The sequence below is a fragment of the Mesorhizobium sp. LCM 4576 genome, from assembly GCF_001854815.1.
GTDB lineage: Bacteria > Pseudomonadota > Alphaproteobacteria > Rhizobiales > Rhizobiaceae > Mesorhizobium > Mesorhizobium plurifarium.
Genome location: NZ_MDDT01000089.1, coordinates 519041 through 576711, shown reverse-complemented (window position 1 = coordinate 576711; position 57671 = coordinate 519041). Strand labels below are relative to the sequence as shown.

General features: G+C 64.3%; 59 protein-coding genes and 1 tRNA gene (2 of these 60 running past the window's edge). 31 read left to right on the top strand and 29 right to left on the bottom strand.

Annotated features, from left to right (window positions below):
• The 8 genes from LCM4576_RS34360 to LCM4576_RS34325 all read right to left on the bottom strand — a co-directional run.
• Positions 1-813 carry the 5' portion of an alpha-D-ribose 1-methylphosphonate 5-triphosphate diphosphatase gene (locus LCM4576_RS34360; protein WP_071036732.1) on the bottom strand. Its footprint begins 327 nt before the window's first position, so the window shows 813 of its 1140 coding nt (coding positions 1-813); its start codon is at positions 811-813; its stop codon lies off the left edge, out of view.
• Between the two features lie 128 nt (positions 814-941).
• Positions 942-1649: a DUF1045 domain-containing protein gene (locus LCM4576_RS34355; RefSeq protein ID WP_071036731.1), complete on the bottom strand. Its 708-nt coding sequence runs from the start codon at positions 1647-1649 to the stop codon at positions 942-944.
• 230 nt (positions 1650-1879) lie between these two features.
• On the bottom strand, positions 1880-2692 hold the full coding sequence (gene iolB, locus LCM4576_RS34350) for a 5-deoxy-glucuronate isomerase (RefSeq protein ID WP_071036730.1): 813 nt from the start codon (positions 2690-2692) through the stop codon (positions 1880-1882).
• Positions 2693-3074: 382 nt separating this feature from the next.
• Positions 3075-3287, bottom strand: coding sequence for a hypothetical protein (locus LCM4576_RS34345; RefSeq protein WP_071036729.1), 213 nt, complete (start codon positions 3285-3287; stop codon positions 3075-3077).
• A gap of 81 nt (positions 3288-3368) precedes the next feature.
• Positions 3369-4283: a myo-inosose-2 dehydratase gene (iolE, locus tag LCM4576_RS34340; protein WP_071036728.1), complete on the bottom strand. Its 915-nt coding sequence runs from the start codon at positions 4281-4283 to the stop codon at positions 3369-3371.
• A 150-nt stretch (positions 4284-4433) separates the two neighbouring features.
• Entirely contained in the window at positions 4434-6284 is a 1851-nt protein-coding gene (iolD, locus tag LCM4576_RS34335) for a 3D-(3,5/4)-trihydroxycyclohexane-1,2-dione acylhydrolase (decyclizing) (RefSeq protein ID WP_071036838.1), read from the bottom strand.
• A gap of 32 nt (positions 6285-6316) precedes the next feature.
• Positions 6317-8251, bottom strand: a complete 1935-nt coding sequence (iolC, locus tag LCM4576_RS34330) for a 5-dehydro-2-deoxygluconokinase (RefSeq protein WP_071036726.1) — start codon at positions 8249-8251, stop codon at positions 6317-6319.
• A gap of 154 nt (positions 8252-8405) precedes the next feature.
• A complete protein-coding gene (locus LCM4576_RS34325; protein ID WP_071036836.1) occupies positions 8406-9251 on the bottom strand; it encodes a MurR/RpiR family transcriptional regulator in 846 nt (281 codons plus the stop codon).
• 158 nt (positions 9252-9409) lie between these two features.
• Between LCM4576_RS34325 and LCM4576_RS34320 the strand changes: the two genes are divergently transcribed.
• The gene (locus LCM4576_RS34320; protein ID WP_071036835.1) at positions 9410-10519 is read left to right on the top strand and encodes a Gfo/Idh/MocA family protein; all 1110 of its coding nucleotides are present in this window, start codon (positions 9410-9412) and stop codon (positions 10517-10519) included.
• Positions 10520-10532: 13 nt separating this feature from the next.
• Here the strand turns inward: LCM4576_RS34320 and iolG are convergent, their stop codons facing one another.
• The 6 genes from iolG to iolE (LCM4576_RS34290) all read right to left on the bottom strand — a co-directional run bounded on the left by iolG (position 10533) and on the right by iolE (LCM4576_RS34290) (position 16430).
• Positions 10533-11525, bottom strand: a complete 993-nt coding sequence (iolG, locus tag LCM4576_RS34315; RefSeq protein WP_071036724.1) for an inositol 2-dehydrogenase — start codon at positions 11523-11525, stop codon at positions 10533-10535.
• Between the two features lie 21 nt (positions 11526-11546).
• Complete coding sequence (locus tag LCM4576_RS34310; protein WP_071036722.1) at positions 11547-12365, bottom strand: ATP-binding cassette domain-containing protein; 819 nt, start codon at positions 12363-12365, stop codon at positions 11547-11549.
• The gene (locus LCM4576_RS34305; protein ID WP_071036720.1) at positions 12365-13483 is read right to left on the bottom strand and encodes an ABC transporter permease; all 1119 of its coding nucleotides are present in this window, start codon (positions 13481-13483) and stop codon (positions 12365-12367) included. The genes LCM4576_RS34310 and LCM4576_RS34305 overlap by 1 nt, the downstream gene beginning before the upstream one ends.
• 66 nt (positions 13484-13549) lie before the next feature.
• Positions 13550-14539: a sugar ABC transporter substrate-binding protein gene (locus LCM4576_RS34300; protein ID WP_244510986.1), complete on the bottom strand. Its 990-nt coding sequence runs from the start codon at positions 14537-14539 to the stop codon at positions 13550-13552.
• A gap of 129 nt (positions 14540-14668) precedes the next feature.
• The gene (locus tag LCM4576_RS34295; protein WP_244510985.1) at positions 14669-15511 is read right to left on the bottom strand and encodes a polysaccharide deacetylase family protein; all 843 of its coding nucleotides are present in this window, start codon (positions 15509-15511) and stop codon (positions 14669-14671) included.
• A complete protein-coding gene (gene iolE / locus LCM4576_RS34290) occupies positions 15501-16430 on the bottom strand; it encodes a myo-inosose-2 dehydratase (protein WP_071036714.1) in 930 nt (309 codons plus the stop codon). The genes LCM4576_RS34295 and iolE (LCM4576_RS34290) overlap by 11 nt, the downstream gene beginning before the upstream one ends.
• A gap of 522 nt (positions 16431-16952) precedes the next feature.
• On the opposite strand from iolE (LCM4576_RS34290), the gene LCM4576_RS34285 reads away from it, so the two are divergent.
• Positions 16953-18509 (top strand): PLP-dependent aminotransferase family protein, encoded by a 1557-nt coding sequence (locus tag LCM4576_RS34285; RefSeq protein ID WP_071036712.1) that lies wholly within the window; start codon positions 16953-16955, stop codon positions 18507-18509.
• A gap of 34 nt (positions 18510-18543) precedes the next feature.
• Here LCM4576_RS34285 and LCM4576_RS34280 read toward each other — a convergent pair whose 3' ends face one another.
• Both LCM4576_RS34280 and LCM4576_RS34275 read right to left on the bottom strand, forming a co-directional pair.
• Positions 18544-19716 carry a hypothetical protein gene (locus LCM4576_RS34280; RefSeq protein ID WP_131803341.1) on the bottom strand — a complete coding sequence of 391 codons (1173 nt, stop codon included), beginning with the start codon at positions 19714-19716 and terminating at the stop codon, positions 18544-18546.
• A gap of 6 nt (positions 19717-19722) precedes the next feature.
• Positions 19723-22005 carry a hypothetical protein gene (locus LCM4576_RS34275; protein ID WP_071036708.1) on the bottom strand — a complete coding sequence of 761 codons (2283 nt, stop codon included), beginning with the start codon at positions 22003-22005 and terminating at the stop codon, positions 19723-19725.
• Positions 22006-22138: 133 nt separating this feature from the next.
• On the opposite strand from LCM4576_RS34275, the gene LCM4576_RS34270 reads away from it, so the two are divergent.
• Positions 22139-22723, top strand: a complete 585-nt coding sequence (locus tag LCM4576_RS34270; protein ID WP_071036697.1) for a hypothetical protein — start codon at positions 22139-22141, stop codon at positions 22721-22723.
• 76 nt (positions 22724-22799) lie between these two features.
• Here the strand turns inward: LCM4576_RS34270 and LCM4576_RS34265 are convergent.
• Positions 22800-22876: transfer RNA gene (locus LCM4576_RS34265), tRNA-Arg, on the bottom strand.
• Between the two features lie 211 nt (positions 22877-23087).
• Positions 23088-24029, bottom strand: a complete 942-nt coding sequence (locus LCM4576_RS34260) for a DUF1003 domain-containing protein (RefSeq protein WP_071036695.1) — start codon at positions 24027-24029, stop codon at positions 23088-23090.
• A 477-nt stretch (positions 24030-24506) separates the two neighbouring features.
• Between LCM4576_RS34260 and LCM4576_RS34255 the strand changes: the two genes are divergently transcribed.
• Positions 24507-24956 (top strand): universal stress protein, encoded by a 450-nt coding sequence (locus tag LCM4576_RS34255; protein ID WP_071036693.1) that lies wholly within the window; start codon positions 24507-24509, stop codon positions 24954-24956.
• Between the two features lie 278 nt (positions 24957-25234).
• Here LCM4576_RS34255 and LCM4576_RS34250 read toward each other — a convergent pair whose 3' ends face one another.
• Entirely contained in the window at positions 25235-26293 is a 1059-nt protein-coding gene (locus LCM4576_RS34250; RefSeq protein ID WP_071036691.1) for a D-alanyl-D-alanine carboxypeptidase family protein, read from the bottom strand.
• Positions 26294-26720: 427 nt separating this feature from the next.
• Here LCM4576_RS34250 and LCM4576_RS34245 point away from each other — a divergent pair, with 427 nt between their 5' ends.
• The 3 genes from LCM4576_RS34245 to LCM4576_RS34235 all read left to right on the top strand — a co-directional run bounded on the left by LCM4576_RS34245 (position 26721) and on the right by LCM4576_RS34235 (position 29368).
• Positions 26721-27824 (top strand): hypothetical protein, encoded by a 1104-nt coding sequence (locus LCM4576_RS34245; protein ID WP_071036832.1) that lies wholly within the window; start codon positions 26721-26723, stop codon positions 27822-27824.
• A gap of 405 nt (positions 27825-28229) precedes the next feature.
• Complete coding sequence (locus LCM4576_RS34240) at positions 28230-28841, top strand: nucleoside triphosphate hydrolase (protein WP_041009032.1); 612 nt, start codon at positions 28230-28232, stop codon at positions 28839-28841.
• Positions 28842-29029: 188 nt separating this feature from the next.
• The gene (locus LCM4576_RS34235) at positions 29030-29368 is read left to right on the top strand and encodes a hypothetical protein (protein WP_071036689.1); all 339 of its coding nucleotides are present in this window, start codon (positions 29030-29032) and stop codon (positions 29366-29368) included.
• A 4-nt stretch (positions 29369-29372) separates the two neighbouring features.
• Here the strand turns inward: LCM4576_RS34235 and LCM4576_RS34230 are convergent, their stop codons facing one another.
• From LCM4576_RS34230 to LCM4576_RS34220, 3 genes are all read right to left on the bottom strand, one after another.
• Positions 29373-30077 carry a glutathione S-transferase family protein gene (locus LCM4576_RS34230; RefSeq protein ID WP_071036686.1) on the bottom strand — a complete coding sequence of 235 codons (705 nt, stop codon included), beginning with the start codon at positions 30075-30077 and terminating at the stop codon, positions 29373-29375.
• 135 nt (positions 30078-30212) lie between these two features.
• The gene (locus tag LCM4576_RS34225) at positions 30213-31421 is read right to left on the bottom strand and encodes a beta-ketoacyl synthase (RefSeq protein ID WP_071036684.1); all 1209 of its coding nucleotides are present in this window, start codon (positions 31419-31421) and stop codon (positions 30213-30215) included.
• A 4-nt stretch (positions 31422-31425) separates the two neighbouring features.
• Positions 31426-31680, bottom strand: a complete 255-nt coding sequence (locus LCM4576_RS34220) for an acyl carrier protein (protein ID WP_041003067.1) — start codon at positions 31678-31680, stop codon at positions 31426-31428.
• 195 nt (positions 31681-31875) lie between these two features.
• On the opposite strand from LCM4576_RS34220, the gene LCM4576_RS34215 reads away from it, so the two are divergent.
• From LCM4576_RS34215 to LCM4576_RS34195, 5 genes are read left to right on the top strand one after another with little or no spacing between them, the layout of a single operon-like run.
• The gene (locus LCM4576_RS34215) at positions 31876-32763 is read left to right on the top strand and encodes an urease accessory protein UreD (RefSeq protein ID WP_371410022.1); all 888 of its coding nucleotides are present in this window, start codon (positions 31876-31878) and stop codon (positions 32761-32763) included.
• A gap of 21 nt (positions 32764-32784) precedes the next feature.
• A complete protein-coding gene (locus LCM4576_RS34210) occupies positions 32785-33087 on the top strand; it encodes an urease subunit gamma (RefSeq protein ID WP_071036682.1) in 303 nt (100 codons plus the stop codon).
• A 12-nt stretch (positions 33088-33099) separates the two neighbouring features.
• Complete coding sequence (locus LCM4576_RS34205) at positions 33100-33351, top strand: DUF1272 domain-containing protein (RefSeq protein WP_041003806.1); 252 nt, start codon at positions 33100-33102, stop codon at positions 33349-33351.
• A gap of 25 nt (positions 33352-33376) precedes the next feature.
• Positions 33377-33970, top strand: a complete 594-nt coding sequence (locus LCM4576_RS34200) for a HupE/UreJ family protein (RefSeq protein WP_071036676.1) — start codon at positions 33377-33379, stop codon at positions 33968-33970.
• A gap of 7 nt (positions 33971-33977) precedes the next feature.
• The gene (locus LCM4576_RS34195) at positions 33978-34283 is read left to right on the top strand and encodes an urease subunit beta (protein ID WP_071036668.1); all 306 of its coding nucleotides are present in this window, start codon (positions 33978-33980) and stop codon (positions 34281-34283) included.
• A 50-nt stretch (positions 34284-34333) separates the two neighbouring features.
• Here the strand turns inward: LCM4576_RS34195 and LCM4576_RS34190 are convergent, their stop codons facing one another.
• Positions 34334-34819, bottom strand: a complete 486-nt coding sequence (locus LCM4576_RS34190) for a hypothetical protein (RefSeq protein ID WP_244510984.1) — start codon at positions 34817-34819, stop codon at positions 34334-34336.
• 117 nt (positions 34820-34936) lie between these two features.
• Positions 34937-35314 (bottom strand): hypothetical protein, encoded by a 378-nt coding sequence (locus tag LCM4576_RS34185; RefSeq protein WP_116389956.1) that lies wholly within the window; start codon positions 35312-35314, stop codon positions 34937-34939.
• A 167-nt stretch (positions 35315-35481) separates the two neighbouring features.
• Here LCM4576_RS34185 and ureC point away from each other — a divergent pair, with 167 nt between their 5' ends.
• From ureC to LCM4576_RS34140, 9 genes are all read left to right on the top strand, one after another.
• A complete protein-coding gene (gene ureC / locus LCM4576_RS34180; protein ID WP_071036659.1) occupies positions 35482-37194 on the top strand; it encodes an urease subunit alpha in 1713 nt (570 codons plus the stop codon).
• Positions 37195-37254: 60 nt separating this feature from the next.
• Positions 37255-37743, top strand: coding sequence for a DUF29 domain-containing protein (locus LCM4576_RS34175; RefSeq protein ID WP_071036658.1), 489 nt, complete (start codon positions 37255-37257; stop codon positions 37741-37743).
• A gap of 38 nt (positions 37744-37781) precedes the next feature.
• The gene (locus LCM4576_RS34170; RefSeq protein ID WP_071036657.1) at positions 37782-38375 is read left to right on the top strand and encodes a hypothetical protein; all 594 of its coding nucleotides are present in this window, start codon (positions 37782-37784) and stop codon (positions 38373-38375) included.
• 46 nt (positions 38376-38421) lie between these two features.
• Positions 38422-39027 (top strand): glutathione S-transferase family protein, encoded by a 606-nt coding sequence (locus tag LCM4576_RS34165; RefSeq protein ID WP_071036655.1) that lies wholly within the window; start codon positions 38422-38424, stop codon positions 39025-39027.
• On the top strand, positions 39024-39590 hold the full coding sequence (gene ureE / locus LCM4576_RS34160) for an urease accessory protein UreE (RefSeq protein WP_071036653.1): 567 nt from the start codon (positions 39024-39026) through the stop codon (positions 39588-39590). The genes LCM4576_RS34165 and ureE overlap by 4 nt, the downstream gene beginning before the upstream one ends.
• Positions 39583-40293 carry an urease accessory protein UreF gene (locus LCM4576_RS34155; RefSeq protein ID WP_071036827.1) on the top strand — a complete coding sequence of 237 codons (711 nt, stop codon included), beginning with the start codon at positions 39583-39585 and terminating at the stop codon, positions 40291-40293. The genes ureE and LCM4576_RS34155 overlap by 8 nt, the downstream gene beginning before the upstream one ends.
• On the top strand, positions 40251-40691 hold the full coding sequence (locus tag LCM4576_RS34150; RefSeq protein WP_071036651.1) for a DUF3995 domain-containing protein: 441 nt from the start codon (positions 40251-40253) through the stop codon (positions 40689-40691). The genes LCM4576_RS34155 and LCM4576_RS34150 overlap by 43 nt, the downstream gene beginning before the upstream one ends.
• Positions 40688-41320: an urease accessory protein UreG gene (gene ureG, locus LCM4576_RS34145; RefSeq protein ID WP_071036649.1), complete on the top strand. Its 633-nt coding sequence runs from the start codon at positions 40688-40690 to the stop codon at positions 41318-41320. Before LCM4576_RS34150 ends, ureG begins: the two co-directional genes overlap by 4 nt.
• A 74-nt stretch (positions 41321-41394) precedes the next feature.
• Positions 41395-42162 carry a class II aldolase and adducin N-terminal domain-containing protein gene (locus LCM4576_RS34140; protein ID WP_071036647.1) on the top strand — a complete coding sequence of 256 codons (768 nt, stop codon included), beginning with the start codon at positions 41395-41397 and terminating at the stop codon, positions 42160-42162.
• 237 nt (positions 42163-42399) lie between these two features.
• Here LCM4576_RS34140 and LCM4576_RS34135 read toward each other — a convergent pair whose 3' ends face one another.
• A complete protein-coding gene (locus LCM4576_RS34135; protein WP_071036645.1) occupies positions 42400-43032 on the bottom strand; it encodes an HAD family phosphatase in 633 nt (210 codons plus the stop codon).
• A gap of 209 nt (positions 43033-43241) precedes the next feature.
• Here LCM4576_RS34135 and LCM4576_RS34130 point away from each other — a divergent pair, with 209 nt between their 5' ends.
• The gene (locus tag LCM4576_RS34130; RefSeq protein ID WP_071036642.1) at positions 43242-44198 is read left to right on the top strand and encodes a sugar-binding transcriptional regulator; all 957 of its coding nucleotides are present in this window, start codon (positions 43242-43244) and stop codon (positions 44196-44198) included.
• Positions 44199-44218: 20 nt separating this feature from the next.
• Here LCM4576_RS34130 and LCM4576_RS34125 read toward each other — a convergent pair whose 3' ends face one another.
• A complete protein-coding gene (locus LCM4576_RS34125) occupies positions 44219-44404 on the bottom strand; it encodes a hypothetical protein (RefSeq protein ID WP_040986994.1) in 186 nt (61 codons plus the stop codon).
• Positions 44405-44504: 100 nt separating this feature from the next.
• On the opposite strand from LCM4576_RS34125, the gene LCM4576_RS34120 reads away from it, so the two are divergent.
• From LCM4576_RS34120 to LCM4576_RS34080, 9 genes are all read left to right on the top strand, one after another.
• On the top strand, positions 44505-45413 hold the full coding sequence (locus LCM4576_RS34120) for a LysR substrate-binding domain-containing protein (protein WP_071036640.1): 909 nt from the start codon (positions 44505-44507) through the stop codon (positions 45411-45413).
• 172 nt (positions 45414-45585) lie between these two features.
• Positions 45586-46896 carry a sugar ABC transporter substrate-binding protein gene (locus LCM4576_RS34115; RefSeq protein ID WP_071036638.1) on the top strand — a complete coding sequence of 437 codons (1311 nt, stop codon included), beginning with the start codon at positions 45586-45588 and terminating at the stop codon, positions 46894-46896.
• Between the two features lie 144 nt (positions 46897-47040).
• Positions 47041-47913: a carbohydrate ABC transporter permease gene (locus tag LCM4576_RS34110; RefSeq protein ID WP_071036635.1), complete on the top strand. Its 873-nt coding sequence runs from the start codon at positions 47041-47043 to the stop codon at positions 47911-47913.
• Between the two features lie 11 nt (positions 47914-47924).
• On the top strand, positions 47925-48749 hold the full coding sequence (locus LCM4576_RS34105; protein ID WP_071036634.1) for a carbohydrate ABC transporter permease: 825 nt from the start codon (positions 47925-47927) through the stop codon (positions 48747-48749).
• Positions 48750-48795: 46 nt separating this feature from the next.
• Positions 48796-49800 (top strand): ABC transporter ATP-binding protein, encoded by a 1005-nt coding sequence (locus LCM4576_RS34100; protein ID WP_071036633.1) that lies wholly within the window; start codon positions 48796-48798, stop codon positions 49798-49800.
• 25 nt (positions 49801-49825) lie between these two features.
• A complete protein-coding gene (locus LCM4576_RS34095; protein WP_071036632.1) occupies positions 49826-50596 on the top strand; it encodes an L-iditol 2-dehydrogenase in 771 nt (256 codons plus the stop codon).
• Between the two features lie 163 nt (positions 50597-50759).
• Complete coding sequence (locus tag LCM4576_RS34090; RefSeq protein ID WP_071036630.1) at positions 50760-52238, top strand: mannitol dehydrogenase family protein; 1479 nt, start codon at positions 50760-50762, stop codon at positions 52236-52238.
• Between the two features lie 20 nt (positions 52239-52258).
• Positions 52259-52942, top strand: a complete 684-nt coding sequence (locus tag LCM4576_RS34085) for an HAD family phosphatase (RefSeq protein ID WP_071036629.1) — start codon at positions 52259-52261, stop codon at positions 52940-52942.
• Positions 52939-54525 carry an FGGY-family carbohydrate kinase gene (locus LCM4576_RS34080; RefSeq protein WP_071036628.1) on the top strand — a complete coding sequence of 529 codons (1587 nt, stop codon included), beginning with the start codon at positions 52939-52941 and terminating at the stop codon, positions 54523-54525. The genes LCM4576_RS34085 and LCM4576_RS34080 overlap by 4 nt, the downstream gene beginning before the upstream one ends.
• A 366-nt stretch (positions 54526-54891) precedes the next feature.
• Here the strand turns inward: LCM4576_RS34080 and LCM4576_RS34075 are convergent, their stop codons facing one another.
• The 3 genes in view from LCM4576_RS34075 to LCM4576_RS34065 are tightly spaced (at most 14 nt apart) and all read right to left on the bottom strand, a layout consistent with a single transcriptional unit that may run on beyond the window.
• Positions 54892-55977, bottom strand: a complete 1086-nt coding sequence (locus tag LCM4576_RS34075) for an ABC transporter ATP-binding protein (RefSeq protein ID WP_071036627.1) — start codon at positions 55975-55977, stop codon at positions 54892-54894.
• A gap of 3 nt (positions 55978-55980) precedes the next feature.
• Positions 55981-57027, bottom strand: coding sequence for an NAD(P)-dependent alcohol dehydrogenase (locus LCM4576_RS34070; protein ID WP_071036626.1), 1047 nt, complete (start codon positions 57025-57027; stop codon positions 55981-55983).
• A gap of 14 nt (positions 57028-57041) precedes the next feature.
• Positions 57042-57671, bottom strand: the 3' portion of a protein-coding gene (locus tag LCM4576_RS34065; RefSeq protein WP_071036825.1) for a carbohydrate ABC transporter permease. The gene runs 183 nt beyond the window's last position; the window shows 630 of its 813 coding nt (coding positions 184-813); its start codon lies off the right edge, out of view; its stop codon occupies positions 57042-57044.

Below are 57671 nucleotides of genomic sequence, written 5' to 3'. Positions count from 1 at the left end.
CATCAGCACGCCGAGGCCCGCCGCCTTGGAGGCCTTGGCAGCCTCTTCCGTCGTCGGGAACTCGGCGACGCGCACGCCCTGCTCGACCGCTTCGTCGACATGGCCGGCGGTCGCATCGTCATGGCTGGCCAGCACGATGCCGCGCTCGCGGCAAGYGGCCGAGATGAACACGCGGTTCGGACCGGAATTGCGGGCCGATTCGCCCATCCGCTTCTCGCAGAATTTCTGGAAATCGCGGTCCGTCAGCTTCAGCTTGCGCTGGTAGTAATAGGCATAGGTCTCGAGGTTGACGAACTGGCGCTGCCCGGGCGCGTGGTCCATCAGCGAGGCGAGTTTCACCCGCTCGTCGGTCTCGAAATTGGCGAAGGCCTCGAGGCAGTCCGGCGCCGAGACCTCGCAACGCAAATGGATGAAATGGTCGGCCCTGAGCCGATCCTGGCGGACRCTGTCCTCGATCGCGTCGGCCAGCTTGCGGACATCGTCGGACTTCAGGTCGGCGTCCTCGTCCATGCCGACGCGCAAGGCGTCGAGCACGGTGGTGATGCCGGCGGTCGCGACCTGGGCGTCATGGGCAAGCACGGCGGCGATGGGGTTCCAGCGCACTTTCGGGCGCGGCGCGTAATGGCCTTCGAGGTGGTCGGTGTGCAGCTCGACGAGGCCCGGGATGATGTAGTCGCYGCCCATATCCTCGCCGGCGCGGGCGGCACCCGGTTCGACGGCGGCAATCAGGCCGTCGCGCAACAGAAGCAAGCCCTCGACGATTTCGTCGGGCAGCACGATGCGGGCATTGGTGAGAACGGTTTCGGCGGTCATCTCAGGCGGTCCTATCTCGAACGGTCGGCAATCAAATCAGAGCAATTCCAGGAAAAGTGCTTTGCGGTTTTCCGTCCGGAATTGCGTAAAACAAAGATAGGGCGGTTCAGCGTTTCCGCTGATCCGCCCTAAGCTGTCTTGCGGGCCGGGCCACGGCCAAGCGCATGGTGGGAAAGCACCATGAATGGGGCGCCCGGCTCGGTCTCGACGAACAGCGTCAGTGCATCCACCGGCACCGGCTGCCGCAGCACGTCGGCGAACAGGCCGTCAATCGCTGCGCGAAGACGCGGGCTTTCCTGTGGCCCRACCCGCCCCGACAGCGTCATGTGGAAGCGGAACGTGTCGAAAACGTAAGGATAACCCCATTGGCAGAGGTTGCGGAACTCGTCCGGCTTCAGCGCATCGGGGCTGCGGCGCTCGATCTCGGCGTCGGTGAGCGGCGCGCGGAACGGATCGAAGGCGCGCACCACCTCGCCGGCGAAATCATTGAGCGGCGCGAACTGCTTTTCCGGCACCAGCGCGAAGAAGCCGTCGATCTGCCCGACGACCAGGCGCGGGATGACGACCGGCGGCGTCGCCTCGGCGAAACTGTCGAGCGCGGCGCGCAGCGAGGCTTCCGTCTCGTTCGGCGCCAGCCGGAACGGCGCCTTCAGCGTCGCGTGGAACCCGTAACGCCTGGCGGAGGCGGTGTGGAAGGCGACTTCCGCGGCCGACAGATCGCCCACGGCCTCGACCGGCCGCGTCGCTGCGCCGAACGGGTCGCGGCCCAGCCAGTTGGCGGCAATGCGCGCCAGTGGCTCATCCTGTCCCGGTGTGTAGTAGATGGCATAGCGCATCGGCGTTCCTCGTCAAGCGCGCTGCCCCTAGATCATGCGACGCGCTTCAAGTCATTGTCTTGGCAAGTCGTGGGTCCAAAAACGCCAGGGCGCTCGCGGCGACATGCATCAGACCCGCTGCCATAGGTGATTTCCATGACGGATTGACGAAGCTTTCATGGGTTTTCGAAGGCAAGTCCAGCCGCAAGCTCGTTAGCCGACGATTTTCCCGGACTGGACCAATCCGCCGATCAGGCCTTCATCAGCCACTCGTGCTCGGCCGCGTTGTGGAATTTCCATGTCCGCTTCGGCCCGGCCATGACGTTGAGGTAATAAAGGTCGTAGCCGTGGCAGGCCGCGCAGGGGTGATAGCCCTTCGGCACCAGCACGACATCGCCGTCCTCGATCGCCATCGCTTCGTCCAGCTCGCGCACGCCATTGCGGTCGGCATCGGTGTAGACGCGCTGGAAGGCAAAGCCCTGCGGCGGGTTGAGGCGGTGGTAATAGGTCTCCTCGAGATAGGATTCGGCCGGCAGATTGTCCTGGTCGTGCTTGTGTGGCGGATAGCTCGACGTGTGGCCGCCGGGCGTGATGACCTCGACCACCAGCAGCGAATCCGCCGGCTTGCCCTCGGGCAGGATGTTGGTCACGTATCGGGTGTTGGTGCCCTTGCCGCGCACTTCCTGGCCGAGATCGTCAGGCCCGATGACGCGCACCGGCAGKCCACCACCAAGGCCGGGTGCCGAGCAGACGGCGAGCTCCAGCTCGGTGTCGGCTGTCACCGTCCAGTCGGCGCCCTCCGGCACATAGACCGACCAGGGCTTGCCCTCGAAGGGCGACATGCGCTCGCCAAGCAGGCCGAGATCCTTGCCCCCGGCCGAGGCCTTGCCCTTGCCGGTGACGAAGACYAGGCAGACCTCGCGGTCGACCGTCTTGCCAGACGCCGTCTCGCCCGCCTTCAGCCGATGCAGATCGAAACCGACATAGGTCCAGCCGGCGCTTTGCGGCGTGACGTGAGCGACGTGGCCGTGGCCTTTGTCGGCCTTGACGAGCAGTTTCGACATTTTTTGTCTCTCCTATCCCTATTCGCTCTGGCGGGCTGGCGACCCAGAGATTCCATCAGCTGAGGAGTCCGGCGCGAACCTTCGCGATTGGCCGTGGCCTCCAAACTTCGTCATCCTAGGGCGAAGCAGGAGCGAAGCTCCGTCGCGGAGACCCTAGGATCCATGCCGTTACCTCCGACGTGGAATGCCAGCAGCGCAGAATTCTGCACCGTCGCAACGCTTCAAAGTCATGGCATGGATCCTAGGGTCTGCGCTGCGTCGCTGAGCTCCTTGCTCCGCCCTAGGATGACGAGGCGAGGGGCGTTCCGGCCAACCGCCGACGCTTGCGATCCTCTGCGCAGGCAACATCCGCAAGGTAAGGACCGTTGCACCATCGACCGATTCATTCCTTCGGCTCGGCCGGAGGCTTCCCCTCCTCGACCGGCTTGTAGAGATAGAAAAACTGCCACACGGCATATCCGGCGAAGCCGAGCGCGATGACGCCCCAGAACGGCGTGCCGGAGGCGAACTCGATCGCCGACCAGATCAGGCAGACCGCGACGACGGCGATGCGCCGCCACAGCGGCCGGAAGAAGGGGTGCTCATAGTCTTTCATCGCGCCAATCCAGGATTTGCCAAAGCGCAACGGATAAACCGCGCGCCCCGACTAATCCATCATTCATGACGAATCCACCGTTTACGCCGGAAACCCTTGTGTCTCCACCGTGTAGCCGGCGGCCGTCATCACCCGCATCAGCTCCTTGTGGCCGACTTGGGCCATCTTGAGCGGCGGGTTCTTCTTCGGATCCTGCTCGGCCTCGACCACGAACCAGCCCTCATAGCCATGATCGGCGAAGCGCTGGACGATGGCGGCGAAATCGAGCGAGCCGTCGCCCGGCACGGTGAAGGCGCCGAGCGCCACGGCATCGAGGAAGGACTGTTTCGAGCGATCGAGGCCGTCGATCACGCCCATGCGCACGTCCTTCACATGGACATGGTTGATGYGCTTGTGATGGTTGTCGATGGCGCGCAGCACATCGCCGCCGGCGAAGGCGAGGTGGCCGGCATCGAGCAAAAGCGGGATGYCTTCGCCGGAATGGCGCATGAAGGCGTCGAGCTCCGGCTCGGTCTCGACCACCGCCGCCATGTGATGGTGATAGGAAAGCGGCATGCCCTGCTCCGCGCACCATTCGCCGAATTCGGTGASGCGCCGGCCATAGGCCTTCATCTCGTCGCCGGTAAGCTTCGGCTTGGTGGCCAAAGGCTTGGAGCGGTCGCCCTGGATGGAACGGCCGACCTCGCCATAGACGATGCAGGGCGCGTCGACCGCCTTGAACAGCTCGATCATCGGCTGGATGCGATCCTTGTTCCGGGCCAGGTCCTCGTTGACCAGCGTGCCGGAGAACCAGCCGCCGCACAGCGTCACGTCGGCCTCTTTCAGGATCGGCAGCATCACCTTCGGGTCGTTGGGGAAGCGGCGGCCCATCTCCATGCCGGTGAAGCCGGCCGAGCGCGACTGGCGCAGACATTCCTCCAGCGACACGTCATCGCTGAGCTCCACGAGATCGTCGTTCCACCACGCGATGGGGGACATGCCCAGTTTGGCTTTCAAGTCGTCACTCCAATATCGGTTCGTTTCTACCCTCCCCCTTTGTGGGGAGGGTCGCTGCAAAGCAGCGGGGAGGGGGCAGCGCCGACCCCCACCCGGACCTTCGGTCCGACCTCCCCGCAAGGGGGAGGTAGGGGATCTGCGCTGTCAGCTTCAATCTCCGATCTTCTGCATTTGACGTTTTTCTTCGTAGACTTTGCGCGCGGCGTTGACCTGGGGCCGCGACGAGACTTCCGGCACGGCCACATCCCACCAGTGGCCGCCGGCTTCGGTCGAAACCAGCGGGTCGGTGTCGATGACCAGCACGGTCGTCCTGTCGTTCTTCTTCGCCTTGGCCAGCGCCGTTTCCAGCTCGGCGATCGAGGCCACCTTCTCGGCGACAGCGCCGAGGCTTGCAGCATGCGCGGCGAAGTCGACGTCGGGCAGCACCTCGTGGCGGGCATCCTTCAAGAGATTGTTGAAGTTGGCGCCGCCGGTCGCCATCTGCAGGCGGTTGATGCAGCCATAGCCGCGATTGTCGAGCAGCACGACGGTGAGCTTCAGGCCAAGCATCACCGATGTGGCGATCTCGGAATTGAGCATGAGGTAGGAGCCGTCGCCGACCATGACGACCACCTCCTGGTCGGGCTTCGCCATCTTCACGCCGAGCCCGCCGGCGATCTCGTAGCCCATCRTCGAGAAGCCGTATTCGGCATGGTAGGAACCCGGCGCGCCGGCCTGCCAGAGCTTATGCAATTCGCCGGGCAGACCGCCCGCGGCATGCAGCAAGGTGACCCCGGAACCCATGGCGCGCTGCACGGCGCCGATCACCTGCGCGTCGGACGGATGGGCCGCATTGGTCGAGGCTGTCACCTTGGCGGCCGCCGCCTGCCACTCCGTCTTGCCCTTCAGCGCATTGTCGGTCCAGGCGCTCGGCGCCTTCCAGCCTTTTAGCGCGGCCGACAGCTCGGCAAGTCCTTCGGCCGCGTCCGCGACCAGCGGCAGAGCCCAATGCTTGCCGGCGTCGAAGACCTGCGTGTTCAGCCCGATGATGGTGCGGCCGGCATTCTTGAACAGCGCCCAGGAGCCGGTGGTGAAATCCTGCAGCCTGGTTCCCACGGCAAGCACGACATCGGCTTCCTCGGCCAGCCGGTTGGCGGCCGACGTGCCGGTGACGCCGACCGCCGCCATGTTGAGCGGATGGTCGTCGGGCAGCGCGGACTTGCCACCCTGCGTTTCGCAGACCGGAATGCCCGTGCCCTGCACCAGTTTCRCCAACTCGCCGGAAGCCTGCGAATAAAGCACTCCGCCGCCGGCGATCACCAGCGGCTTCTTTGCGCCCTTCAGCGCCGCGACGGCGGCCGCCAACTCGTTGCGGTCCGGGCGCAACCGGCGCGGCGTCCAGACGCGCTCGACGAACAGGCTTTCGGGATAATCATAGGCCTCGGCCTGCACGTCCTGGYAGAGCGAGAGCGTGACCGGGCCGCATTCGGCCGGATCGGTCAGCACCTGCATGGCGCGGTTCAGCGCCGGGATGATCTGCTCCGGCCGCGTGATGCGGTCGAAATAGCGCGACACGGGGCGGAAGCAGTCGTTGACGCTCGCCGTGCCGTCGGAAAAGTCCTCGGCCTGCTGCAGCACCGGGTCGGGCAGGCGGTTGGCGAAGACATCGCCGGGCAGAAACAGGACGGGCAACCGGTTCACATGCGCGAGCGCGGCCGCCGTCACCATGTTGAGCGCGCCGGGGCCGATCGAAGAGGTCGCGGCCATGAAGCGGCGGCGGAAATTCGCCTTGCCATAGGCGATTGCCGCATGCGCCATCGCCTGCTCGTTATGGGCGCGGAAGGTCGGCAACTCGTCGCGCACCTGGTAGAGCGCCTCGCCGATGCCTGCGACATTGCCATGGCCGAAGATCGCCCAGACGCCGCCGAAGATCGGCACTCGTCTGCCATCGATCTCGGTCATTTGCCGGCTGAGGAAGCGGGTCACAGCCTGCGCCATCGTCAGGCGAATTGTCTTGCTCATGATGTTTCCTCCGCGATCCTTCAGCGGTCTTGTTATGCTGCCTTGCGGCCGCGTGCGGCAAGCCATGCCTCGGTCAGTTGCTCGAAGCGCGCGGCCATATCGGCGACCGCCTCGTCATCCGACATCCGGCCTCCCAGCCATTGTTCGGCGGCGTTGATGAAGATGGTGCGACCGACGGCGAAACCCTTGACGATCGGCGCATTGCTCGTTGCGGCAAACGCCGCGACCAGCTCGTCCTGCGGCGCTTCGAGCCCGAGCAGCACGACGCCCCGGCACCAGGGGTCGTTCTTGACGATCACCTGTTCGATCTTTGCCCAGGCGGCTGCAGAAGCCTGCGGCTCCAGCTTCCACCAGTCGGGCTTGATGCCCAGCGCGTAGAGTTCCTCCAGCGCGCGCGGAATGGTGGTGTCGTCGAGCTTGCCGTGCTTGCCGGCAATGATCTCGACCAGCAGTTCCCGGCCGACTTTCCGCGCCGCCTCGAACAGCGCGCGCAGCTTCTGCTGCTGCTCGACTTTGAGCGCTTCCGGGTCGTCCGGGTGGTAGAAGCACAGGCATTTGATGCAATGGTCGACCGGCCATTCGGTCAGCTGCGAGCCGATGTCCTGCGAGAATTCGAAGCGCAGCGGCCGCGATCCCGGCAATTCGACCGGGCGGCCGAGCCAGGCGAAGGGATGGCGGGCGAATTCGAACATCGCGTCGCGACCGTATTTCTCGTCGATCAGCATGYCGTAGCCGTCGCGGCCGGCGGCGACCTTTGCCGCCGCCTTCACGGTGAGCACCTTGAAATCAGGGATGCGCGCGGCGTCGGCGCCGACTCTTGCCGCGACGTCCTCGAGCTGCACGCGATGGTCGCAGGCCAAAGCCATCAGCGAGGGAATGTCGCGCCGGCGCGTCGTCGCCCAATGAATGTGGTTGATCGCTTCGTCCTTACGCAGCGCCAGATGCTTGCTGCCGTGCTTCAGGAAGAACTGCAGCTCCTCGAAAGTCGGATATTCCGGCGCGCAGAGCAGGCGCGACACAGCGAAGGCGCCGCAGGCATTGGCCCAGGTCGCGGCGGTGGCAAAGCTTTCGCCGCCCAGCCAGCCGCGCAGGAAGCCCGACATGAAGGCATCGCCGGCGCCCAGCACATTGTAGATCTCGATCGGGAAACCTTTGCCGACGATGCCGTCCTCGAGGTCGTCGCTGATCGGCCCGTCATAGACGATGCAGCCCTTGGCGCCGCGCTTCAGCACGATTGTGGCCGAGGACAGCGCGCGGATCGTCTTCAGCGCGCTCAGGCACTCGTCGGCGCCGGAAGCGATCATGATTTCCTCTTCGGTGCCGACGATGAGATCGCAATCCGGCAGCACCGTCTTCAGCTGCGCCGAGACGCGGTCGGACTTGACGTAGCGCTCGAAACCTTCGGCATGACCGGCAAGGCCCCAGAGGTTCGGGCGGTAGTCGATGTCGAAGACAACCTTGCCACCCCGGGCCTTCATCAGGCGGATCGCCTTGCGCTGCGCGGCATCGGAATTCGGCCGGGAAAAATGCGTGCCGGTGACGACGACCGAGCGGGCCGAAGCGATGAAAGCCTCGTCGATGTCCTCCTCGGCAAGCGCCATGTCGGCGCAGTCGGAGCGATAGAAAATCATCGGCGAGACGCCTTCGCTCTCGACCGACAGCAGCACCAGCGCCGTCAGCCGCTCCTTGTCGGTCTTCAAGCCGTCGACCGAGACGCCCTCGCGCCGAAGCTGCTCGCGGATGAAGCGGCCMATCTGCTCGTCGCCGACGCGGGTCAGCAGCGCCGAGCGCAGGCCGAGCCTTGCCGTGCCAACGGAAATATTGGCCGGGCAACCGCCGACCGACTTGGCGAAGGAGGCGATGTCCTCCAGCCGCGAGCCGATCTGCTGGCCATAGAGATCGACCGATGCACGGCCGATGGTGATGACGTCGAGCGGCGGGTATTTCCCTTCCACGGCTTCGCCCATTCGAACCTCCCATCGGCCTTGTTGTGCAGAGCAGCGTCGTTTGGACAGCGCGCGCCAGCGATGGCGTGGTGTCGTCAATATGAAATATTAATTCCAATCTACAGTCAATATGGAATGAGCATTCCCATGCTGAAAAGCGCTGGCCGCCGAGGCCTCAGCCCTTGCGCCGGCGGCCGGCTTCGCGGCGCTTCTCGCCGACGGCGACCGTCAGCGCCATGGCCAAAGCCATGGTTGCCGAAATCGAGCGGAAGCCGCCGAAATCGGCCTCGGCGACCTCGAACCAGACCTTGGCGAATTGCGCCAGCGGCGAGAAGGACGAGTCGGTGACGGCCACGATCGGCACGCCCTGTTCGGCGATCGAGCGCGTCTCGTCGATGGTCGCGGGCGCGTAAGGCGAGAAGCTGATGGCGATGACGGCGTCGCGCGGCGTGRCGAAGCCGATCATCTCGGCGTTGAGCCCGRCTGCCGATTCCACCAGCTGGTTGCGGATCTTGAGCTTGCCCAGCGCGTAGGCGATGTAGGAGGCGACCGGATAGGAGCGGCGCTTGGCCAGCACATAGATGGTCTCGGCCTTCGCCAGCAAATTGACTGCCTCTTCGAAATGCGCATCGTTGAGCGAACGCGAAATATCGCCCAGCGAGGTGCTGGCGGCGGCGACGAAGCCGTCGAAGATCGCCCGGTGGCCGCCACCGTCCTCGGCCTTGGCGCGCAACGCCGCCAGCCGCTCGTCATAGGAGGAATTGCGCTCGCGCAGCCGCTCGCGGAAAACCTGCTGCAGGCTGGTGAATCCGTCGAAGCCGAGTTGCTGGGCAAAGCGGATCAGCGTCGAAGGCTGGACGCCGGCCGAGGCCGCGATGCTCGCTGCCGTCCCAAAAGCGATGTCGTCGGGGTTGTCGAGCGCATAGGCGGCGATCTGCGCGATGCGCTTGGGCAGGCTCGCGCGCCTGTCCAGGATCGTCGCGCGCAGCGTTTCGAAATCGCGAGGCACCCGTTCGTCCATCGTCGCTCCGCCCACGCCCATATGGTTCGTCCCTCTCCTGCCCCATCATAGCGAGTTCGCGCAAGAACACCATAAAAAATGATTTGTATGTTCCATTCTTTACCAAAATGGACTAATCAATCCACACCGTTATTTCCTTCATCTTGGAGACAATCGACATGGTCGGAGTGGGCCTCATCGGCACGGGCTTCATGGGCAAGTGYCACGCCATCGCCTGGAACGCGGTGGGCACCGTCTTTCCCGATGTCGAGAAGCCGAAACTCGTGCATCTGGGCGAGGTGAATGACGAGTTGGCCCGGCGCAAGGCCGGCGAGTTCGGCTTCGCGAAAGGTTCCGGCGACTGGCGCGCCGTGGTCGACGACCCGGAGGTCGATGTCGTCTCGCTGACCACGCCCAATCAGTTCCATCCGGAAATGGCGATCGCCATCCTCCAAGCCGGCAAGCATCTGTGGTGCGAGAAGCCGATGGCGCCGAGCTTTGCCGAGGCCGAGACCATGGCGGCCGCGGCGAGGAAATCCGGCAAGGTCGCTGGGCTCGGCTACAACTACATCCAGAATCCCGCCATCCGTCACATCGGCGCGTTGCTCGAGGAAAAGATCATCGGTGACGTCAACCTCGTGCGCATCGAGATGGACGAGGACTTCATGGCCGACCCGGAAGCGCTGTTCTTCTGGAAGCACGAGGCTACGTCCGGCTATGGCGCGCTCGACGATTTCGCCGTGCATCCRCTGTCGCTGATCAAGGCGCTGTTCGGCCGCGTCAGCCGCGTCATGTGCGACATGGCCAAGCCCTATGCCGACCGCAAGACCGCGTCCGGCGCCCGCCGCGCGGTCGAGACCTATGACATCGCCAGCGTCTTGATGCATCTCGAGAACGGCGTTGYCGGCACGCTGCTGGTCAACCGCTCGGCCTGGGGCCRCAAGGGCCGCATCGCCATCCAGATCTTCGGCTCGAAGGGCTCGATCCTCTACGACCAGGAGCGGATGAACGAGTTCCAACTCTACCTCACCGCCGACCGGCCGACCGAACAGGGCTACCGCACCGTCCTGGTCGCGCCGCACCACAAGCCCTACGATTCCTTCCTGCCGGCGCCCGGCCATGGGCTGGGCTTCAACGATCTCAAGATGATCGAATGCCGCGAGCTCCTGATGCGCATCGCCGGCAGRCCGGCCCGCATCATCGACTTCGACGAGGGACTGGAGATCGAGCGCACCGTGCACGCCATGGCGCGTTCCTTCCAGGAGCAGCGCTGGGTGGATGTGAGATAGGCCAGGCAACGCCTCAGAACCGGACTGGCTCGAAGCGGCCGGACTTCGCGGAGGCAAGCGCGGCCTCGCACAGGATCATCGCCTTGCGGCCGTCCGCCGCGCCGACGGCCGGCGTCCGTCCCGCGCCGACCGACTGGATGAAATGGTCGAGCTCCGCCTCGTAGGAGTCTGCATAGCGCTCGACGAAGAAATAGAGCGGCCGGTCGGCCGCGATCCCGCTCTCGCCGCTGAGGCTGACCGAAGTCGGCGTGCGGTTGCCGGCCTGCAGCATGCCCTTCGCGCCATGCACCTCGATGCGCTGGTCGTAGCCATAGACGGCGCGCACGCTGTTGTTGATGTGGCACTGCTTCCCTGAGGCGGTGCGCAGGATGAACATCGCCGTGTCGTAGTCGCCGAGCTTGGCGTAATAGGGCTCGACCAGCGAGGAGCCGGTGGCAAAGAGCTCGACCGGCTCCTCGCCCAACAAGAAGCGCGCCATGTCGAAATCGTGGATGGTCATCTCGCGGAACACGCCGCCGCCGCCGGCCAGCGCTTCCTCGGTCTCCGGTTCCGGGTCGCGGCTGGTGATGATCACCTGCTCGACCGCGCCGATCTCGCCGGCGTCGATGCGCTTTCTCACAGCGGCGAAGGACGGATCGAAGCGCCGGTTGAAGCCGATCTGCAGCGRCACGCCGGCCTTCTCGACCGCAGCCAGGCATTGATCGGTGCGGGCGATGTCGAGGTCGATCGGCTTCTCGCAGAAGATCGCCTTGCCTTGTGCCGCGGCCCCGATGATCAGGTCGGCATGGGTGCGGGTGGCAGACGCGATCACCACGGCCTTGACCGACGGGTCGTTCATCACCGTCGCGGTGTCGGCKATCTCCGCGCCGGTTCCGGCGGCGATCCGCTCGGCGGCGTCCTGTCGCGGGTCGACGACATAGCGCAGGCGCACGCCCGGATGCCGGGCAAGATTTTTCGCATGCACCGAGCCGATCAGCCCGGCGCCGAACAATGCGGCGTCGATCATTTTTCTACCTTCTGTAGTGCCTCAGTTGGCTGCCGCTTCCGCGCCGGATCCCGGCTTGGTGAAGCGCTCCAGCTCCTGCTGCAATTCGCGGATCTCGCGGCCGCCGGCCATCATGTCCAGCACCTCCTTCTCGCTGATATCGCCCTTGCGGAACGTGCCGAGCGAGCGGCCGCGGTTGAGCATGGTGAAGACATCGCCGATCGGATAGGCGTGATGGATGTTGTGGGTGATGAAGATGACGGCGAGCCCGCGCTGGCGCGCCTGCGCCACATAGCGCAGCACGATCGAGGCCTGGTGCACGCCGAGCGCCGAGGTCGGCTCGTCGAGGATCAGCACCCGGGCGCCGTGATAGACGGCGCGCGCGATCGCCACGCATTGCCGCTCGCCGCCGGAAAGCGTGCCGACCGCCTGCTGCGGATCGCGCACATTGATGCCGATCTTGCCGAGCTGGTCATAGACGATCGCATCGGCCGTCTTCATGTCGATACGYCTGGCCGGCCCCCAGCCCTTCACCGGCTCGCGTCCAAGGAAGAAATTGCGGGTGATGCTCATCAGCGGGATCATCGACAGGTCCTGGAAAACCGTGGCGATGCCGGCGTCGAGCGCCTGCCTGGGCGATGAGAACGTCACCGGTTTGCCGTCGACATACATCTGGCCTTCGCTCGGCGTGTGCACGCCCGACAGCGTCTTGATCAGCGTCGACTTGCCGGCGCCATTGTCGCCGAGCAGGCAATGCACCTCGCCGGCATGCGCGGCAAACGACATGTCGCGCAGTGCCGTCACCGAGCCGAAGCGGCGGGTGACGTTGCGCAGTTCGATGAGCGGAACGGGCTCGGTCATCAGCGTGCCTCCGTCGCCTTGCGGCGCACGTAATTGTTGACCAGCACGGCGATCAGAAGCATCGAGCCGAGGAACACCTGGAACCAGTCGGTGTCGATGCCGGTGTAGAAGATGCCCATCTCCACCGTGCCGAAGATCAGCGCGCCGAACATGGCGCCGATCGCCGAGCCGTAGCCGCCGGTGAGCAGGCAGCCGCCGATCACCGCCGCGATGATCGCCTGGAATTCCTTCTGCGTGCCGCGCAGCGTGTCGGCGGAGCCCGCCTCCAGCACCTGGATGACGGCGAACAGCGTCGCCGAAAGCGCTGTGCCGATGAACAGCAGGATCTTCACCCGGTCGACCGGCACGCCGACATTGCGCGCCGCGCGGTCGTCGCCGCCGACGGCGAACACCCAGTTGCCGAAGCGCGTCTTGATCAGCAGCCAGGTGGCGAAGGCGGTCACCGCCACCCACCACAGGATCGACATCGAAAGACCCTGCACCATCGCCGAGCCGTCGGGGCGCGCGGCGATCACGCCATGCGCGGCGAGCCAGGCGAAGACCGGCGCGCCGAACTTGCCGCCGAACAGCCAGACCACGAAGCTGCCTTCCTGGCCGTCGGTGATATAGGGGATCTGCGTGCGCCCGGTGATGGTGCGCGTGATCGCGAGCGTCAGGCCGCGCAGGATGAACAGGCCGGCCAGCGTGACGATGAAGGAGGGCAGCCTGGTGCGCACCACGAGGATGCCGTTCAGTGCACCCACGATGATGGCGATGATGAAGGCGATCGCCACCGCCGCGGGGATCGAAAGCCCGAACTGGGTGACGCAAAGCCCGATGGTGACGCTGGCAAAGCCAATCATCGAGCCCAGCGACAGGTCGAACTCGCCGCCGATCATCAGCAGCGCCACCGCCGCGGCCAATATGCCGAGCTGCGCCGATACCTGCAGGAAATTGGCGATGCCGGCCATCGAGAACAGGCCGCTGTTGCCTGCGGTGATGCCGAAGGCGAGGAACACGATGACGGTGCCGGTGATGGCGCCGAGCTCCGGCCGCCGCATCAGGCGCACCAGGCGTCGCKAAACGGGTTTCGGCTCGGGCGGATGAGCCGGGTTCAGTGCATCGGTCACGATCGTCATCCCAATAAGCGTCCAGGGCACCCAACAAAGGCCCGCCGGCGCTTTCGCCGGCGGGCCATTATAGCATCAGCGGATGCCGGCCTTGCTGAGATCGCGCACGGCGGCCGCGTCGTCCTTCATGATGAAGGACGGACCGGTGCGCACGGCCGATGTCGGGAAGGTCTTGTACATCGCCTTGTTGGTGAGGAAGACGACGGGATAGTAGCCCATCATATATTGCTGGTTGTCGATGCCGAACATCATMGTGCCCTTGGCGACCGCATCGAGGATCTCGGGCGACAGGTCGAACGTGCCGATCTTGTAATTGCCGATCGTGCCGGCATCCGAAAACATCTTGAGCAGGGGTGCGGCGACGGTCGGGCCCAGCGTCAGCACGCCGGTGACGTCCGCATGCGCGGTGAGATAGCCTTCGACGCGGCGCGTCACGTCGGTCGGGTCCATCGTGGCCGCCACCACGTCGGAGGAACCGCCGCTCTTCTTCAGCCCGTCATTATAGCCTTCGCAGCGCTTGTCGAGGCTGACATTGCCGACCTCATGGTTGATGCAGATGCCCTTCTTGACGCCGGCCTTGGCCATGATCTCGCCGGCCTTGACGCCATTGTCGTATTCCGAGCCGCCGCCGACGAAGAGGTCGAGGCCCCAGGGCTCCACCGCTTCCTCGCCGCTGTCGATGACCACCACCGGGATGCCGGCGGCCTTGGCCGCTTCCACCGGCGCCTTCAGCGCGTCCATGTCGGGGATGGAGACGACCAGCCCGTCCGGTTTGGACGCGGTCRCCGCCTCGATCATGCGCGCCATGCGCACCACGTCGAAGGTTTCCGGCGCCTGGTATTCGACCTTGACGCCGAGCTGCTTGGCGGCGGCCTGCATGCCGTTCTTCACCACGCTCCAATAGACGTCGTTGGCCTGGCCGTGGGTGACGAAGACGATGCGCACATCGCTTTCCTTCTTCACCTGGGCCGGCGCGGGCAGGACGCCTGCGCCGGCAAAGGCGAGCGAAAGCGCCGCCGCGCTCAACGCATTTCGCAGTCCGGACATCGAGAATAAGGCACTCATAGTGGTTCTCCTCAAGTTATCGTTGTCGTCTCTCAAGTCTTGGCCTCGACCCTCCCGGTCAGGCCGCCTTCGTCATGATTCCTGTTCGGAGCATGATCTTTTCCGAAAACCGGTTTCCACTTTTCGGGATCATGCTCTGAAATCCCGGAGCGTGCCGCGGCGGATGGACAATCCCTCCACGAAGGCCATGAAATCCGGGTCTGGAAGCAGGTCGAATTCGTCGATGCGGATCTGCGCCGAGTTCGGCTCGATCACCTCGATCTCGCCGGGCGCATTGGCGTGCAGGCAAAGGAAATTCAGCCCTTCGCCGATCTGGCCGAACAGCGCCTCGTAGCGGGCGCGTGCCGGCTGGTTGCGGTGCCATGGCGTTTCCAGCACCGCGCTTGCCAGCGTCTCGCCGGCCTCAACCAGCCGCTTGCCCGGCGCCGAGAAGACGCTGTCGTCCAGCGGACCCAGATTGTGGATCGGTCCGTAGACGGAAATGCTTTTCGGGAACAAGGTCGGCAGGCCGTAGTCGATGCCGACCGCCGCGTAGCGGTCGACGAACTCCGGCGAGAACACCGCGCCCATGTGTCCATCGATATGCGTGAGCGACAGCCCCGCGGCCTTCGCCGCGCCGATCTGCGCCCGCATCTCCGCCTCCACCGCTTCCGGCTCGCCTCTGGCGCGCAATTCCGGCACCGAGCGGAACAGATAGCCGTCGCTGTCGACGATGCCCGACGCCTGGCTCGCCTTGGTCAGYGGCCGCCAGCGGTAGTACTTCTTCTCGGAGGTGAGCGTGATGTGGACGCCGAGATTGAGCGAGGGATCCTTGGCGCCTTCCTCGGCGATCTCCAGGAACCACGGGCAGGGCACCATCACCGAGCCGCTGTCCACCGCGCCGGCGCGCTTCAGCTTGAGATAGGCGACATTGGCGCCGTGGCACATGCCGACATCGTCGATGTTGATGACGACCTTGCGTTCAGCCGGCATGGCGGACCTCCTTTGCGCGCTCGTGCACATAGAAGCCCGCGCCCTGCGCCAGCTTCTTCAGATTGCGGTAGCCCATCGTGGCATAGGTCAAGGGATGCGCCTTGGCCGGGTCCTGCTCGGCCTCCACCACCAGCCAGCCGGAATAGYCCTGGCCGGCGAGGATCTTGAGCAGCGTCGGATAGTCGATCGCGCCGTCGCCCGGCACGGTGAAGATSCCTTCCATCACCGCGCCCATGAAGCTCATGTCGGCCTCGCGCGCCTTCTTCAGGATGGCCGGGCGCACATCCTTGCAATGCACATGCACGACGCGCTCCACATGCCGGCGCAGCAATTGCTCCGGGTCGCCGCCGGAAAAGGCGCAGTGCCCGGTGTCGTAGAGCAGGCCGACCGCCTCGCCGGTCGTGTGCATCAGCCGGTCGATCTCCTCATCGGTCTCGACGATGGTGCCCATGTGAYGGTGGAAGGCCATGYCGACGCCGAAGTCGGAGAACCGCTCGGCGAGCCGGGTGATCTTGGCGCCATAGGCCTTCCATTCGCCGTCCATCAGCTTCGGYCGCTGCGAGATCGGATCGTGGATCGCGCCATGCCGGCCGCGCGAGGTGTCGGCATAGACGACGCGTCGGGCRCCGAGGTCGCGCAATAAAGTCAGATGCGGCCGGATCGCCTCGAACTCCTCGTCCACCTCCTTCTCGCAGATGCGCCCGTCATACCAGCCGGAGACCAGCGCCAGCCCGTAATGGTCGAGGATGGGCCGGAGCGCGCGGCTGTCGCGCGGAAACTTGCCGCCAAGCTCGGTGCCGGCATAGCCGGCTTCCGCGGTTTCGGCGAGGCAGGTCTCGAGCGGCGTGTCGCCGCCCAGTTCCGGCACGTCGTCATTGGTCCAGGTGATCGGGTTGATGCCAAGTCGAACTGTCGTCATTGCTCGCTTTCCCCCCCGCAGCCGGATGGCTGCGGGGTTGATGGTCTCGGGAGGAGATGGCTGCGATTGCTGGCGGCAGGGGCGCGGAACCCTGCCGTTTCGTTTGGCAGAACGCCCTCCCAGCGGCCYGCCTCACATATTCTGTCGACGTCTTGCCCCAACGTCAGTGCGCGAAGTCTACCCCGCTCTGTCTCCCCCGCGAGGGCCAGTTTTGCGGAAAATGAAGGAACCAGTTTGTGTTGGGAGGTGGCTGTGGCAGGATGGGGGATGGAGATCACGAAGCGGCCGCGCGAGGCCCCCCTCTCTGCCCTGCCGGGCATCTCCCCCTCAAGGGGGGAGATTGGCAGTTCAGGCGCCCCGCTCGTCTTTGCAACGTTGGCGATTGGCGAAACCCAACGCGACATCCAATCTCCCCCCAAGAGGGGGAGATGTCCGGCAGGACAGAGAGGGGGGYGAAGGAACTCGACGTCTGAAGCCAAGCGTGCCGCGGCTCGCCAGCGCGCCTACGGGTGGGCGTAACCCATGCGCCCCCACCCCAAACCCCAGCCCTTCCCGCTCGACACGCTCGCCGTGAACCGCGCCAGCCCCGAGCATCTGTCGCGCCAGCTCTATCACGGCCTCGTCGCCATCATCCGCGGCCGCGCGCTTCCCCCCGGCTCGGAGCTGCCTTCCACCCGCGCTCTCGCCGCCGAGCTCGGCCTTGGCCGCAACACCATCGTCGCCGCCTACGACCAGCTCGTCACCGAAGGCTATCTCGCCAACCGCCAGGGCGCGCGGCCCGTGATCGTCGATCTGCCCGAAGGCCCACGCGAAACGCCGCGCGAAGAACCGCCGGTGCCTTTGCGGTCACCCTCCCTGYGCGGCCAGCTTCTGCTCAGCCAGCCCTACCATCACGGCAGGCCGGRGCATGTCGCCTTCCATCCCGGCATGCCGGATGCGCAGAGCTTTCCCTTCGGCGTCTGGGGCCGGCTGGTGGCGCGCCGCGYCAGCCATGGCGGCGAGACGCTGTTCGGCACCTATGACGTGACCGGCCATCCGGCGCTGAAGGAGGCGATCGCCGGCTATCTCTTCTCCGCGCGCGGCGTGCGCTGCCGTCCGGAGCAGATCGTCGTCACCACCGGCGCGCAGGCCGCCTTCGATCTTCTGGCGCGCCTGCTGCTCGACCCCGACGACACGGTTTGGATGGAGGAGCCCGGCTATTACGGCGCCAAGGCCGCCTTCACCGTGGCCGGCGCCAGGATCCTGCCGATCGCGGTCGACCAGGAGCGCGGCTGGCGTTTTGAGCATGATCCCGAACCGAAGGTCAGCGAACGCAAAAAGTGGGAACCGGTTTTCGGACAAAGATCATGCTCCAACAAAGGGTCAGCTGCTCCAGGCTTTTCGCCCCGCCTCATCTATGTGACGCCGGCCTGCCAGCATCCGCTCGGCATCACCATGCGCATGGAGGAGCGGCTGCGCCTGCTCGACATCGCCGAGACCGCCAATTCCTGGGTGATCGAGGACGATTTCGACGGCGAATACCGCTTTCAAGGCCGCCCCGTGCCGGCGATCCAGAGCATGGACCGTTCCGGCCGCGTCATCTATGTCGGCACCTTCGCCAAGCTTTTGTTCCCGGCGCTGCGCCTGGGCTTCATGGTGCTGCCGCCGGAGCTCGCCGGCCGCATCGTCAACGCGCTCTCCACCACCGGCCAGTTCGCGCCGCTGCTGCTCCAGGCCGCCTTGGCCGATTTCATCACCGAGGGCCATATGAGCCGGCATTTGAAGCGCATGCGCCGCATCTACGCCCAGCGCCGCCAGCTCTTCCGCGACATCGTCACCGAGCGCCTGCGCGACGAGATCACGCTTTCCCCCGCCGAGGCCGGCATCCAGGTGGTGGGCTATCTGAAGGCCGGCATCGACGACATCAAGGTCAGCCAGGCGGCGGCGAAAAGGGCGATCAACGTCTCGCCCCTGTCGAAATATTTCCAGAACACCGCGCCGACGCAAGGGCTGGTGCTGGGCTATGCGGCCTGTGATGCGGCGCAGACGAGGGACGGGGTGGAGAGGYTGGCACAGGCGATAGGGGAGGTGCTGGGGTGAGGGGGCGACGAACGAGAGGTGCGCGATCAACATGTTAGTCGAGTTCAGAGCCTCGCAGCATCTTGGATGGACGGGGCAGTACGATTGCGGCCGAGACACCTTTGATGGCCTCAAGTCCGGCTCTTAGTTCGTCGTGCTGCTCGGTCTGCGCACGGTCATCCCAGACGAACGCGATTATGTTATCGTACGCAGTTGACCTGCTGAGATAGAGGCTCGCATCGGCGGCAACCTCTTCGATAATCTTGGCGCAGGCCTGTTGGCCCGCGTTTCGCATGAATTTGACCTCAATGATCRTGCRCAATGACGGAACRCCAAGGTCTGCGCRAGGATTTTTATGTCCAATTGACGGTAAATTCTCTTCKTTCTCAAGGTCAGATAAGACCGGTGCCAGAATAGCCCAAAGCAAATTTTGAACGTGATATTCGTTCTCGATATCCCATCTTGCAATTTCAGACTTCCGAGTGCGCTTTGCCGACTCGTACGTCCAAAGTCGCATCGACCGCGAAATATTTCGTAGAAGATCGACGAGATCGTTCCTCGTCACTGCAGCAATCGAAATCTGTCCGCGCCGCGCCAGGATATACTCGAAGACGGCAAGTCTCACTGCATCGCGCGAAGGTCCGGAATTGTGCGATTCAAGTCGTGCTGCCATCCCCCAACTCGCTTCAAGATCATCGCCTCGAAGTTCTCCAATACCCTTAGCCACAACAGCTACAGAAAGATCAGGCGGGATGATCCGTATGTTGGTGTCGCCGATGACTAGGCGCGCCACTCTAACCAGACCGATTTGCCAAGGGTCGCTGGCAACTTCTTTGGTCGAGCGCGATAGAACTTCTCTCAACCATTGTTCATCGGCATTATTTCCCGCGATCCCCAGAGAGACCCCGAGAAGCGCAACACCGTCGACCTCAAACCGCCACGGTCGACCTGGAACAAAGAAAGCCCGCCCGCTTAATTGGATGAGTTCCTCAAGGAGCAAGCCTTTCTCATGCTCTACGAGCAGCGCTCTAGCTAAGCCGTAGCCGAGTGCAGCCACATGCTCGGGGCGCCGCATTTGCCCCTTAAAGCGGATCGCTTCCTCAACGTATGTCCGAAGGACTTGATCGTCCGACAGTATCCAAGCACCAAAAGCCCCGATGTGACAGGGCGGGTTGGAGATGCTCCGATATTGGGCCTGTAACGCAGTGCGTATGTCGAGCAAATTCATCATAGGCTACAGGAACCAAAGGGTGCGGCCGATTTGCCCAAACCGAACCGCTTCTGGATCCCAGCCAGGTACAGCATTCAATCCTGCAAGTCGTTCGGCGATCAGGTCCGAATAGCGAATGGTGATTGGGAACGGCTCGGGTGACAACATGCGCCACGAATGACCTGAGAACTCGAATGCTTGGCGTGCGAGATAGGTCATGTCGGTGAAAGTTGAGAGCCGATGAAGTTTCAACAGGCATGGTCTCGGCATTCCGTCGCTCGYCTGCTTCAACTCGGAGGCTCCAGAGAAGACAATCAGCGACTCGAAATCACCAAGCTTGAGATGAAGGCCACGCTCAGGCCCAAGAATACCCTTTTTCGGGTCGCGGTAACCGATGCCTTTCTGGGTGTTGTCAAAGATCAGGTATGGATGACTTGGCGCGATGTGCACGAATGCGAACGTAACATTGTCTAGTTTGAGATCGTCTACGGTCCGCTTGATCGCTCCCGCTTCTGTGTCCTTTGGCGGCTTGAACATATGGAAAACAAGCCGGACTTTGTCCGTGCTGCGCCAATTATCCTGCTTCCGTACCGTTGTGATCGAACGCTTTAGCGTCTCATAAAGTGCATTCGCATACTCTTCGTAAGGGACAACGGCCGTTCGGTCGCTGAGCAGATAACTGCCATCACTTGAGAATACGGTCGTGATTCCAACGAACCTTTGCTGCGAGCCAATGCGACTGTTGGCAAYCGAATGCGAACCTAGGCCAATCACCAACTCATGGGCAACGGTTTGTTGCGAAGCCAATAACCAAGGTGTACCTCCCAACTTAGCGTAGGTGGCGAGGCTCATGTGATTCATCGAGAAGATCAGTTGGCTATCAGCTTGTGCCATTGTTTCAAGGCGAACGCTTTGGACGGGCACGTCGCGCTTGAGGAATACCGATTTGGTTGCATAGTACGGATTTGCGTCGTCGTCGAAGCCCTTAAACTCCTCCTCGACTTGGATGAGAGCCAGATCCCACTTGAATCCTTCATCAGTAGCCTTGGTCAACGCGGCTCGGCTAGCTGCCAAATAGTCGCTCGTCTTTGCRCTTGATGCGGTAAAAAACGTAACGTTTGGCTTTTCTAATGAAAACCGCCGCAGGAATCCGTCACCGTAACGCGGAACACGGTTCCTGCMGGTAAGAACATCAGGCATGCCATCRAGAAATTTGGCGATAAAGCCGTCGACCTGCCCTTCGTACTTGGCTTGGCAAATTACCGCAACTTTCAACTGCTTTGGACTGAAAGTTCTCTGGTCATAAGGTCCGTTCTTCTTGATCCCTCGCTCGTTCCAGTCATCTTTGCGTGTTCCACTGGGATCGAAAACGAATATCGGTTTCGCGATCATCTCGGTTGACGGAAAGCCTTTGTCGCCCGAGGACAGCATGGAGCTGATTACAAATTTCGCCCCTGGTACAGCCTCAAGTGAAACTCTCTCTCGTAGGTACTTCAGCGCTTCCTCGATTTGCTCTTTGCGCCCTGGTCCGGCATGAAACGAAGCTGCCATGGCTTCGGCCTTGGCAAGAAGGGAGGCCGCGTCGCGGTTGACTATTCGCTTGACGCAGTCGTCAAATATTTCCCTCCTAGCTTCGAGAAAAGCCAGAATCGTGGGAACGGTCGGAAAGCCTTCGGCGTGGTCCTCCAGAATGAGGTCGTCACCCTTGATCGCCGATACTCTACCTACCAACCGTCGTTTCTTCATCAACCTGGGATCATAGTGCGGCTCCTCGATCTGGACGTATCTTCCGAGAAGCGGAATCCCGAGAGCAAGCAGCTCTGCACACGATCCCTGAATGAAGTTCTTTAACCGCGCCWCGCAAGCAAGACCAAATGTATGCTTGCCGCTCGTGTAGATCGTGCGCGTATCAAAGCGCATTAGAGTTCGCCTTTGCATCCAGTGCGGCAGGTCTGGGTGCTGAATTAGGCCACGTGACACTGAACCCACGACGCTAACCGGCCGCTCAGAGAGAATGTCCCGCACCCCGCTAAAGGCTCTAACGAGTGCTGCCGAGAGAAGGGAGGGCCAAAGCTTAGGATACCGTCCAAGGTCGATTTCTTCCTGAACATTTCCGATTGGCTTCTGACCCGCAGCAACGGGAACGTCGATGATAGCGTCGATGCCGTCACGTCGAAAAACATGTGTTTCTCGAAACGCTTCGCGAAGTTCGTCCAGACGGCCGTCTTCGAAAGGTTGGCGACCCACCAGAATTTTAGTCTGTCCTGCGACACTAACAGGAGAGAAATTGATCGTGTACTTAGCCATCCTACCAACGGCGCCTCATAGGGAGCAGAATCAGTTTCTATATTACGCAAGCGTTTCATCCAGGGGAGGTCCGAACTCCTACAATGCGCAGGGCGATGATTGAAGCGACGCCAACACCTGGGAGGTGTATTGAATGGCAAAGGCGCGATTTCGAATCCAGGAGCACAAAGACATCTATATCCACAACGATCTTGCAAATGCGGCTTTCTATTTCAAAGAGCGCATTTCGGGGCGGTTGAAGAACGACGACCGGGAAGGGATCGGAATTGAGATGATGGCCTGCTTGACCATGATCGCTTTTGCGGTCGAGGCCCGCATGAACTTCCTCGGCTATAAGCTTATCGAAAAATGGAAGGAACGCGCGCCATTCATGGTTAAGGTCGAGAAAGTGACCAGGCGCTTAGGCGTGGCGCCGGACTACGGCGAGCGCCCCTACAAAACCATCGAATCTCTTAAGAACTTTCGCGACACGCTCGCGCACGGCAAGCCACTCGAAATTCGAAGGGATCTTGAAGTCGAAGCAACAGAGGAGGAACTACGAGGACGGGGATATCTGAGCGCGCCTTGGGAAACCTCGGTCAGCGGTGAGTTTGTTGAGGTGGGCTTCGAAGACATGGAGGCGGTCTGGCGTGACCTTTTGGCGAGGTCAAGGCTTGGCGTGATGGAGACAATAACTCAAGGTGGCGCCACGATTAGCTTCATCGGGCCCGTGGGCTAAGCAGCCAGTTCCGCGACGTCCCTTGATTTCACTCGCGTCAAATGAACCCATAGGAATGTCCAAGCCAGCTTTGAAATGGCGCACCCGACAAGATTCGAACTTGTGACCTCTGCCTTCGGAGGGCAGCGCTCTATCCAGCTGAGCTACGGGTGCTTCCCGGAAACCGGAAAACGAACCGGCCGGTGAGCCGGCCAGCCACGGCTTCTTAGCGGAAGCCGCAGCGGGCTTCAACGGGCAATTGGCGATTGTGCGGCGGGCTGGTGGGGTGATTGTCTGACCGATGGGCTGACGGAGAGGGCGCTCCCCTCTCCGTCTCGGCTTCGCCGAGACACCTCTCCCCACTGCGTGGGGCGAGGAACTGGCCTCACCCCTCAGCCCCCACCTTCGCCGTCTTCCTTCTCACCGCCCGTGTCGCGCGCTTCACCTTCTTCGCCGCGGTCAGCTCGTGCATGGCATCCAGCTGCATCTGCTGCATTTCCGCCAGGCGCTGCCATTGGCGCGAGATCAGATAGTCGAGCTTTTCGTGCAGGTGCCGCACTTCCAGCTCGGCCTTCAGGTTCACCCGGTAGTCGTTGAAGGAGCGCAGCCGGTCTTTGGCTTCCTGGCGCTTCTGGCTCATCATGATCACCGGCGCCTGGATGGCGGCGATGCAGGACAGCATCAGGTTGAGCAGGATGAACGGGTAGGGGTCGAAAGCGCTGGTCGTGCCGGCGATCAGGTTGATGCCGATCCACAAAAGCAGCACCGCGGCGAAGGAGATCAGGAACCACCAGCTGCCGCCGAACTCGGCCATCGAGTCGGAAACGCGGTCGGGGAAGGAGCGGTGCTCCTCATATTCCTCTTCCGAGTTTTCCGAGATCGTGTCCTGCTTGGCGATCGATTCCACCACCTGGCGGTCGAGCTCGGAGAACTCGCCGTGCTCCTGCTGCAGCAATTCCTCCATGTAGCGCATGCGGTAGCGCCCGAGCTCCTCGCGGCTGATGCGGGCGCCGCGCGGCAGGTCGGGATGGTCGGAGCGGATGCGGTCGGCGAGGCTGGGCCTGAGATCGTCGACGCGCACTAGGTCGCGCTTGCGGAATTTGCGCCCCGATATCGCCGAGGGCTTCTTCTTCGGCTTGATCCGGGCCGTGCCTGGAACATGCGGTTCGCCGTGCGGCTCGGAATCCGGCACTTCCGGCGCTTCGAGGATCTCGTCGGCGGCTGCTTGCGCATCCTCCGGCACGGTTTCCGCCTCGAGATATTCGCCGGCGACGTCGTTCTCGTTGTCGGCCTGGATCTGCGCGGATGCCTTCGGGTCGCCTGCCATGGTCGGTGCTCCTGTTCGAGGCTTTGCGGCTACGATACGCCAAGCCGGCGCGGCATATCCATGGTCAGTGTGAAGCTGGTGTGACCGAACAAGTTCTTGTGATGGAGCAGGGCTGCTTAGGCCAATCGCATAGGTCGGCGCCGCCCCCTCTCCGTCTCGGCGCTGCGCGCCGATCCACCTCTCCCCCGCTTTGCGGGGGCGAGGAAACGCCTGTCGCCAAGGGCGCGACCTCGCAAGCCTGGGTTCCTCGCCCCGCGGAGCGGGGAGAGGTGGCTCGGCGAAGCCGAGACGGAGAGGGGAGCGCCGTTCGCGATTTCACGCCCACCCCTGGCGCAATCGTCTCCGCCGCCTGGCCTTGATCCACATCAAACTGGCCTCTGTGGCTGGGCTGATAGGCTGACTATATCGAAATCAGGCGTGACCGTTCAGGCTCCCGCCAACAGGCGCGCAGCGCCGCGCAAATGAGGGATCGTCACCATGTACAAGAAAATCCTGATCGCCACCGACGGCTCCGAACTCGCCCAGAAGGGCGTCGCCCACGGCCTCGAGCTGGCCAAGGGTCTCGGCGCCACCGTCGCCTTCGTCACCGTCTCGGAGCCGTTCCCGGCGCTGGCCTGGGGCGGCGCCATGGCCGGCTATGTCGCCGCCGACGAGCTGGTCAATTACGAGGAAAGCGCGCGCAAATACGCCAGCGAGCTGCTCGCCGAATGCAAGGCCGAGGCCGATGCCAAGGGCGTTGGCTCCAAGGGCCTGCATATCGAGAACCGGACGCCCGCCGAGGCGATCCTCGAGGTCGCCGGTGCGGAAGGCTCCGACCTCATCRTCATGGCCTCGCACGGCCGCCGCGGCATCGGCCGCCTGGTGCTCGGCAGCCAGACGGCGGAGGTGGTGTCGCTGACGACGATCCCGGTGCTGGTGGTGAGATAGGTCCGCCGACATTCAGGTGAGGCCGGCCCGACCTGAATCTCGACAATCCTTGCGCCAGCGAAAGGCGGGGCAGGCAGCGATCCTTCGCGCCCCCCTCTGTCCTGCCGGACATCTCCCCCACAAGGGGGGAGATTGGCGGTTTCGGCGCCCCGCCCATTTCTGCAGCGTTTGCGATTGGCGAAAGCCGGCGCGACATCTGATCTCCCCCCTTGTGGGGGAGATGGCCGGCAGGCCAGAGGGGGGCGCTGTCCCGCCGGCGTGTAAAACTTTCCCCGCCTCTACTGCGTCGGCAGCAGCGGCGCGCCGGGCGATGCCAAATCCGGCGACGGAAAATCGGATGCCGGCTGGCCAGGCACCGCCGACGCAGGCGTCGGCTGCTGCGACGGCGGCAGCCCCGGCAAACCAGAGTCCGGCGGCGTCATGCCCGGAAGCGGCGCGGCCGCGGTCTGCTCCCCGGAATACATCAGCCTCGGCTGGCCGGCGTCCGCGACCGCCGGACCCAGGCTGCGCTGGATCAGCGCCTCGACATGGTCGTTGCGCTGGCGCGCGGTATCGGCGCCCATCACCACCACGATCAGGTGYCGCCCATCGGCATTGTAGGAGGTGACGATGTTGTAGCCGGAAGCGCGGATGTAGCCGGTTTTGATGCCGTCGACGCCGCGCACACGCCCCAGCATGTCATTGTGGCCGCGCACCAGCCTGCCGYGGAACATGAAGTCGCTTTCGGAGAAATAGTGGAAATGCTGCGGGAAGCGTTTTTCCAGCGCCATGCCCAGCACCGCCATGTCGCGCGCGGTGGTCACCTGGCCGTCGTCGGGCAAGCCRCAGGCATTGCGGAAATTGGTGCCGGTCATGCCGAGCGAGCGCGCCTTGGCGGTCATCATGGCGGCGAACTGGTCCTCCGAGCCGCCGCCCAGATACTCGCCCACCGCCACCGCCACGTCGTTCGCCGACTTCACCACCATGGCGCGGATGGCGGAATCGACGTCGATCGTCTCGCCGCGCCGGAAGCGCAGCTTGGTCGGCGGCTGCGAGGCGGCGTGGTCGGAAACCKGGATCCGCGTTTCCTTGGAGACGCGGCCGCTCTCCATCGCCTCGAACAGCATGTAGAGCGTCATCATCTTGGTCAGCGACGCCGGATAGCGCTGCGATCTCGAATTGACCTCGAACAAGGTCTTGCCGGTCGAGGCGTCGACCACGATCGCGGCATATTTCTGCGGCTGCGCCGGCACGGCCAGCACGCTTTCCGGCGGCCCGGCCGTCGTGCAGCCGGCGACCAGCGCGAGCAATGCCAATATGGCGATGAGTTTCTGGAGGAAAGGGAAGATACGGGGCAAGACGTTTCTAAAACTGTTGCTGAGACGCGGCGAAGCTAACGTAACCCATGTGCGGCGTCCAACTGGTTAACGGCGATAGAAGCGCATTTGCCCAGGTTTTCGGTGTGTGTGAGTATGCTTTCTTTGCTTCCGGAGGTTCGGCGCTGCCCCTCACCTGCCTGCCGGCATCCTCTCCCCGTGTAGTGACGGGGAGAGGGGAGCCGCCATCGCCGGTTTCGCTAATCCCCAGCGTTGCAGAAAGGGCRCAGCCATAGCGGCCAGCCCCTTTCTCCCCGTCACTATACGGGGAGAAATGCCCGGCAGGGCAATGAGGGGCAGCGCCTGCGACCACAAGTTGGCCGCACCTTGATGCAAAATGCCGATTGCCCCGCTTGCGCGCCCTCCATTGGACAGGCTTTTCTTGCGCAAAGATTCGCGGGAGGCATGCATGGACACGGTCACGATCGGCGCAAAGGGCATCTCCGTCTCGCTCGATCTTGCGGTCGGCCATATCGCCGCGATGGATATCGAGGCAGACGGCCGCGTCCTGAAACCGCTGCATCGCGCCCCCTGGGTCGGCTCGCCGCGCGAGACGTTGCCCGCGAACCTCCCCGAGGGCACCGTGCGCCTGTCCGGCGATTTCCTCTGCGCGCCCTTCTCCGCCAGCGATGTCGAGGCGGCACCCTTGCATGRCTGGCCGGCCAACAGCCCGTGGGACGTCGTCGACAACGGCGCCATTGCCGGCGGCCGGCGGGCTGTCTTCCGGCTGCGTCGCAAGGTGATGGGCGCCACCATCGACAAGGTCTTCACGCTGCGCGACGGCCACCCCTTCCTCTACCAGGAGCACATCTTTTCCGGCGGCTCCGGCGCGATCTCCGTCGCCCATCATCCGATGACAGTGATGAAGGGCGGCGGCCGGCTGGCCTTCTCGCCCAAGCGCATGGCCGTCACACCTCCCACGCCGCCGGAGCCGGATCCGGCGCGCGGCCGGTCCATGCTGGCCTATCCGGCTCGCGTCACCGACCTCTCGCGGTTCCCGCTGGCCGCCGGCGGCACCACCGATCTCACCGACTATCGCATGGAAGACAGGCGCGAGGATTTCATCACCCTGGTCGAGGCGGATCACGGCGGCCCGGGCTGGGCGGCGATCGCCCGGCGCGCCGAGCAGGATCTGGTTATGGTGCTGAAGAACCCGGCCGAACTGCCGGTGACGATGCTGTGGTTCTCGAATGGCGGCCGCGACTACGCGCCCTGGAGCGGCCGCCATGTCGGCGTGCTCGGCGTCGAGGACGGCCGCTCGGCCGTCGGCCACGCCGCCTCGCTCGGCGACAACTGGCTGAAGCAGGAAGGCGTGGCGACGGCCTTCGCGCTGGCCGAGGGGCGCTCGGTCTCGTTCCGCCATGTCATCGGTGGGGTGCCGTTTGCGGAAGCCGAGCCGCCGAGCATCGAAGCCGCGCCCGATCGTTTGCGCGTCCTTGYCCCGAACGGCGCGGCGAAGGAGGTGCCTTTCGACGGCGACTTCCTGCGCGTCGGGCGTTCTGCTCCGGCGTAAGGTTTCGGGAGCGCCCCAGGGAATCCGTCATTCCAGGGCGGAGCAAGGAGTGAAGTTCCAGAGGTGATGGGGCGACAAGGACAGTCACTGTGACGCCGCGTTCCTTCACACCCCCCTCTGGCCTGCTGGCCATCTCCCCCGCAAGGGGGGAGATCGGATGTCCCCTTCGCTTTCGCCAATCGTCAACGCCGCAGGACGCGCGCGGGCGACGAAGCCGCCAATCTCCCCCCTTGCGGGGGAGATGTCCGGCAGGACAGAGGGGGGTGCTGTCCCGCCTGCATCTCGGATTTCCGCACAGCGCCGACAGTATATGACTGCCTGCTTGCGGCCAGGTGCTACCATCCGGTTTGAAATTTCCATCCACACCCGCCAAAATGCCGGCCGAACCTTACCGGAAAGCCGCCGATGTCCGAGATCGCCCATATCACAGCCGCCATCTTCAAGCGCGCCGGCAAGGCCAGGCGCTTCGTCGTCGCCATCGCCGGTCCGCCAGGCGCCGGCAAGTCGACGCTGTCGGCGAGCCTGCATGAGCTTTTGCCGGAAGGCACGTCCGAAATCGTGCCGATGGACGGCTTCCATTATGACGACATCATTCTCAACCGTCGCGGCTTGCGCCCGCGCAAGGGCGCGCCGGAAACCTTCGATTTCGCCGGCTTCGAGACGCTGCTGAAGCGCATCCGCTCCGGCGAGCCCGACATCGCCATTCCGGTGTTCGACCGCAGCATCGAGCTGTCGCGCGCGGCGGCCGAGATCGTCGGCGCCGACACCAAGTTCATCCTGGTCGAGGGCAATTACCTGCTGCTCGACGAGGAGCCGTGGTCGCGGCTGGCGCCTTTGTTCGATTTCACCATCTTCGTCGACGTGCCGCGCAATGAGCTCGAGCGCCGGCTGATGGAGCGCTGGCGCGAGCACGGCAAGTCCGACGAGGACGCCCGCGCCTGGATCGCCTCCAACGACATGCCCAACATCGAGCGGGTGCTGGCGCGGCGCCGGCCGGCCGACATGGTCATTGGTTGACRGCCGGTCATTGATCAATGACCCTGGTGATTGGTTAACCTGCTCAATTTTCACTATTTTTGGGCGGGAACCTTAAGGTTTTCGCGCCGTTATGACCCTATCCCGAATTGTCCGGCGCCGGAGCAATTCCAGGAAGGCGCGCACCGCTTTCCGTCTGGAGTTGCGAAGAAGATTGCAGGAGCTGTCAGATGGCAACCAACAGCAGAAAAACCGCGCCCAAGAAAGCCAGGGCCAATCAATCCAGGGGGGCGCAGGCCAAGGCCGGCGCCGCCCCCGCTATCGCGGAGCGGTCGAAGGACGCCAAGCCGGCTTTCGGCAAGGCGGCGCCGAAGAAAGTGACGCCCGGCGCGGCTCACAAGGTCGCGGCCAAGGCACAGAAGCCGCATAAGCCAGCAACGGGAGCGGCGGCGAAGAAATCGGGCCCAATCCGCACCGTGGCCAGCGTCGCTACAGGAGCGGTCGTCGCTACCGCGCGGCTCGCGGCGTCCGTGTTCGGCCGCGGTGGCGCGAGCGCCAAGACGAAGTGAGGGCTCAGCCCTTCGCCGGGATGGTGAGGCCCCGCTTTACCGCCGGCCGCGCCAGGCCAGGCTCAAGCCAGTCGGCGACGATCGGGAAATCGTCGAAGCCGACCAGCTCGCGCGCTTCGTAGAAGCCGATCAGGTTGCGCACCCAGCCCAGCATCGACACGTCRGCGATGGTGTAGTCGTCGTCCATGATCCACTTGCGGCCCTTCAGCCGCGTTTCGAGCACGCCGATCAGCCGCCGTGACTCGTCGCGGTAACGCTCCAGCGGCCGCTTGTCGGCGATCTCGCGCCCGGCGAATTTGTGGAAGAAGCCGACCTGTCCGAAGATCGGACCGATCGCCGCCATCTGGAAGAACACCCACTGTATGGTCTCGTAGCGCCGCGCCGGATCGGCGGGCATGAGCTTGCCGGTCTTGTCGGCCAGATAGAGCAGGATGGCGCCGGACTCGAACAGACCGATCGGCTTGCCGCCCGGACCGTCCGGGTCGATGATAGCCGGGATCTTGCCGTTCGGGTTGAGCGACAGGAATTCCGGCGTCCAGCTCTCGTTCTTGCCGATGTCGACATAATGCGGCTCATAGGCAAGGCCGATCTCCTCCAGCGCGATCGACACTTTCACGCCATTGGGCGTCGTGGCGGAATAGAGCTGCAGGCGGTCGGGGTGCTCGGCCGGCCAGCGCTTGGCGATCGGAAAGGCGGACAGGTCGGTCATCGGAAACTCCGGATGCGGGTTGGCGCCGGGCGGCGCCTGTGGCGGGTGAGCAAAGAATTAGGACTCCGGCCAGCCGGGATCAATACACGGCGAAAACGGCCAGCCGTGCACACAGAGTCAACCGACTGGCTGGGATCAGATCGCCTTGAAGGCCAGCACCGCATTGGTTCCGCCGAAGGCGAAACTGTTGCTGAGCGCGGCGCGCACCTTACGCTCACGTGCCGTGTTCGGCGTCACGTCGAGGTCGCATTCCGGGTCCGGCTCGCGGTAATTGGCGGTCGGCGGCACGATGCCGTCGCGGATCGCCATCACRCAGGCGATCATCTCCAGCCCGCCCGAAGCGCCCAGGCAATGCGCATGCATCGACTTGGTCGACGATACCGAAAGCGAACGGRCATGGTCGCCGAAGACGCGCTTGATCGCCGCTGTCTCGATCTGATCGTTGGCCTTGGTGCCGGTGCCATGCGCGTTGAGGTAGTCGACGTCTTCCGGATTGAGCCCGGCATCCGCCAGGCAGAAACGCATCGCCGCTTCCGGCCCCTCGACGGTTGGCGCGACGATGTCGGAGGCATCGGCGGAAAGCCCGACGCCGGCGATCTCGGCCAGGATGGYGGCGCCGCGCGCCATCGCATGATCGTAGCTTTCCAGCACCGCCATGCCGGCGCCTTCGCCGAGCACAAGGCCGGCACGGTCGGCCGAGAACGGCCGGCAGGTATCAGGCGAAAGCACTCTCAGCGCCTCCCAGCCCTTCAGCACGCCCCACACCAGCGGCGCTTCGGTGCCGCCGGCGACCATCACGTCGGYGCGGCCGAGCCTGATCTGGTCGACGGCCGAGGAAATCGCATGGTTGRCCGACGAGCAGGCCGAGGTGGCGCCGAAGACAGGGCCGCGCAGCCCGAGCGCCATGCTGACCTGGCCGGYGGCCGCGCCCGGCATCACTTTCGGCACGGTGAAGATGGCGGCACGGTTGCGCCCTTCGAGCAGGATCGCGCGGTAATTCTCCTCGATGGTCTCGAAGCCCGCGACGCCGACGCCGACGATTGCGCCCATCCGGTAGGTGTTGTCCGCATGCGCGGTCAAGCCCGATTGCCGCATGGCTTCCCGCGCCGCGATCACCGCCAGCAGGCTGAAACGGTCCATCGACACCACCTGCTTGCGGTCGATGCCATGGTCCGGCAATTGCTTGATTTCGCAACCGGTCTTGACCTTGAGGTCATGCAGCGACGGATTGTCGATAGGGCCGATGGCCGAGCGGCCGGCGCGCATGGCGTCCCATATCGCCGCCGCATCGTTGCCGAGCCCGCAAATCCCGCCGATACCGGTGATGACGACGCGTTTTTGCATGCAGTCAGGCTTTTTTCGCGATCAGTTCGCGAACCGCCTCGACCATGTCGCCGACGTTCTTGAGATTGCTCCAGGCGTCGACCGTGTTCATCTCGATCTCGATGCCGTACTTTTCCTCGAGATCGAAGATGATCTCGGTCAACTCCAGCGAATGGATGCCGAGCGTTCCGAGATCGGTGCTGGCGGTGATTTCCTCGCCGCCGGTGTCGGCATGCGCTTTGATCTTTTCGATGATCTCGGTCGTCAGTTGGTCAGCCATTCGGTTCCTTCCCTGTCGTTTCCCGACGCCAACTGATCAGCGCCTTTTTTATCCCCGGATCCAACAACGCCGTTGCCCTTACCTCGCCAGACATCGCGCGACCGCTCCAGGGTGGCTTCCCTCTATAGAAACCAAAACGATGTCAAGCAACAAGCGATATATCGACAAAGCCGCCAGAGTGCTTAACCTGCAATCGTGGACACGATCGAGAACGCCCTGACATCCCGGCCCGCCTTGCCTTTGGCTGCCACTCCTTTGCTCGCCGCGCAACGTGTTGCCGGGCGAGCCAGGCTTTTCTGCGGCAAGAGCGACGGCCGGACACGCATGCGGCGGCTCTACCAGGACGGATCGGCCAAGATCCGCATGCCGGCGGTGGAAGGCGATCCGCTCGAGGCGGTGCTCATCAACACGGCCGGCGGAATGACCGGCGGCGACCGCCTCGGCTGGACGATCGAGGTCGGCGCCGGCGCCTCCGCCTCCATCACCACCCAGGCCTGCGAGAGGGTCTATCGCGCCGCCGCCGACAGGGCCGAGACAAGCGTCGGCCTGCGGGTCGCCCCTGGCGGCCGCATCGCCTGGCTGCCGCAGGAAACCATCGTTTTCGATCGCGCCGCCTTCGCCCGCACGCTGGATGTCGAGCTTGGCGACGATGCCGAGGCGTTGATACTCGAAGCCACCCTGTTCGGCCGGCTGGCCATGGGCGAGCGGACGGTTCAAGGCAGCTTCCATGACCGCTGGCGGGTCCGCCAGGGCGGCGTGCTGATCCATGCCGAGGATTTCCGGCTCGGCCCGGATATCGCGGCGACGCTCCAGCGGCGGGCGGCGACCGGCGGCGCGCTTGCCGTTGCCACGGTGCTGCTCGTTTCGCCGCGGGCGGAAGATCTGCTGGACAAGGTCCGCACCATTATCGGCGGCCCCGTTATCAGTGACGGCGGCGGCGCCAGTTTCTGGAACGTCGGCCGATCTGGCAAGCTTCTTGCGAGGCTCTGTGCCGGCGACGGCTACCAGCTCCGCAAGCGGCTGGTTCCGCTCGTCGAACTGCTCAATGGACGGGCGGGCCTGCCCAAATTGTGGTCACTCTGATCTGAGATACCGGGACATTGCATGAATCTTACGCCGCGTGAAAAAGACAAGCTGCTCATCGCCATGGCGGCGATGGTGGCGCGCAAGCGCCTGGAGCGTGGCGTCAAGCTCAACCATCCCGAAGCTATCGCCCTGATCACCGACTTCATTGTCGAGGGCGCGCGCGACGGCCGTCCGGTCGCGGAATTGATGGAGGCGGGCGCCCATGTCGTCACCCGCGCCCAGGTCATGGACGGCATCGCCGAGATGATCCACGACGTCCAGGTCGAGGCGACGTTTCCCGACGGCACCAAGCTGGTGACCGTGCATGAACCGATCCGGTGAGGAGGAAGACCGATGCTGGAGCTCAGGCCCAATTGCGAATGCTGCGACAAGGACCTGCCGCCGGAGGCGACCGATGCCTTGATCTGCACCTTCGAATGCACCTTCTGCGCCGACTGCGTGGACACTGTGCTGGGCGGCGTCTGCCCCAATTGCGGCGGCAATTTCGCGCCGCGGCCGATTCGGCCGGCGGCCAAGCTGACGAAATATCCGCCGTCGACCAAACGCGTGCTCAAGGCCGAAGGCTGCGCGCGCAGGGTCGCGTAACCACATGATTTGGAAGGGCAGAAAGATGATTCCCGCTTCGACGAAACGAACCACACTTGCCGCGATCCTTTTCCTGGCGGCCGCCATGCCGGCTTACGCCCATGTCGGCGCAGGCGCCACCTCGTCCTTCGCCGCCGGTTTCGCCCATCCGCTGTCCGGGCTCGACCATATGACCGTGATGATCGCTGTCGGCCTATGGGCGGCGCTGAAGGGCGGCAAGGCGGTTCTTGCCTGGCCGCTTGCCTTTGTCGGCGTGATGCTGGTTGGCGCAGCGCTCGGCATGCTGCATGTGCCGGTGCCCTTCGTGGAGCCGGCCATCCTCGCTTCCGTCGTGGCGCTCGGGCTGCTGGTGGCGCTGGCGATCGACCTGCCGGTCTCCGCCGGTGTCGCCATCATCGGCCTGTTCGCGCTGTTCCACGGTCACGCCCACGGCACCGAAGTGCCGGAAAATGCCGCCGGACTAGACTATATGGCGGGCTTCGCGGTGGCCACGGCGCTGCTGCACGGCATCGGCATCGCGGCGGCTCTCAGCCTCGGCCAGCGCTTCCGCGGCCTCGTGCGTGCCGCCGGCGCCGCGTGTGCTGCGGTCGGCGTCGGCCTCGCCTTCGGCATGTTGTGAGGGCGCCATGATCCCCGGCGAAGTCATCACCGCCAAAGGCGACATCGAGCTGAACGAGGGCTTGCCCACGGTGACGCTCAAGGTCGCCAACAGCGGCGACCGGCCGATCCAGGTCGGCAGCCACTATCATTTCTTCGAGACCAATGAGGGCCTGAAATTCGACCGCGAGCGCGCGCGGGGCATGYGGCTCGACATCGCCGCCGGCACCGCCATGCGCTTCGAGCCGGGACAGGAGCGCGATGTCACGCTGGTGCCGCTGGGCGGCGGGCGCGAGGTCTATGGTTTCCAGCAGAAGGTGATGGGCAAGCTGTGAGGTCCGCCGCCGCGCTCACATCGCTTCGGCGGCCATCACTTCGGGGGCCATCACTTCGGGGGCTTGGCGGCCGCGTAGATGACGACCTTCCCCGGATTGTCGAACTCCACGGCGAGCACGTCCTCGGCCTRCACGCGTCGCGAATCGATCGCGTTGAAGAGCAGGGCGTTCGCCTCGATCTCCTGGCGCRGTTCGGCGACATCCTCCTGATGCTGCTTCACCTTGTTCTCGATGGCCGGCGGCGGCCCGCCTTCGCTGCGCGCGGCATCGGTCAGGAACACGATGTCGACCGTGTCGAGCTTGGTGGTCTTGCGCACCGTGCCGATGTTGTCGCGGGTGCGGTCGATGGCCGTAATGACCTTTCCGGCCTCCGTCTTGGAGAGCGACTCTTCCTGCCGGACATCGGAATCGACGATCGCCGCGGCGGGCTTGTCGCTGTGCAGGGGCTGCACCGCGGATGCCGAATGGGGCGCGGCCATGAAAAGCGCGGCGGCAATCATGGCAATCGGTCTTGCAGAGCGCGGGGCATTCGCCATCATTCGCTCCTGACTGAACTCGTGGCGGGGCGAAAACAGCGAAACGGTCCTGCCTGGCTGCAGGTTCCCTTCAAAAGCCTGCCGGCGGACCGCGAGGCGGCCCGCCCTGGCCCGCGATCAGCTCGCTTTCTTGGTGATCAGCGTCAGCGCGCCATTGGGCTGCATGCTGGCGGCAATCACCTGCGCCGAGCTCATGCCCTTGGCTTCGAGCGCGGATTTCACCTTGGGCGTGGCGTCGATCGATTTACGCAACGTCTGCAGACCGGCATCGCCGCGCTGCGCCACGATTTGGTTGACCTGCGTCTGCGTGTCCTTGGGCAGTTCGGTGATGTCGACGACGTTGACGCTCTGGATCGCCGGCACGGCGGGCTGAGCTTTCGGGGCGGCGGGCGCAGTCGGCGCCGGGCTGGGCTGCGGCGTCGGCTGCTGCTGAGCGCTCGCGGCACCCGCCATCATCAGGGTGGCGGTCGCGGCGAAAACTATCGCTTTGCGCATGGATATTCCTTCCATCGGCTTGGGAGTGATTCCGCCCGCCTCAACGGTTCGATGGGAACGTCCAAATTGGCGCTCAAAGTGTCGCCGGGCGGGTCATTGCGTGACCATTGGGTGGCGACAATGTGTGCCCAGTACGCAATCAATTGGAATTTCGGGAGCAATTTCTGATGGCCAGGATAAGCCGCGCCGCCTATGCGCAGATGTATGGACCGACGGTCGGCGACAAGGTGCGGCTCGCCGACACCGAGCTCTTCATCGAAGTCGAGAAGGACCTTACGGTCTACGGCGAGGAAGTGAAGTTCGGCGGCGGCAAGGTCATCCGCGACGGCATGGGCCAGAGCCAGGTCACGCGGGCGGGCGGCGCGGTCGATACCGTCATCACCAACGCGCTGGTCGTCGATGCGCTCGCCGRCATCGTCAAGGCCGATATCGGCCTGAAGGACGGCCRCATCGCCGCGATCGGCAAGGCCGGCAATCCGGATACGCAAGCCGGCGTCACCATCGTCATCGGCCCCGGCACCGAGATCATCGCCGGCGAAGGCAAGATCCTGACGGCCGGCGGCTTCGACGCGCATATCCATTTCATCTGCCCGCAGCAGATCGAGGAAGCGCTGATGAGCGGCATCACCACGATGCTCGGCGGCGGCACCGGTCCGGCGCACGGCACCTTGGCCACCACCTGCACGCCCGGCCTCTGGCACATGGCGCGCATGATCCAGTCCTTCGACGCCTTTCCGATGAATATCGGCCTGTCGGGCAAGGGCAATGCGTCAAAGCCGGCGGCGCTGGAAGAGATGGTGCTGGCCGGCGCCTGCTCGCTGAAGCTGCATGAGGATTGGGGCACGACGCCCGCCGCAATAGACTGCTGCCTGTCGGTCGCCGACGCCTACGACGTGCAGGTGATGATCCACACCGACACGCTGAACGAATCCGGCTTCGTCGAGAACACGGTGGCGGCCATCAAAGGCCGCACCATCCATGCCTTCCACACCGAGGGCGCCGGTGGTGGCCACGCGCCCGACATCATCAAGGTCTGCGGCCTGCCCAACGTCATCCCGTCCTCGACCAATCCGACCAGGCCCTACACCGTCAACACGCTGGCCGAGCACCTCGACATGCTGATGGTCTGCCATCATCTGTCGCCGTCGATCCCCGAGGACATCGCCTTCGCCGAGAGCCGCATCCGCAAGGAGACGATCGCAGCGGAAGATATCCTGCACGATCTCGGCGCCTTCTCGATCATCTCTTCCGACAGTCAGGCCATGGGCCGCGTCGGCGAGGTGGCGATCCGCTGCTGGCAGACCGCCGACAAGATGAAGCGCCAGCGTGGCGCGCTGCCGGGCGAAACCGGCGACAACGACAATGTCCGCGTCCGCCGCTATATCGCCAAATACACGATCAACCCGGCCATCGCGCACGGCCTGTCGAAGGAGATCGGCTCGATCACGGTAGGCAAGCGCGCCGATCTCGTCTTGTGGAACCCGGCCTTCTTCGGCGTCAAGCCGGAGATGGTGCTGGTCGGCGGCTCGATCGCTGMCGCCCCGATGGGCGATCCCAACGCCTCGATCCCCACGCCGCAGCCGATGCACTACCGGCCGATGTTCGGCGCCTATGGCAAGGCGCTGACCAATTCATCCGTGACGTTCGTCTCGAAGGCGGCGCTCGACGCCGGCCTGCATGAAAGGCTCGGYGTCGACAAGGCGATGATCGCGGTCGAGAACACGCGCGGCGGCATTGGCAAGCACTCCATGGTCCTCAACGACGCCACGCCGCATGTCGAGGTCGATCCGGAAACCTATGAAGTGCGCGCCGACGGCGAACTGCTGACTTGCGAGCCGGCGACCGTGCTGCCGATGGCGCAGAGATATTTTCTGTTCTGACAAGCGGCGTGCGTGCGCGCGTTCTTTGCGATTTTCGCAAATTGAGGGCATGATGCGCCCATGAACAGGATTGATCGTCTCCGGGCGTCGACGCCCTACGAAGCGGACTTCGTCCAGTGGTGTGCGGAGCAAGCCACCCTGCTGCGTGAAGGACGTCTTTCCGAGGTTGACCGAGACAATTTGGCCGAGGAGATCGAGAGCTTGGGAAGGAGGGACAAGCGGGAGATCCGTAGCAGGATGGAAGTACTGATCACCCACCTGCTGAAATGGGAATTCCAACCCGGCCACCGGTGCCATAGCTGGCAAGCGTCGATCTCCGAGCARCGCACCTGGATCGACGGTATCATCAAGGATAGCCCGAGCCTTCGCCGATATCCGGCCCAAATCTTCGAGGAGGCGTATAAAGGAGCTTTGCCCGTTGCTGTCAGAGAGACAGGAATGAAGAAGGCATATTTCCCCAGCGAACCTCCCTTTACACCCAAGCAAGCGCTCGACGGCCGGTTTTGGCCGGGTGGGCCTCTTTCGATGGACGATTTCCTGCRAGACTGACCACCTGCGCTTCTTTCCGCATTCTTTGTTTAAGGTCGATGCCCACCGAAATAGCCTCTCCGCACGATATCTTCCCGCATATCCGCATCGTCATGGGCATGGTGATCGGCCTCGGCGTCACGCGTCTGCTTTCGGGAACCGCCCRCATCGTCCAGCATCCCGGCCAGTACCGGCTCTATGCGGTGCATCTCGCCTGGGTCGCCTCGGTGTTGCTGATGCTGGTGCATTTCTGGTGGTGGGAGTTCGGCCTCTACGCCATCGGGAACTGGACCTTCGGCAAGTACCYTTTCATCATCTTCTACGCCATCACGCTGTTCCTGCTCTGCGCGCTGCTGTTTCCGGATTCGATGCTCGATTACACCAGCTACGAGGATTATTTCTATTCGCGCCGCGCCTGGTTCTTCGGGCTGCTTGGCGCGACCTATCTGCTCGACGTCATCGACACGCTGCTCAAAGGCCCGGAGCATTTCGCCCGCTTCGGCAACGAATATCTGATCCGCACGCCGGTCTTCGTGGCGCTTTGCCTGGTGGCGATCCTGGTGCGCGACCGCCGCTTCCACATCGCCTTCGTCGCGGCCGCGCTGATCTATCAGATATCGTTCATCCTGCGGCTCTTCGACACCATCGTCTGAGCGTTCGCGATGCGGTAGGGTTCTCGAAAAAGGCAAGAGTTCAACCATGTACAAGGCGGTCGGATCGCGCGGCTCCCGGGTCAGCCGGGTGCTCTGGATGCTCGAGGAGCTCGGGCAACCCTACGAGTTCGTCGAGGTCAAGCTGCGCTCGCCGGAGGCCTATGCGCTCAATCCTTCCGGCAAGGTGCCGATCCTGATCGACGGCGATGTCAAGGTCACGGATTCGGCGGCGATCTGCGTCTATCTGGCGGACAAGCACGCGGAGCAGGGCRTGGGCGCCAATCCCGGCCTTGCCGGGCGCGCCGAGATGGATTCCTGGATGCATTTCGCCCAGAGCGAAGTGGAAGCGCCRCTCTGGAACAAGCTGCGCCATCGCTTCCTGCTGCCCAAGGATGTTCGGGTCGATGTCGGCCCGGCCGCGGCCTATGATTTCRCATCCGAAATAAAAGCGCTGGATCGCAGGCTTGGCGATAAATCCTTTGCTTTGGGCGACCRCTTCTCCGCGGTCGACGTGTTGCTGGGCGATATGGGCGGCTGGGCGCGCGCCGGCCGTTTTCCGATCGAGTCCGACCGGGTGAATGCCTATTTCGACCGTGTCCTCGGGCGCCCCGCTCGTGCCCGTGCCCAAGCTAATGGCGGAGCCATGAAATGAAGCTCAACATCACCACCGATTTCACCAAGTTCCCGCGCGCCGTCTCGGTGCTTGCCGCCGGCGACCCGGCTTCGATCACGCCCTATGACAAGGCCGTGCTGCCGCATGACGAGCGCCATCTGCGCCGCCGCGCCGTCGAGRCCGCCGGCGGCGATAAGGTGCTGGTCGACCTGCCCGAACCGGTGGCGCTCGCCAATGGCGACCGGCTGGTGCTGGAGGACGGCCGCCAGCTCGAAATCGTCGCGGCGCCCGAGGAGGTCTACGACATCCGCGCCCGCGGCGCCGTGCATCTGACTGAACTCGCCTGGCACATCGGCAACCGTCACCTTGCGGCGGCGATCGAGGCGGACCRCATCCTCATCCTGCGCGACCATGTCATCAAGGCGATGCTCGAAGGCCTCGGCGCCACGGTGAAAGAGGTTTTGCAGCCGTTCAGCCCCGTGCGCGGCGCTTACTCCGGGCATGGCCACGATCACGGCCATTCGCATGATCATCACGATCATGACCACGGTCACGATCATCATGGTCACGACCATCACCACCACGACCATCACCATGATTGACCAGCCGTCGTCGATAGCGCTGCTGCGGCTTATGGCCTGGCTGTCGCCGGCCTTCCCGGTCGGCGGCTTCTCCTACAGCCACGGGCTTGAGCGCGCCGCGCAGGATGGGCTGATCGCGGATCGTGAAGATCTCGCCGGCTGGCTGGAGACACTGATCGAGATGGGCTCGGGCTGGAACGACGCCGTGCTCTTCGCCGAAAGCTGGCGCCGCGCGCGTGACGGCGGCGATCTGGTCGAAGTCGCCACGCTGGCCGAGGCGCTTGCCGGGTCGCAGGAGCGTCATCTCGAAACCATGCTGCAGGGCGTGGCCTTCCTCCAGGCCGCGTCCGCCTGGTCCTCTCCGGTGCTGCTGCGCTTGCCGGCCGATTGCCCCTATTGCGTTGCCGTCGGCGCCGTTGCCGGTAGCGGCGGCATCGATCTTGCGCAGGCTCTGTCCGCCTTCCTGCAGGCTTTCTTCTCCAATCTGGTGCAGGCGGCGATCAGGCTCGGCGTCGTCGGCCAGGTCGACGCCGTCGCATTGTTAGCCGGCTTCGAAAATCTCGCTATGGACACGGCCGCCCGGGCGGCGGCGTCGACGCTCGACGATCTGGGCGGCGCGGCCTTCATGTCGGACATAGTGGCGATGAGGCACGAAACGCAATATTCGCGGCTGTTCCGCTCATGRCCGTGCTTGCCGTCATCCTCTCCTTCGTCCTGCTTTTGATCACGACGCTGCATGTCTATTGGGGCATAGGCGGCATCTGGCCGGGCACGGACCAGGCGTCCTGCGCGCGTGCCGTGGTCGGCTTCCGCGGCGTCGACGAGATGCCGTCGTCATTCGCGAGTTTTGCAGTCGCCGCGTGCCTCGCGCTCGCGACGCTCTGGCCGCTGGCGCTCGCAGGTGTCTTCGCCACGCCCTTTCCAAGGGAAGGCCTGGCCGCCACGGCGTTGATGATCGGCCTCGTCTTCCTCGGCCGCGGCATTRCCGGCTTCACGCCCTGGTGGCGCCGGCTGGCGCCGGAGCAACCTTTCGCGCGGCTCGACCAAAGCTTCTATTCGCCGCTCTGCCTGCTGATCGGGCTGGGCTTCGCAATCCTTGCCATCACGGAGTTCCCGGCATGACGTCGAAAAACGGTCCTCTTCGCATCGGCATCGGCGGTCCGGTCGGCTCCGGCAAGACGACGCTGACAGAAAAGCTCTGCAAGGCGCTGCGAGACGATTTCTCGATCGCCGTCGTCACCAACGACATCTACACCAAGGAGGATGCGATGATGCTCGCGCGGCTACAAGCATTGCCGGAGGAGCGCATCGTCGGCGTCGAGACCGGCGGCTGCCCGCACACCGCCATCCGCGAGGATGCCTCGATCAATCTGCGCGCCATTGCCGAGTTGAACAGAAAGTTCCCGGATCTCGACATCATCTTCATCGAATCCGGCGGCGACAACCTCGCCGCCACCTTCTCGCCCGACCTTGCCGACCTGACGCTCTATGTCATCTCGGTCTGCCAGGGCGAGGAGATCCCGAGGAAGGGCGGCCCGGCCATCACCCGGTCGGATTTCCTGATCATCAACAAGAGCGATCTGGCGCCCTATGTGAACGTCAACCTCGACGTCATGGAGTCCGATGYCGGCCGCATGCGCGGCAAGCGGCCCTTCGGCTTCACCGACCTGTCGCGCGGCAAGGGCTTGCAGCAAGTGATCGACTTCATTGTCGAGCAGGGCGGGCTGCAGTCGGAACGGCCTGCCGCCTGAGCCGCTGACCTACCAGTTTGCGGTTGCTGGCAGCCGTCAGGCACGGCATTCTCCCCCAAACAGGAGGATTTTCGATGAGCCTTGCCCGCCTGCACAAGGAACCGCTGAGCAACCTGCCCTATTATGAGGAGCGGGTCGACCTCGCCGCCGCCTTCCGCTGGACCGCTCGGCTCAACATGCATGAGGCGGTGGCCAACCACTTCTCGCTGTCGGTCAACGAGGACGGCACGAAATTTCTGATGAATCCCAACCAGGTGCATTTCTCGCGCATCAAGGCGAGCGACCTGCTCCTGATCGACGCCAACGATCCCGACACGCTGTCCGGTCCCAACGCGCCCGACCCGACCGCCTGGGGTCTGCACGGCGCCATCCATCGCAACGTCCCGCATGCGCGTTGCGCCATGCATGTCCATTCCATCCACGCCACCGTGCTTGCTTCGCTCGCCGATTCGACGCTGCCGCCGGTCGACCAGAACTCGRCCATGTTCTTCAACCGCCATGTCGTCGACGCCAATTATGGCGGGCTGGCTTTCGAGGAGGAGGGCGAGCGCTGCTCGCAGCTTCTCACCGACCCCAAGGTCAAGGTGATGGTCATGGGCAATCACGGCGTCATGGTCATCGGCGACACCGTCGCCGACACCTTCAACCGCATGTTCTATTTCGAGCGCGCCGCCGAGACCTACATCAAGGCGCTGTGGACCGGCCGGCCGCTGCGCACGCTCTCCGACGAGATCGCCGAGAAGACCGCGCGCGAAATGGACGACTATCCCGGCCAGGCCGAGCGCCATCTGGCCGAGTTGAAGGCGATCCTCGACGAGGAAGAGYCGGTCTATAGGAATTGATGCTGCGCGACTGATCAGGCCCAGGCTTGATTGCCGCGTGGTTCCCCCAATCCGCCGCTGCTTCGCAGCGCCACCTTTCCCCCCTCCGGAGGGAAAGGAAGGGCGCCGTTCCTCTACCCCGTCGATCGGGGGAGAGGTGGCTCGGCGAAGCCGAGACGGAGTGGGGGTCGACCAGCGCTACGTTGGACAATGCATGCGCCAAGCTGCCCGAAGATGAGGCAGCACCGACGTTCGGGCTTAAAGCCCCAGTTGCGCCCGCAATTCCTCGGCGCTGCTGATCACGATCGCCCYGGCCGGACCTTCCATCGGCGCTTCCGGCCAGAAGATCGTCTTCATGCCGGCCGCCAGTCCGGCCATGGCGCCGGTCAGGCTGTCGTCGACGGCGAATGCGTCGGCCGGCTCGACCCCGGCGAGATAGGCGGCGCGCAGGAAGGGTTCGGGAAGCGGCTTGCCGTCGATCACGTCGTTGCGGCTGACCGTCATCATGCCCGGATAGGTGAGGCCGACGGCGCGCAGATTGGCGTCGACGATCAGCCGGTCGGAGTTGGACACCACCGCCTGCTCGACGCCCAGCGCCCGCAACTCGTTGAACACTTCGATCGCGCCGGGGCGAGGCTTAAGCGTTTCGGCCAGCGGCAGATAGTGATCGTATTTGCGCACGATCCAGTCGTCGAAGGGCAGGTCGAGGCCGAACTCGTCGCGCAGCATCTCGTAGACCGGCCATGCGGCGATGCCCAGCACGCGCTCATGCAGGTCGTGCGGCGGAGCGATGCCGACGCTGCGCAGGGCCGCCGCGAGCGCCGCCTCATGCAACGGCTCGCTGTCGACCAGCGTTCCGTCCATATCCCAGAAAACGGCTTTTGGCGTCATGCGTGGCTCCTTTCGTCGATCCCTTAATCGGTTTCCCGGTGGAGATAAACCGTCCCGCCCGGCAAATGGTCGCAAGCGCGACGAATTGATCCTTCGCCAGCTTGTGAGCCRCTCAAGCAATTGCTCTTCCGATAAGCAATTGCGCGCCGCGATATTCGCTGTAAGCTATGGCGCCCGCTTCAGCATTCTTGCGGGCGGGGAGGCAGGACGTGAATTCGCGACAGGAAACCGGCAACACCAGGTTGGACGACGCCGCGCGCGCCGGCTGGCTCTATTATGTTGCCGGCAACACGCAGGACCAGATCGCCGCGAAGCTCGGCATCTCGAGGCAGACGGCGCAGCGGCTGGTGTCGCTCRCCATGTCGGAAGGGCTGATCAAGGTGCGGGTCGATCATCCGATCGCCAACTGCCTCGACCTTGCCGCCCGCCTGAAGTCACGGTTCGCGCTCGACCTTGTGGAGGTGGTGCCAAGCGATCCGACGTCGAATTCGACGACGATCGGCATCGCCGAGGCGGCCGCGGCCGAGATCGAACGCCGGCTGCGCTCGGACACGCCCATCGTCATGGCGATCGGCACCGGGCGCACRCTGAAGGCGGCGATCGAGCAGCTGCCGCCGATGGACTGCCCGCAGCATAAGGTCGTGTCCTTGACCGGCAACATCTCGCCCGACGGCTCGGYCGCCTTCTACAACGTCATCTTCACCATGGCCGACCGCGTCAAGGCGCGATCCTTTCCGATGCCGCTGCCGGTCATCGCCTCCTCGCCGGAAGAGCGCGAGATGCTGCTCAACCAACCGATGATCCAGCCGACCCTGGCGCTGGCCGCGGAAGCCGACGTCACCTTCGTCGGCATTGGCGATCTCGGGCCCAAGGCGCCGCTTTACGAGGACGGCTTCATTTCCGAAAGCGAGTTGAAGGCGCTGCAGAAGGCCGGCGGCATCGCCGAGATCGTCGGCTGGGTCTTCGACCGCGAAGGCCGTATGATCGAGGGCATCACCAACGACCGCGTGTCTTCCGCCGCGCTGCCGTCGCGGGAAAGGTCGCTGGTCATTGCCTTGGCCATGGGCGAGCGCAAGCTGCCGGGCATCCTGGCGGCCGTCAATCGCCGGCTCGTCAACGGCCTCATCACCGACGAGCGGACTGCCGAAGCCCTGCTTGCCGGCTGATTGCCCATAAAAAGAGCCGGCTATTGCGAGGGGCCGCGCGGGTCGTTGCCGTCGAGAAAACCCATGTCGCGCTGCAGATGCTCGGATAGCTCCCGGACATCGATATAGCCGCGCCTGCGGCCCGAAAACCTTGCAAATTCGCGCACAAGCGTGAAAAACCAGCCGCGTGCCGGGGTGGAAACGAGTTTTTCCTGAACCGTGACCATGATCGTCAGCCTTGAACTGGATTGATCGTCAACCCCAAATATCGGTCTGGCCGGTTCGTGCTTCCAATTAAACCTCGATCATGACCCATAAGGAGGCCTTATGCCCGATCTGAGTTCTCCGCAGCTGGCGCCGCTGCCACCGCTGCAGGCGATCCGGGTATTCGAAGCGGTGGCGAGGCACCTGTCCTTTACGAAGGCAGCGCAGGAACTGGGCATGACCCAGGCGGCCGCGAGCTATCAGATCAAGGTGCTGGAGGAGCGCATCGGCGCGCCGCTGTTCCTGCGCCGTCCGAAGCAGATCGAGCTGACCGAGCCCGGCCAGCGCTTGGCGCCCGCCGTCAGCGAGGCCTTCTCCATCCTGGGCCAGGCCTATGCCGCGGCGCGCGGCGGCGCCGACGGCCTGCTTTGCGTCACCACCGTGCTGACCTTCGCCTCGAACTGGCTGGCGCAGCATCTGGGTTCGTTCCAGCTTGCCCATCCGGCGCTTGCCGTACGGCTCGACACGTCGAGCCGCCTGACCGATTTCGCGCGCGAGGATGTCGATCTCGCCATCCGCTCCGGCGGCGGCAAATGGCCGGGCCTGGAGGCGCACAAGCTGCTCGACGCCGATTTCACGCCGATGCTGAGCCCCAAGCTCGCCGCGAGCATCGGCGGCGTCAAGGAGCCTGCCGACCTCCTGCGCCTGCCGATCCTCGATCCCGGCGACATCTGGTGGTCGCAATGGTTCGCGGCCGCCGGCGTGACCGGGCACGACCTCGCCAAGCGGCCGGGCTCCAGCATGGGCGCGCAGGCCTATGAGGCGAACGCGGCGATGGCCGRCCACGGCGTGGCGATCCTGACCAGGGCCCTGTTCAAGAACGAGATCGCCGACGGCCGCCTGGTCCAGCCCTTCGATCTCGTGGGCGATGACGGCCATGCCTATTGGCTGGTTTATCCGACGGCCCGCCRCAACGTGCCGAAGATCCGCGCCTTCCGCGACTGGATCCTGGCCGAGATCGCCTGCCCGTAAGCAGGCCGCCGCTAGCTCCCCTTCCCGAAGGCCGGCCGCATCGTCGGGCCGGCTCACCTCGCGTCATTTCTGCTGCGACGCAGCATAGATTCCGGCTTGACATAAATCACGGTAAGTGAGTAATTGCTCAGAACCAAGGCAAATGCTCATCTTGGTTTAAGGGAGGAATTTGATGAAACTTCGCACGCTCACCCTGGGCCTGTTGTCGGCCAGCGCCCTCGCTTTCGCCGCGCATGCCGAATCCATCACCATCGCCACCGTCAACAATGGCGACATGGTCCGCATGCAGAAGCTGACGGACGACTTCACCAAGGCAAACCCCRACATCCAGCTCAACTGGGTCACRCTTGAAGAGAACGTGCTGCGCGAGCGCGTCACCACCGACATCGCCACCAAGGGCGGCCAGTACGACGTCATGACCATCGGCACCTACGAGGTTCCGATCTGGGCAAAGCAGAGCTGGCTCCTGCCCCTCGACAAGCTTGGCGACGACTATGACGTCAAGGACATCATCCCGGCCATCGCCGGCGGTCTTTCGGTCGACGGCAAGCTCTACGCCGCGCCCTTCTACGGCGAAAGCTCCTTCGTCATGTACCGCAAGGACCTGATGGAGAAGGCGGGCCTGAAGATGCCCGACGCCCCGACCTGGGATTTCATCAAGCAGGCAGCCGACAAGATGACCGACCGCGCCAACGGCGTGAACGGCGTGTGCCTGCGCGGCAAGGCCGGCTGGGGCGAGAACATGGCCTTCCTCACCGCCATGTCGAACTCCTTCGGCGCCCGCTGGTTCGACGAGAACTGGAAGCCGCAATTCGACCAGCCCGAGTGGAAGAACACGCTGCAGTTCTATGTCGACCTGATGAAGGCCGACGGTCCGGAAGGGGCTTCGTCCAACGGCTTCAACGAGAACCTGGCGCTGTTCCAGCAGGGCAAGTGCGGCATGTGGATCGACGCCACCGTCGCCGCGTCCTTCGTCTCCGATCCGAAGGCCTCGCAGGTCGCCGACAAGGTCGGCTATGCGCTGGCGCCGGACAACGGCCTCGGCAAGCGCGGCAACTGGCTGTGGGCATGGTCGCTGGCGATCCCCGCCGGCACCCAGAAGGCCGACGCCGCCGAGAAGTTCGTCTCCTGGGCAACCTCGAAGCACTATGCCGAGCTGGTCGCCTCGAAGGAAGGCTGGGCTAACGTTCCTCCGGGCACGCGCTCCTCGCTCTATGCCAATCCGGAGTACCAGAAGGCGGCGCCTTTCGCGAAGATGACGCTGGACTCCATCAACGCCGCCGATCCGACGCATCCGACCGTCAAGCCGGTGCCCTATGTCGGCGTGCAGTTCGTCGCCATTCCTGAATTCCAGGGTCTCGGCACCACCGTCGGCCAGCTCTTCTCGGCGGCTCTCGCCGGCCAGTCGAGCGTCGACGATGCTCTCAAGCAGGCCCAGGACGCAGCCACCGCGGCGATGACCGAAGGCGGCTACATCAAGTAAGGCTCCTCCCGGTGCCGAACGCCGGTCGCCTATCATGGCCGGCAAGGGGCCGCCCGAAACCCAGTTCGGGCGGCCACCCTTCAAGACCGGGAAGATTCTGGGCGCAACTCTGAAAATCCGGYTGACTTTGGGAGGGTGACCGTCATGGCTACTCAGCAAACCCGTTCGCTTGCCCGTTTCATGATGGCGCCATCGGTGATCCTGCTGTTCGTCTGGATGATCGTGCCGCTGCTGTTCACGCTCTGGTTCTCGTTCCAGCAATACAATCCGCTGAACCCGATCCGTGACGGCTTGGTCGGCTTCTCCAACTACGCGCTGTTCTATTCCAACCCGGCCTTCCTCTCCTCGATCCTCAACACGCTGATCATCGTCGTCAGCGTGCTGGTCATCACCGTGGTCGGCGGCATCCTTCTGGCGATGCTGCTCGATCAGCCGATCTGGGGCCAGGGCATCGTGCGCATTCTGGTCATCTCGCCGTTCTTCGTCATGCCGCCGGTCGCGGCCCTTGTCTGGAAGAACATGATCATGCACCCGCAATACGGCGTCTTCGCCGACATCGCGCGCTTCTTCGGCGCCCAGCCGATCGACTGGTTCGGCCAGCACCCGCTGACCGCCATCATCCTCATCGTCGCCTGGCAGTGGCTGCCCTTCGCCACGCTGATCCTGCTCACTTCGCTGCAGTCGCTCGACGGCGAGCAGAAGGAGGCGGCCGAGATGGACGGCGCCGGCTTCCTCAGCCGCTTCTGGTATCTGACGCTGCCGCACATGTCGCGCGCCATCACCGTCGTCATCCTGATCCAGACGATCTTCCTGCTGTCGATCTATGCCGAAATCCTGGTCACCACCAATGGCGGCCCGGGCTACGCCTCCACCAACCTGCCCTTCCTCGTCTACCAGAAGGCGCTGTTGGAGTTCAAAATCGGCCAGGCATCAGCCGGTGGCGTCATCGCCGTCATTCTCGCCAACATCGTTGCCTTCTTCGCCATGCGCGCCGTCGGCAAGAATCTGGACAAGTAAGGGAGGATAAGATGGCCCGCGCAGTCACCACCCAGCACAAGACCATCGCCACGGCCGCGGCCTGGATCGTCGCCCTGCTGATCTTCTTTCCGATCCTCTATACGATCATCACCTCGTTCAAGTCGGAGCAGGAGGCGATCCAGGGCTTCAACCTGATCCCCTCCGGGACCTTCGAGAGCTATTCGGAGGTCCAGCAGCAGAGCGGCTACTTCAAGTTCTTCTTCAATTCGGTGCTGCTGTCGGTCGGCTCGACCATCCTCGCGCTCATCGTCRCCATCCCGGCGGCCTGGTCGATGGCGTTCTCGCCGACCAAGCGCACCAAGGACATCCTGATGTGGATGCTGTCCACCAAGATGATGCCGGCCGTCGCGGTGCTGTTCCCGATCTACCTGATCTTCCGCGACTCAGGGCTGCTCGACAGCCGCATCGGCCTTACCGTGATGCTGATGCTGATCAACCTGCCGATCGTGGTGTGGATGCTCTACACCTATTTCCGCGAGATCCCGGGCGAGATCCTGGAGGCCGCGCGCATRGACGGCGCCTCGCTGTGGAACGAGATCATCTATGTGCTGACGCCGATGGCCGTTCCCGGCATTGCCTCGACCATGCTCTTGAACATCATCCTGGCCTGGAACGAGGCGTTCTGGACCATCCGGCTCACCACCACCAACGCCGCGCCGCTGACCGCCTTCATCAGCTCCTTCTCCAGTCCTCAAGGGTTGTTCTGGGCCAAGCTGTCGGCGGCCTCGACGCTGGCGATCGCGCCGATCCTGATCATGGGCTGGTTCAGCCAGAAGCAGCTGGTGCGCGGCCTGACCTTTGGCGCCGTGAAGTAAGAGCGCCCAAGCGGCGGACGACGATAGATATCCCCGGGAGGAAACCATGGGAAACATCACGCTCAAGAACGTCTCCAAGTCCTTCGGGTCGACGACGATCATTCCGAACATCGACCTCAACATCGAGGACGGCGAGTTCGTGGTGTTCGTCGGCCCCTCGGGTTGCGGCAAGTCCACGCTRCTCCGGCTGATCGCCGGGCTTGAGGACACAAGCGGCGGCACCATCTCGATCGATGGCCGCGACGTCACCCGCGAGGCTCCGGCCAAGCRCAAGCTCGCCATGGTGTTCCAGTCCTACGCGCTCTATCCGCACATGACGGTCGCCAAGAACATCGCCTTCCCGCTGAAGATGGCCGGCGAGGACCAGGCGACCATCGACAAGAAGGTGAAGGACGCCGCGCGCGTCTTGAACCTCACCAACTATCTCGAGCGCCGTCCGGGCCAGCTGTCCGGCGGCCAGCGCCAGCGCGTCGCCATCGGCCGCGCCATCGTGCGCCAGCCCTCGGCCTTCCTGTTCGACGAGCCGCTGTCCAATCTCGATGCCGCGCTTCGCGGCACGATGCGGCTGGAGATCAGCGAGCTGCACCATCAGCTGAAGACGACGATGATCTACGTCACCCATGACCAGGTCGAGGCCATGACGATGGCCGACAAGATCGTCGTGCTCAATGCCGGCAACATCGAGCAGGTCGGCTCGCCGATGGAGCTCTACAAGACGCCGAAGAACCTCTTCGTCGCCGGCTTCATCGGCTCGCCCAAGATGAACATGATCGAAGGCGCGCCGGCGGAGAAATACGGCGCCAAGACCATCGGCATCCGGCCCGAGCACTTGAACATCTCGACCTCGTCCGGCGACTGGAAGGCGACGGTCGGCGTTGCCGAGCATCTCGGTTCCGACACCTTCCTGCATGTCCAGACGGACGGCATCGGCACGATCAATGTGCGTGCCGACGGCGAGGTCGCGGTCAAGCATGGCGACACCGTCTACCTGACTCCCGACAAGGCCAAGCTCCACCGCTTCGGCGCCGACGGCAAGGCGTTGGCCCAGTGAGGACGGGCCCAGTGAGGACGGCAAAGTGAGGCTGAAAGGCAAATCGGCGCTGATCACCGGATCGGCGCGCGGCATCGGCAGGGCCTTCGCCGAAGCCTATGCGCGCGAAGGCGCGACGGTGGCGATTGCCGATATCGACCTCGACGCGGCGCAAGCGACGGCGAAAGCGATCGGCTCCGCCGCTTACGCGATCCAGCTCGACGTCACCGATCAGTCCTCGATCGAGGCCGCGGTCAAGGCGGTCGAGGCGAAGACCGGTGGGCTCGACGTGCTGGTCAACAACGCGGCGATCTTCGACCTCGCGCCGATCGTCGAGATAACCAGGGCGAGCTACGAAAAACTGTTCGCCGTCAATGTCGCCGGCACGCTCTTCATGCTGCAGGCGGCCGCCCGCTCGATGATCGCGCGTGGCAGGGGCGGCAGGATCATCAACATGGCGAGTCAGGCCGGCCGGCGCGGCGAGCCGCTGGTCGCCGTCTATTGCGCCACCAAGGCCGCCGTCATCTCGCTGACGCAATCGGCCGGGCTCGACCTGATCAAGCACCGCATCAACGTCAACGGCATCGCGCCAGGCGTGGTCGACAGCGACATGTGGGACCAGGTCGACGCGCTCTTCGCCAAATATGAGAACCGGCCCAAGGGCGAGAAGAAGCGGCTGGTCGGCGAAGGCGTGCCTTACGGCCGCATGGGCAAGCCCGAGGATCTCGCCGGCATGGCCGTGTTCCTCGCCAGCGACGAGGCCGAATACATTGTCGCCCAGACCTACAATGTCGACGGCGGCCAATGGATGAGTTGAGGGGCAAGTTGAGGGGGAGGCGCTTCTCTTCTTTCCTCCGGAGAAGACGCCGCGGGGCAGGTGAGGGGCAGCATACCGGAACATCAGATGCTGCCCCTCATCCTCGCCCTCCCGAAGGAGGCGGAAACAGTCGGGCTGCAGATCGGCCAAAGGGTAAAGTGAGATGACCGTGAAACTCTCTTCCTCGAACCTCGCCAGGTTGCCGGCCAAGGTCGCCGGTCCGAAATATGACCGCTCCGCCCTGAAAGCCGGCATCGTCCATTTCGGCGTCGGCAACTTCCACCGCTCGCATCAGGCGGTCTATCTCGACGATCTGTTCGGCACCGGCGAGGGCCATGACTGGGCGCTGATCGGCGCCGGCGTGTTCGAAGGCGAGAAGATCGGCCGTTCCAAGCTCGAGGAGCAGGATTGGCTGACCACTGTCGTCGAGCAGGACCAGGGCCATATGAGCGCCCGCGTCACCGGCGCCATGATCGATTTCCTGACGCCCGGCGACGCGGCCGCGATCATCGAACGGCTTGCCGATCCGGCGATCAAGATCGTCTCGCTGACCATCACCGAGGGCGGCTATTTCATCGACCCGGCTTCCGGCAAGTTCAACCCGGCCCATCCCGACATCGTTGCCGACGCGCAACCGGGCGCCGTGCCGAAGACCGTTTTCGGCATCATCCTCGCGGGCCTGCTGCGCCGGCGCGCCGACGRCATCGTGCCGTTCACCGTCATGTCCTGCGACAACATCCCCCATAACGGCCACGTCACCTCCGATGGCGTCATCGGCCTTGCGCGGCTGATCGACGAGGACCTCGCCAGATGGGTGGAGGACAAGGTCGCCTTCCCGAACGGCATGGTCGACCGCATCACGCCGGCCACCAGCGACCGCGAGCGCAAGATCCTCGCCGATGATTTCGGCCTGGAGGACAATTGGCCGGTGTTCTGCGAGCCGTTCAGGCAATGGGTGCTGGAGGACCATTTTACCGCCGGCCGTCCGGCGCTGGAGAAGGTCGGCGTGCAGTTCGTCAAGGACGTCTCGCCTTACGAATTGATGAAGATCCGCATCCTCAATGGCGGCCACGCCACCATCGCCTATCCGGCCGGGCTGATGGACATCCATTTCGTCCATGAAGGCATGCAGGAGCCGCTGGTGCGCGCCTTCCTGTCGAAGCTCGAGCATGACGAGATCATCCCGACCGTGCCGCCGGTGCCGAATACCGATCTGGAGGACTACTACCAGCTCATCGAGCGGCGCTTCTCCAATCCCAAGATCGGCGACACCATCCGCCGGCTTTGCCTCGACGGCTCCAACCGCCAGCCGAAATTCATCATCCCGACGATCGCCGACCGGCTGAAGGCGGGCCAGGGCGTCGCCGGTCTCGCGCTGGAATCGGCCCTCTGGTGCCGCTATTGTTTCGGCACCACCGACAGCGGCGCCGTCATCGAGCCGAACGATCCGAGCTGGGACCGCATGCAGGCGACCGCGAAGGCGGCCAAGGACGATCCCAAGGCCTGGCTGGCGATGGAGGACATCTATGGCGATGTCGGCCGCTCGCCCGTCTTCGCCGAGGCCTTCGCCCATGCCTTGAAGGCGCTGTGGGCGAACGGCGCGCGCGAAACCCTGACGCGCTATCTCGCCGGCAAGCTCTGACGCTCACTGGAAGCAGCGCGATGACGCCGAAACTGGTCATCTTCGACTGCGACGGCGTGYTGGTCGACAGCGAGGCGCTTTCGGTCTCGGCGCTGCTCGACATGATCGAGCTTGCCGGCGGCACGGTGAGYGAGGACACCGCCTACGAGCATTTCCTGGGCAAGAGCATGAAGAGCGTGCGCGAGATCCTCGGCCGGGAGTTCGGGCTGGAGATCAGCGACCGGCATCTGACCRCCATGCGCGTCGACCTCATGCGCAAATTCCGCGAGGAATTGAAGCCGATCCCCGGCGTCAAGGAGGTGCTGCCGAAGCTCGGCCGGCCATGTTGCGTCGCCTCGTCCGGCACGCTGGAGCGCATCCGCTACGCGCTCGAGGTCACYGGCCTGCTCCCCCTGCTGGAGCCGCATCTCTTCAGCGCCACCATGGTCAAACGCGGCAAGCCGGCRCCCGACCTTTTCCTCCATGCCGCCGCCTCGATGCGGGCGGATCCGCGCACCTGCCTGGTGATCGAGGACAGCCCGGCCGGCGTGGCCGCCGCCCGCGCCGCAAGCATGCGCGTCTTTGCCTTCACCGGCGGCTCGCATGCCTCCAACCCCACCCTCAAGGCGCGGCTTGCGTCGACGGAGCCTGACTTTATATTCGCTGACATGCTGCAATTGCCCGATCTGATTGCAGGCCTGGGAGCGAGAGAAAAAGCATCTTGAGGAAGAGTTTCGTTTGCGCGGTCGATGTCGGCACCGGGAGCGCTCGCGCGGGCATTCTCGACTCTGAAGGCAACCTGCTCGGCCGCGCCGATCATCCGATCGCCATGCACCAGCCCAAGCCCGATCACGCCGAGCATGATTCGGAAGACATCTGGTCGGCGGTCTGCAAATCCGTGCGGACCGCTCTCGAGARATCCGGCGTCSCCGGCGGYGATATCGCCGGCATCTCCTTCGACGCGACCTGCTCGCTGGTTGCGCGCGATAGGCAGGGCGGCCAGATCAGCGTCTCGGTCACCGRCGAGAAGCGCTGGGACACGCTTGTGTGGCTCGACCATCGCGCCATCGCCGAGGCGGATGAATGCACGACCAGCGGCCACGCCGTGCTCGACTATATAGGCGGCGTGATGTCGCCGGAGATGGAAACGCCGAAGCTGATGTGGCTGAAGCGCCATCTGCCGAAGACATGGAATGAAGCCGGCTACCTGTTCGATCTCGCCGATTTCCTGACCTGGAAGGCATCAGGCTCGCTTGCCCGCTCGCAATGCACGCTGACGGCCAAGTGGACCTATCTGGCGCATGAGGAAAAAAGCTGGCGGCGCGATTTCTTCGAGCTGGTCGGGCTTGGCGATCTCTTCGARCACGGCAATCTACCGGAAAAGGCAAGCCCGGTCGGCGCCGATATCGGTCCGCTGACGGCGAAGGCCGCGGCCGAGCTCGGCTTGACCGAGAAATGCCGGGTCGGCGCCGGCGTCATCGATGCCTATGCCGGCGCGCTGGGTGTCCTGGGCGGCTTTGCCGGTGACGAGAAGAACATCAGCCGCCATCTGGCGCTGATTGCCGGCACATCGTCCTGCGTCATGGCGATGTCGCTCGACCCGCAGCCCTTTGCCGGGGTATGGGGGCCCTATTACGGCGCGGCTTTGCCGACGCTGTGGCTGTCGGAAGGCGGCCAGTCGGCCACCGGCGCGCTGCTCGACCACATCATCCGCTGGCACGGCGCCGGCGGCGAGCCGGACGCCGCCATGCATATGAAGATCGCCCGGCGCGTCGCCGAGCTGCGCGCCGAGGAGGGTGATGCGCTGGCTGYGCGGCTGCATGTGCTGCCGGATTTCCACGGCAACCGCTCGCCGCTCGCCGATCCGCACGCCGTCGGCGTCATCAGCGGCCTGACGCTCGATTCCTCCTTCGACAGCCTGTGCAAGCTCTATTGGCGCACCGCGGTCGGCATCGCGCTCGGCGTGCGCCATGTGCTCGAGGCGCTGAACGAGAACGGCTATCTGATCGACACGCTGCATGTCACCGGCGGCCACACCAAGAACCCGCTGTTGATGGAGCTCTATGCCGACGCCACCGGCTGCACCGTGGTCGAGCCGCTTGCCGACGAGGCGGTGCTGCTCGGCACCGGCATGGTGGCGGCGACGGCCGCCGGGCTCTACCCCGATCTCAACGCGGCTTGCGTCGCCATGCAGCAAGGCGGCAGGACGCGCGCGCCCAACAAGGAAGCCGGCGCCCGCTTCGACCGCGATTAYCGGATCTTCCTCGAGATGCACCGCCAGCGGCAGATGCTCGACGCGATCGGATAGCTTCCATCATACGCAATTCCGCTACGCTCTATGCACACATGTTCTGTGACTGGCGTGACTGATCGACGTGAGGCTTGATTGCCAGGTGGTTCCCCCAATCCGTCGCTGCTTCGCAGCGCCACCTTTCCCCCTCCGGAGGGAAAGGAAGGGAGCGTTGCCGGACGAGCGTCGACGGCAAAAAGGCTTAGCGCCTTTCCTCTACCCCGTCGATCGGGGGAGAGGTGGCTCGGCGAAGCCGAGACGGAGTGGGGGTCGACCAGCGCAGCATTCGACAATGCATGCGCCAAGCTGCCATGCACAATATCGCCAAAGACCCAGCCGCTTGGAAATGTGTGCATCCTCCAGGCAGTTCCGGGCGGAGCTGCGCTATTGCCTGCGCAGCGACTTGCCGGTCTGCGCGTCGAACAGATGGATGCTGTCCTCGTCGAAGCTGTAGCGCACGGGCGCGCGCAGCTCCGGGCACTCGCGGGCTGGCACCAGCGCGCTGATCTCCTTGCCGCCGGAGCCGAACGTCACCAGCGCGTCATTGCCGTGGAACTCGATGAGGTCGGCGGTGCCTTGCAAAAGGTTTGCCGCGCCTGCCTGCGCCGTCTTCAGATCCGGAGGCCGGATGCCGAGCACCACGCGATCGGCGTGCTCGAGATGGAAGTCGCTGCCCAGCAGCGATAGCACCGTTCCGGCGCCGGTCAGCGTCCAGCCGTCGCCCTTCCGGCCCACCGTAGCCTCGATGAAATTCATGTTCGGCGTGCCGATGAAGCCGGCTACGAACTGGTTGCCGGGACGCCGATAGATTTCCGCCGGCGAGCCGATCTGCTCGATAACGCCGTCCTTCAGCAGCACGATGCGGTCGGCCAGTGTCATCGCCTCCAGCTGGTCGTGCGTGACATAGACCGTGGTGGTCTTCAGCGACTGGTGCAGCCTGGCGATCTCGACGCGCATGTGGTTGCGCAGCTTGGCGTCGAGGTTGGACAGCGGCTCGTCGAAGAGAAAGACCTTCGGTGTCTTGATCATGGCGCGCGCGATCGCCACGCGCTGCTGCTGGCCTCCGGACAGCTCGGTCGGCTTGCGGCCGAGATAGGGTTCGAGACCAAGCGTTTTCGCGACGGCCTCGACGCGCTTCCTGATCTCAGCCGCCGGCACCTTCTGCCGCTTCAGTCCGAAGGCGACGTTGTCGAAGATCGTCATATGCGGATAGAGCGCATAATTCTGGAACACCATGGCGATGCCGCGGTCGCCGGGCTCGAGATCGTTGACCACCTTGCCGCCGATCGACACCTCGCCGCCGCTGATGTCTTCCAGCCCCGCCAGCATCCTCAGAAGCGTGGACTTGCCACAACCGGAGGGTCCCAGGAACACGACGAACTCATGCTCCTCGATCGCGAGGTTGAGATCGCGGATGACCGTCGTGGCGCCGTAGGCCTTGTCCACATGGGAGCAAACGATCGCGGACATGCCTTATCCCTTCTCGCCGGTCAGCAGGATCTGCAGCTTGACATCCTGCGGCTTGCCTTGCGCGGCGCGCTCGAACGCCTTGATGCTCTCGGAGAAATCATAGGTGCCGGTGATCAGCGGCTTGAGGTCGACCTTGCCGGAGGCGATGAGCTGCAAAGCGCGGTCGAAGATGTTGGCATAGCGGAACACGGTCTCGATGCGCACCTCCTTGGCGATCGCCGCCGGCACGTTGAGCTCGACCGTTTCCACCGGCAGGCCGACCAGCACCACCGCGCCGCCCRGCCGCACGATGTCGAACAGATTGGCGAAGGCCTTCGGGCTGCCGCTCGCCTCGAACACGATATCGGCGCCCCAATTGTCGGWCGCGGTCGCAACGGCGTCGACCAGCGACTGTTCGCCGATATTGAYGGGCACGATGCCCGAATACTGGCCGGCGATCTCAAGTTTGGGCGCTGAAAAGTCTGAAATGAGCACTTTGGAGCATCCGCCCGCCAGCGCGGCCAACGCGATCATGATGCCGATCGGACCGCAGCCCACGACGACGGCGACGTCGCCGGGCACGATGCGGGCGCGTGCCGCCGCCTGCATGCCGATGGCGAAGGGCTCGACCATTGCGCCCTCGGCGAAGGAGACATTGTCCGCCAGCTTGTAGGTGAAGGCCGCCGGATGGACGGCGTAAGGCGCGAGCACCCCATGCACCGGCGGCGTCGCCCAGAAGCGGACGTCCGGATCGACATTGTAGATGCCGAGCTTCGTCGCACGCGAGGAAAGGTTCGGCACGCCCGGCTCCATGCAGACGCGGTCGCCGACCTTCAGGCTCGTGACGTTGGCGCCGACCTCGACGATCGTGCCCGACGCCTCATGGCCGAGCACCATCGGCTGGCGCACGATGTAGCTGCCGATGGCGCCATGCGTGTAGTAATGCACGTCGCTGCCGCAGACGCCGACCGTGTGGATGGCGATCCGGACATCGTCCGGTCCGACATCTTGCGGCAGCGCGATCTCGCGCAGCGACAGTTCGCCTTTTTTCTCAAGCACCAGTGCCCGCATCGGGTGTCCTCACTTCAACTTTTCTTTTGCCGGAAAACGGAATTCAGGAAGCCGCTCAAGACACCGAGGAAGAGCAGCGGCGGCAGCGACAGGAGCACGACCGAGGCGTTGAGGATGCCCCAGGGCACGTTCATGCCTTGCTGCGACAGCTCGGACGCCACGATCGGCAGCGTCTTGGCGTTGGAGCTCGACAGCATCAGCGCGATGAGGAACTCGTTCCAGACCAAGACGAAGCTGAAGGCGATGGCGCCGATCAGCGAGCGMGCCGCGACGGGAAGCGCGATCCGCCAGAACACCGAATAGGCGCCGTAGCCGTCGACGAAGGCCGCTTCCTCGATTTCCTTCGGCACGCCCTGGAAAGCCGGGATGGCGAGCCACATGATGACGGAGATGGTCAGCAGCGAGTAGGTGATGATCAGCGCCGGCAAACTGTCGTAGAGTCCGACCTGCAGCCAGATCACCATCAGCGGGATCGCCACCGCCACCGGCGGCAGGAAGCGCAGCGACAACACGAAGAACTGGATGTCGCCGGCAAAGCGGTTGGGATAGCGCGCCACCGCATAGGCCGCCGGCAGGCCGAGAACGATGCCGATCAGCACCGCCGCGCCGCAAGCGACCGCGGAGTTGTAGAGCCCGGTCAGCAC

What these genes read in the sequence shown, in the direction of transcription:
- LCM4576_RS34235 (WP_071036689.1), top strand. Translation starts at nt 29,030, where the DNA reads ATGGCAACCAACAGCAGAAAAACCGCGCCCAAGAAAGCCAGGGCCAAT.
- LCM4576_RS34240 (WP_041009032.1), top strand. Translation starts at nt 28,230, where the DNA reads ATGTCCGAGATCGCCCATATCACAGCCGCCATCTTCAAGCGCGCCGGC.
- LCM4576_RS34210 (WP_071036682.1), top strand. Translation starts at nt 32,785, where the DNA reads ATGAATCTTACGCCGCGTGAAAAAGACAAGCTGCTCATCGCCATGGCG.
- LCM4576_RS34270 (WP_071036697.1), top strand. Translation starts at nt 22,139, where the DNA reads ATGGCAAAGGCGCGATTTCGAATCCAGGAGCACAAAGACATCTATATC.
- LCM4576_RS34345 (WP_071036729.1), bottom strand. Translation starts at nt 3,287, where the DNA reads ATGAAAGACTATGAGCACCCCTTCTTCCGGCCGCTGTGGCGGCGCATC.
- LCM4576_RS34110 (WP_071036635.1), top strand. Translation starts at nt 47,041, where the DNA reads ATGGCTACTCAGCAAACCCGTTCGCTTGCCCGTTTCATGATGGCGCCA.
- LCM4576_RS34205 (WP_041003806.1), top strand. Translation starts at nt 33,100, where the DNA reads ATGCTGGAGCTCAGGCCCAATTGCGAATGCTGCGACAAGGACCTGCCG.
- LCM4576_RS34200 (WP_071036676.1), top strand. Translation starts at nt 33,377, where the DNA reads ATGATTCCCGCTTCGACGAAACGAACCACACTTGCCGCGATCCTTTTC.
- LCM4576_RS34125 (WP_040986994.1), bottom strand. Translation starts at nt 44,404, where the DNA reads ATGGTCACGGTTCAGGAAAAACTCGTTTCCACCCCGGCACGCGGCTGG.
- LCM4576_RS34075 (WP_071036627.1), bottom strand. Translation starts at nt 55,977, where the DNA reads ATGTCCGCGATCGTTTGCTCCCATGTGGACAAGGCCTACGGCGCCACG.
- LCM4576_RS34260 (WP_071036695.1), bottom strand. Translation starts at nt 24,029, where the DNA reads ATGGCAGGCGACCCGAAGGCATCCGCGCAGATCCAGGCCGACAACGAG.
- LCM4576_RS34185 (WP_116389956.1), bottom strand. Translation starts at nt 35,314, where the DNA reads ATGCGCAAAGCGATAGTTTTCGCCGCGACCGCCACCCTGATGATGGCG.
- LCM4576_RS34220 (WP_041003067.1), bottom strand. Translation starts at nt 31,680, where the DNA reads ATGGCTGACCAACTGACGACCGAGATCATCGAAAAGATCAAAGCGCAT.